This window comes from Vibrio sp. 1F253 (assembly GCF_041439295.1).
In the GTDB taxonomy this organism is placed as follows: Bacteria; Pseudomonadota; Gammaproteobacteria; order Enterobacterales; family Vibrionaceae; genus Vibrio; species Vibrio tasmaniensis_A.
The window spans coordinates 1-57,671 of sequence record NZ_JBGONU010000029.1 but is presented as its reverse complement, the minus strand read 5'-3'; the positions used below and the strand labels follow the sequence as shown (position 1 = coordinate 57,671).

General features: G+C 44.2%; 47 protein-coding genes and 2 pseudogenes (1 of these 49 running past the window's edge). 16 read left to right on the top strand and 33 right to left on the bottom strand.

The genetic code is table 11. From position 1 onward, the window contains the following. The 4 genes from ACED28_RS14875 to ACED28_RS14860 form a co-directional block, all read right to left on the bottom strand. Nucleotides 1-1,467, bottom strand: the 5' portion of a protein-coding gene (locus ACED28_RS14875; RefSeq protein WP_371710169.1) for a PepSY-associated TM helix domain-containing protein. The gene continues 69 nt to the left of window position 1, outside the view; 1,467 of the gene's 1,536 nt are visible here — the first part of the coding sequence; it begins with the start codon at nt 1,465-1,467; its stop codon lies beyond the left edge, outside the window. 111 nt (nt 1,468-1,578) lie between these two features. Then, nucleotides 1,579-1,929, bottom strand: coding sequence for a hypothetical protein (locus tag ACED28_RS14870; protein ID WP_009845601.1), 351 nt, complete (start codon nt 1,927-1,929; stop codon nt 1,579-1,581). Between the two features lie 326 nt (nt 1,930-2,255). Next, a complete protein-coding gene (locus tag ACED28_RS14865) occupies nt 2,256-2,651 on the bottom strand; it encodes a cytochrome b562 (RefSeq protein ID WP_065678204.1) in 396 nt (131 codons plus the stop codon). Nucleotides 2,652-2,795: 144 nt separating this feature from the next. Further along, nucleotides 2,796-3,542 (bottom strand): phosphatase, encoded by a 747-nt coding sequence (locus ACED28_RS14860; RefSeq protein WP_371710168.1) that lies wholly within the window; start codon nt 3,540-3,542, stop codon nt 2,796-2,798. A gap of 348 nt (nt 3,543-3,890) precedes the next feature. Here ACED28_RS14860 and ACED28_RS14855 point away from each other — a divergent pair, with 348 nt between their 5' ends. Beyond that, the gene (locus ACED28_RS14855; RefSeq protein ID WP_371710167.1) at nt 3,891-6,914 is read left to right on the top strand and encodes an HD domain-containing phosphohydrolase; all 3,024 of its coding nucleotides are present in this window, start codon (nt 3,891-3,893) and stop codon (nt 6,912-6,914) included. A gap of 30 nt (nt 6,915-6,944) precedes the next feature. Here the strand turns inward: ACED28_RS14855 and ACED28_RS14850 are convergent, their stop codons facing one another. Next, on the bottom strand, nt 6,945-7,973 hold the full coding sequence (locus ACED28_RS14850) for a DMT family transporter (protein ID WP_371710166.1): 1,029 nt from the start codon (nt 7,971-7,973) through the stop codon (nt 6,945-6,947). A gap of 91 nt (nt 7,974-8,064) precedes the next feature. Between ACED28_RS14850 and ACED28_RS14845 the strand changes: the two genes are divergently transcribed. Both ACED28_RS14845 and ACED28_RS14840 read left to right on the top strand, forming a co-directional pair. Then, entirely contained in the window at nt 8,065-8,979 is a 915-nt protein-coding gene (locus ACED28_RS14845; protein ID WP_371710165.1) for a LysR substrate-binding domain-containing protein, read from the top strand. An 87-nt stretch (nt 8,980-9,066) separates the two neighbouring features. Then, entirely contained in the window at nt 9,067-9,387 is a 321-nt protein-coding gene (locus ACED28_RS14840; RefSeq protein ID WP_004730185.1) for a heavy metal-binding domain-containing protein, read from the top strand. A 100-nt stretch (nt 9,388-9,487) separates the two neighbouring features. Here ACED28_RS14840 and ACED28_RS14835 read toward each other — a convergent pair whose 3' ends face one another. The 7 genes and pseudogenes from ACED28_RS14835 to ACED28_RS14805 form a co-directional block, all read right to left on the bottom strand. After that, entirely contained in the window at nt 9,488-10,744 is a 1,257-nt protein-coding gene (locus tag ACED28_RS14835) for a peptidoglycan DD-metalloendopeptidase family protein (RefSeq protein WP_017098377.1), read from the bottom strand. A gap of 147 nt (nt 10,745-10,891) precedes the next feature. Further along, nucleotides 10,892-11,731: a tetratricopeptide repeat protein gene (locus ACED28_RS14830; RefSeq protein ID WP_009845608.1), complete on the bottom strand. Its 840-nt coding sequence runs from the start codon at nt 11,729-11,731 to the stop codon at nt 10,892-10,894. Between the two features lie 119 nt (nt 11,732-11,850). Further along, nucleotides 11,851-13,629, bottom strand: a complete 1,779-nt coding sequence (locus ACED28_RS14825; protein WP_371710164.1) for an ABC transporter ATP-binding protein — start codon at nt 13,627-13,629, stop codon at nt 11,851-11,853. Then, entirely contained in the window at nt 13,623-15,386 is a 1,764-nt protein-coding gene (locus ACED28_RS14820) for an ABC transporter ATP-binding protein (protein WP_371710163.1), read from the bottom strand. Before ACED28_RS14820 ends, ACED28_RS14825 begins: the two co-directional genes overlap by 7 nt. Nucleotides 15,387-15,612: 226 nt before the next feature. Next, nucleotides 15,613-16,146, bottom strand: coding sequence for a hypothetical protein (locus ACED28_RS14815; RefSeq protein WP_017098380.1), 534 nt, complete (start codon nt 16,144-16,146; stop codon nt 15,613-15,615). A gap of 12 nt (nt 16,147-16,158) precedes the next feature. Further along, nucleotides 16,159-18,270, bottom strand: a pseudogene (locus ACED28_RS14810) (LruC domain-containing protein). A gap of 504 nt (nt 18,271-18,774) precedes the next feature. Further along, on the bottom strand, nt 18,775-19,293 hold the full coding sequence (locus tag ACED28_RS14805) for an NUDIX hydrolase (RefSeq protein WP_371710162.1): 519 nt from the start codon (nt 19,291-19,293) through the stop codon (nt 18,775-18,777). 370 nt (nt 19,294-19,663) lie between these two features. On the opposite strand from ACED28_RS14805, the gene ACED28_RS14800 reads away from it, so the two are divergent. Beyond that, nucleotides 19,664-19,918: a DUF333 domain-containing protein gene (locus ACED28_RS14800; protein ID WP_009845615.1), complete on the top strand. Its 255-nt coding sequence runs from the start codon at nt 19,664-19,666 to the stop codon at nt 19,916-19,918. Nucleotides 19,919-20,129: 211 nt separating this feature from the next. On the opposite strand, the gene ACED28_RS14795 is transcribed toward ACED28_RS14800, so the two are convergent. Further along, on the bottom strand, nt 20,130-21,008 hold the full coding sequence (locus tag ACED28_RS14795; protein ID WP_371710161.1) for a YdcF family protein: 879 nt from the start codon (nt 21,006-21,008) through the stop codon (nt 20,130-20,132). Nucleotides 21,009-21,384: 376 nt separating this feature from the next. Between ACED28_RS14795 and ACED28_RS14790 the strand changes: the two genes are divergently transcribed. From ACED28_RS14790 to ACED28_RS14780, 3 genes are all read left to right on the top strand, one after another. Continuing rightward, nucleotides 21,385-22,755, top strand: coding sequence for an L-serine ammonia-lyase (locus ACED28_RS14790; protein WP_017100653.1), 1,371 nt, complete (start codon nt 21,385-21,387; stop codon nt 22,753-22,755). A gap of 608 nt (nt 22,756-23,363) precedes the next feature. After that, complete coding sequence (locus ACED28_RS14785; RefSeq protein WP_371710160.1) at nt 23,364-24,818, top strand: peptide MFS transporter; 1,455 nt, start codon at nt 23,364-23,366, stop codon at nt 24,816-24,818. A 203-nt stretch (nt 24,819-25,021) separates the two neighbouring features. Continuing rightward, entirely contained in the window at nt 25,022-25,804 is a 783-nt protein-coding gene (locus ACED28_RS14780) for a siderophore-interacting protein (protein ID WP_371710159.1), read from the top strand. 114 nt (nt 25,805-25,918) lie between these two features. Here the strand turns inward: ACED28_RS14780 and gntR are convergent, their stop codons facing one another. The 12 genes from gntR to ACED28_RS14720 form a co-directional block, all read right to left on the bottom strand. Then, the gene (gene gntR / locus ACED28_RS14775) at nt 25,919-26,920 is read right to left on the bottom strand and encodes a gluconate operon transcriptional repressor GntR (RefSeq protein WP_371710158.1); all 1,002 of its coding nucleotides are present in this window, start codon (nt 26,918-26,920) and stop codon (nt 25,919-25,921) included. Between the two features lie 139 nt (nt 26,921-27,059). Then, complete coding sequence (gndA, locus tag ACED28_RS14770; protein WP_371710157.1) at nt 27,060-28,568, bottom strand: NADP-dependent phosphogluconate dehydrogenase; 1,509 nt, start codon at nt 28,566-28,568, stop codon at nt 27,060-27,062. Nucleotides 28,569-28,571: 3 nt separating this feature from the next. Beyond that, nucleotides 28,572-29,069 (bottom strand): gluconokinase, encoded by a 498-nt coding sequence (locus ACED28_RS14765; RefSeq protein ID WP_371710156.1) that lies wholly within the window; start codon nt 29,067-29,069, stop codon nt 28,572-28,574. A 117-nt stretch (nt 29,070-29,186) separates the two neighbouring features. Continuing rightward, a complete protein-coding gene (locus ACED28_RS14760) occupies nt 29,187-30,509 on the bottom strand; it encodes a TRAP transporter large permease subunit (RefSeq protein WP_012600364.1) in 1,323 nt (440 codons plus the stop codon). Then, nucleotides 30,502-31,059, bottom strand: coding sequence for a TRAP transporter small permease subunit (locus ACED28_RS14755; protein WP_004730132.1), 558 nt, complete (start codon nt 31,057-31,059; stop codon nt 30,502-30,504). The genes ACED28_RS14760 and ACED28_RS14755 overlap by 8 nt, the downstream gene beginning before the upstream one ends. A 65-nt stretch (nt 31,060-31,124) precedes the next feature. Continuing rightward, nucleotides 31,125-32,141 carry a TRAP transporter substrate-binding protein gene (locus ACED28_RS14750; protein ID WP_009845626.1) on the bottom strand — a complete coding sequence of 339 codons (1,017 nt, stop codon included), beginning with the start codon at nt 32,139-32,141 and terminating at the stop codon, nt 31,125-31,127. Between the two features lie 200 nt (nt 32,142-32,341). Then, complete coding sequence (locus tag ACED28_RS14745; RefSeq protein WP_371710155.1) at nt 32,342-33,244, bottom strand: multidrug transporter; 903 nt, start codon at nt 33,242-33,244, stop codon at nt 32,342-32,344. 137 nt (nt 33,245-33,381) lie between these two features. Next, nucleotides 33,382-34,086 (bottom strand): phosphonate utilization transcriptional regulator PhnR, encoded by a 705-nt coding sequence (phnR, locus tag ACED28_RS14740; RefSeq protein WP_009845628.1) that lies wholly within the window; start codon nt 34,084-34,086, stop codon nt 33,382-33,384. A gap of 68 nt (nt 34,087-34,154) precedes the next feature. Then, nucleotides 34,155-35,864, bottom strand: a complete 1,710-nt coding sequence (locus tag ACED28_RS14735) for a putative 2-aminoethylphosphonate ABC transporter permease subunit (RefSeq protein WP_371710171.1) — start codon at nt 35,862-35,864, stop codon at nt 34,155-34,157. 21 nt (nt 35,865-35,885) lie between these two features. Continuing rightward, nucleotides 35,886-36,995: a putative 2-aminoethylphosphonate ABC transporter ATP-binding protein gene (locus ACED28_RS14730; RefSeq protein ID WP_371710154.1), complete on the bottom strand. Its 1,110-nt coding sequence runs from the start codon at nt 36,993-36,995 to the stop codon at nt 35,886-35,888. 227 nt (nt 36,996-37,222) lie between these two features. After that, nucleotides 37,223-38,644, bottom strand: a complete 1,422-nt coding sequence (locus tag ACED28_RS14725) for an FAD-dependent oxidoreductase (RefSeq protein ID WP_371710153.1) — start codon at nt 38,642-38,644, stop codon at nt 37,223-37,225. A gap of 120 nt (nt 38,645-38,764) precedes the next feature. Beyond that, on the bottom strand, nt 38,765-39,775 hold the full coding sequence (locus tag ACED28_RS14720; RefSeq protein ID WP_017094998.1) for a putative 2-aminoethylphosphonate ABC transporter substrate-binding protein: 1,011 nt from the start codon (nt 39,773-39,775) through the stop codon (nt 38,765-38,767). A 348-nt stretch (nt 39,776-40,123) separates the two neighbouring features. On the opposite strand from ACED28_RS14720, the gene phnW reads away from it, so the two are divergent. The 4 genes from phnW (at nt 40,124) to ACED28_RS14700 (ending at nt 45,012) form a co-directional block, all read left to right on the top strand. Then, on the top strand, nt 40,124-41,227 hold the full coding sequence (phnW, locus tag ACED28_RS14715) for a 2-aminoethylphosphonate--pyruvate transaminase (RefSeq protein WP_371708188.1): 1,104 nt from the start codon (nt 40,124-40,126) through the stop codon (nt 41,225-41,227). Then, a complete protein-coding gene (locus ACED28_RS14710; RefSeq protein WP_371710152.1) occupies nt 41,227-42,666 on the top strand; it encodes an aspartate aminotransferase family protein in 1,440 nt (479 codons plus the stop codon). The genes phnW and ACED28_RS14710 overlap by 1 nt, the downstream gene beginning before the upstream one ends. Before the next feature lie 114 nt (nt 42,667-42,780). After that, the gene (phnX, locus tag ACED28_RS14705; protein WP_269334709.1) at nt 42,781-43,599 is read left to right on the top strand and encodes a phosphonoacetaldehyde hydrolase; all 819 of its coding nucleotides are present in this window, start codon (nt 42,781-42,783) and stop codon (nt 43,597-43,599) included. Between the two features lie 351 nt (nt 43,600-43,950). Next, nucleotides 43,951-45,012, top strand: coding sequence for an OmpA family protein (locus ACED28_RS14700; protein ID WP_371710151.1), 1,062 nt, complete (start codon nt 43,951-43,953; stop codon nt 45,010-45,012). A gap of 143 nt (nt 45,013-45,155) precedes the next feature. Here ACED28_RS14700 and ACED28_RS14695 read toward each other — a convergent pair whose 3' ends face one another. Further along, nucleotides 45,156-45,554: an OsmC family protein gene (locus ACED28_RS14695; RefSeq protein ID WP_009845637.1), complete on the bottom strand. Its 399-nt coding sequence runs from the start codon at nt 45,552-45,554 to the stop codon at nt 45,156-45,158. A 197-nt stretch (nt 45,555-45,751) separates the two neighbouring features. On the opposite strand from ACED28_RS14695, the gene msrB reads away from it, so the two are divergent. Continuing rightward, complete coding sequence (gene msrB / locus ACED28_RS14690) at nt 45,752-46,894, top strand: peptide-methionine (R)-S-oxide reductase MsrB (protein WP_012600351.1); 1,143 nt, start codon at nt 45,752-45,754, stop codon at nt 46,892-46,894. A 123-nt stretch (nt 46,895-47,017) separates the two neighbouring features. Here msrB and ACED28_RS14685 read toward each other — a convergent pair whose 3' ends face one another. Both ACED28_RS14685 and ACED28_RS14680 read right to left on the bottom strand, forming a co-directional pair. After that, nucleotides 47,018-48,385 (bottom strand): TrkH family potassium uptake protein, encoded by a 1,368-nt coding sequence (locus tag ACED28_RS14685; protein WP_371710150.1) that lies wholly within the window; start codon nt 48,383-48,385, stop codon nt 47,018-47,020. 27 nt (nt 48,386-48,412) lie between these two features. Beyond that, nucleotides 48,413-49,069, bottom strand: a complete 657-nt coding sequence (locus tag ACED28_RS14680; protein ID WP_102249360.1) for a TrkA family potassium uptake protein — start codon at nt 49,067-49,069, stop codon at nt 48,413-48,415. A gap of 184 nt (nt 49,070-49,253) precedes the next feature. Here ACED28_RS14680 and ACED28_RS14675 point away from each other — a divergent pair, with 184 nt between their 5' ends. From ACED28_RS14675 to ACED28_RS14665, 3 genes are all read left to right on the top strand, one after another. Beyond that, the gene (locus ACED28_RS14675; RefSeq protein WP_371710149.1) at nt 49,254-50,366 is read left to right on the top strand and encodes a mechanosensitive ion channel family protein; all 1,113 of its coding nucleotides are present in this window, start codon (nt 49,254-49,256) and stop codon (nt 50,364-50,366) included. A gap of 179 nt (nt 50,367-50,545) precedes the next feature. Further along, complete coding sequence (locus ACED28_RS14670; RefSeq protein WP_371710170.1) at nt 50,546-52,081, top strand: mannose-1-phosphate guanylyltransferase/mannose-6-phosphate isomerase; 1,536 nt, start codon at nt 50,546-50,548, stop codon at nt 52,079-52,081. Between the two features lie 15 nt (nt 52,082-52,096). Beyond that, a complete protein-coding gene (locus ACED28_RS14665; RefSeq protein ID WP_371710148.1) occupies nt 52,097-53,521 on the top strand; it encodes a phosphomannomutase CpsG in 1,425 nt (474 codons plus the stop codon). A 120-nt stretch (nt 53,522-53,641) separates the two neighbouring features. Here ACED28_RS14665 and aroG read toward each other — a convergent pair whose 3' ends face one another. The 4 genes from aroG to ACED28_RS14645 form a co-directional block, all read right to left on the bottom strand. After that, nucleotides 53,642-54,694 carry a 3-deoxy-7-phosphoheptulonate synthase AroG gene (aroG, locus tag ACED28_RS14660; protein WP_371710147.1) on the bottom strand — a complete coding sequence of 351 codons (1,053 nt, stop codon included), beginning with the start codon at nt 54,692-54,694 and terminating at the stop codon, nt 53,642-53,644. A 503-nt stretch (nt 54,695-55,197) separates the two neighbouring features. Further along, nucleotides 55,198-55,512 carry a DNA-binding transcriptional regulator gene (locus tag ACED28_RS14655; RefSeq protein ID WP_012600341.1) on the bottom strand — a complete coding sequence of 105 codons (315 nt, stop codon included), beginning with the start codon at nt 55,510-55,512 and terminating at the stop codon, nt 55,198-55,200. Further along, a complete protein-coding gene (locus ACED28_RS14650) occupies nt 55,499-55,831 on the bottom strand; it encodes a type II toxin-antitoxin system RelE/ParE family toxin (RefSeq protein WP_012600340.1) in 333 nt (110 codons plus the stop codon). The genes ACED28_RS14655 and ACED28_RS14650 overlap by 14 nt, the downstream gene beginning before the upstream one ends. 231 nt (nt 55,832-56,062) lie before the next feature. Then, the gene (locus ACED28_RS14645) at nt 56,063-56,608 is read right to left on the bottom strand and encodes a GNAT family N-acetyltransferase (RefSeq protein WP_371710146.1); all 546 of its coding nucleotides are present in this window, start codon (nt 56,606-56,608) and stop codon (nt 56,063-56,065) included. Between the two features lie 100 nt (nt 56,609-56,708). Here ACED28_RS14645 and ACED28_RS14640 point away from each other — a divergent pair. Then, nucleotides 56,709-56,873, top strand: a pseudogene (locus tag ACED28_RS14640) (IS110 family transposase); the annotation flags it as partial. A 184-nt stretch (nt 56,874-57,057) separates the two neighbouring features. Here the strand turns inward: ACED28_RS14640 and ACED28_RS14635 are convergent. Next, the gene (locus ACED28_RS14635) at nt 57,058-57,501 is read right to left on the bottom strand and encodes a bleomycin resistance protein (RefSeq protein WP_371710145.1); all 444 of its coding nucleotides are present in this window, start codon (nt 57,499-57,501) and stop codon (nt 57,058-57,060) included. Nucleotides 57,502-57,671: the final 170 nt, after the last annotated feature.

Sequence of the window (57,671 nt, the reverse complement as noted above, 5' to 3'; positions counted from 1 at the left end):
GATAGTTGCACCCGCGAGTGGAAACAGTATCGAAATAATAACCACAGTCACTAAGCCTGCTTTCCAAAAACCAGCATCGCCAAACTTCGGTGGCGTTCCCAACTTTCTTTGGCCTGAAGGTCTGCGCATCCACCACATGATTCCACCAGTCACCGACACCACAATGAATGCCAAACAGAACAACGTGTTTATAAGCTTGTTGATGATGCTGATGTCACCTTGGTGTAGAGAAATACCAACAGCTAAAGTTTTGGCGAATAAATTGTAATCTTGCCACGTCACCTCTCCTAGAATGCGCCCTGAATATTGGTCGAGGTGAGTTGTGCGATCTTGGGTTGGGTCGATGATATCGCCTCCCATAGTATTGGCGGCCACGGTGTAAACACCCGTTTCTGAACGCGGGAAATTGACTTTATATTGCGTAAAACCAAGAGATTGAGCTTTTGCTATCACATCATCAATCGAGAAATCACTCGTAGATAATACATGCTGAGAATGATCCTCACCCATCTTAGAATGATCATGAGCTTCAGACGCTTCTTCTACTTGGTGGACGTGTTCGGCTGGCTTATCTTGAGACAAAGGCAGTGGAGTTTGCTCTAGGTTCCAAGGCATTTCTTCTTCAGACCCGTGATTTAAAGAAGCATGCGTTTCGTTAGACAGAGGAATGTCGTCCCACATTTGAGCAGGAAACGTACTCCATGCTTGCACTAGCTTACCGCCCCAAAAACCTGTCCATGATAATCCCGATAGAATAAATAACAGAAGAATGAATGACAGTGTTCCACCGATATTCGCATGCAGATCACGCATTAAAATACGCGTTCCTGAACCAAATCGAAGCTTAAGAAAACCAGCGCGGCTCGCGTTATCTCGAGGAAGCCATAAGTAAATGCCACTGATGAGTAACAGAATAGACAAGCTTATTGCGACTTCAATTAGGTAATCCCCCCAATCACCAATCAACAAAGTGCCGTGAATGTCATTCGCCAGTTGATACAGACTGTCGCTGCGGGGGATTTCTCCTACCACTTCGCCAGTATATTGATTCACCGTGGCGAAAACGGACGTGCCATCTTCAAGTGATACAGAAAATCGGTTCGCAAGATCAGGGACTTTACTCGGTACAAATTGTGTCACCGTACCTTGTGGGTATTGATTTTGTACCGCAGCTAATTGTTGTGACACCTTGATCGGTTCGCCCGATGCAACAATTTCAATCGCGTCTTGATGGAAAACAAGTTCGATTTCATCATCAAACAGCATCACCAAGCCTGTAATGCTCAGCATTAGCATAAACGGGATAACGAATAGCCCAGCATAGAAGTGCCAGCGCCAAGTGAGGAAGTAGAGAGTTTTATTGCGGTCTTTGCTTTTTATATTGGTTTTCGAACCAGTTGTTGCACTGCTTTTAGACTGCGAAGTTGCTTGTGCTTTCGCAGGGGTTTGAGATTCATTTCTCAACATTATTATTTCCTTTGACACACGCAAACATACCTTCTGAAAGATCAGAAAGTAATTTGAGCATGTTTAACTTTACTTAATACTTTATTTTTTAATTATTTTAGTGGGTTAGGTTTAAGCAGTAACAAAGGGAGGGCCGCGCGGGGCTTGCCTCATATAGCGTTCGCTTAGAGCCAAAAAAGCGTAGCTGTCTGAGACAATAGAACTCAGTCGAGTTGTCAGTAGTGTAGTTGGAAGTTCATCTTGGTGAAACGTGGAAAAATGGCTAAAGGGACACGGCTTTCCTTTATGAGTATTAGGTTCACCTTCTTCAATTTGAACCAGTTCAAAGCCATTGACCGTACATAACGACGCCCATACTCCCGCACTATTACCATGAGCATTGATAACAGGCATTAATGTCACCAGCACCCAGCTTAATGCTGTAGCAAGTAACATGGAGAAGTTGAACGAGGTTCGGCGCATTATTCCAAATCTTTATAAATTTCCCTTATTATGAGGGACTTGGAATATAGGTAAACGTAAAGATTAACAGCAAGTTAAAAAATTGAAGCTAACGCACACTCTTTTTAGTTAAAAACTAGTTACAACCAAAGAGCCAAAAGAATGTTACGCGTCTATTAGCAGTAAAATGTCTAGAAAAATAGCAGTAAACTGTTTAGAGAAACGACAATAAAAAACGCCGCCTTACACCTTCCCTTGAAGAGGGTAATGTAAGACAGCGTTTTAGAAATCGAATCTTGAGGTTTTGCTCTTTGTTACGTATCTAGCAAACTCAATTGATTGGCAAATTAGCCGAAGATCTTGCTCCAAATGCTTGGATTACGCTTCTCATGGTACTCTTCACGAAGGCCGTCAATAGTACGAAGTTCCTGCTGTGCCGACTCTAAGTCACCTTGGTCTAGCTTCTGCTCAATGCTATCCAATGATGCACTGATCTTTTTGAACCCTTCCATGAAGTTGTCTTCTTTCTCGACTGGGTAAACACCCGTTTTCAGCTCTGCCACTAGCGTATCTAAACGAACGATAGGCTTTTGCATCTCTTCAATGCTTTGAGCTTCTGCCGCTTGTTTGAACGCAAGCTTCATTTCTTGCATGTTTTTCTTAAGGTCTACATTAGCAAAAGCGTTGCCAGACAATAGTGAAGCAGCGATTAAGCCAGATAAAAGGATTGAGCGAGTTTTCATTGTTTCTCCAGGTGAAACTGTGACTTTGAAGATAGCGCCATCATGATTGTGGAACTTCGACTTTATTATTTTCGGCTAGTGTATACAAAAATCTGTCAGGCACAAAAATTGATTGTGTCGAAATGCAAACCCGCCGACATTCTCTTAAACAAGAGCTGAGTATTCTGGGATTTCATTACGACCGCGCAAGGCTAAAAAGGCTAGGAACTGCTTTGGCGAATGGGTAATCACTTTACTCGAATCTACGCCCACTTCATCTAACAATGCTGCGACTAAATCCAAGCCACCGACATCTAAACAGAAATGCGCATCGCTGCCTGTTGTAATAAATGCACCCTTCGCCTTCGCTATTCTTGCAATCTCATAACAGCGGTCAACACTGCCAACTCGGCTATTGCCTTTGAGTGTGGTGTTGTTGATTTCAATCGCCACGTTGTTCTCAACCGCACATTGAATGACGGCTTCGAAATCGAAATCAAAATTAGGATTGCCTAAGTGACCAAGCGCATCAATTCGACCATCCTTAATCACATTCACGAGAGCCTCTGTATGGGTAGCGACATCCGATGGGCGAAAAACGGGCTCGTGGAAGCTGGCAATCACCCAATCTAGATTCTTATCAACGCTCGGATGAATATCGATTTCACCTTGCGTGTTCATGATGTTCGACTCAACACCACGGATGATGGCAACCTCTTCGATAAAACGAGGAAGTACACGCTGATTACTGAAGAACCAATAGTGTGGAGCGCCCGGCATTGATTCAGAATGGTCAGTGGTGCAAAACATGGCTAAACCATTTTGCTTTGCCGACTTGGCGTTTTCGATCAATGTGCTGTAAGCATGACCACTTGCGTATGTGTGGGTGTGAGTATCTACTTTGAGTTCCATGAATCAATGCCCTCTTCGCTCGGTCAAAATACGTTGTTCAGAAAGTAACTCTGAATCTTTTTCAGGTAAGGAGTGCCTGCACCTTTTTTCTGGAAAGGGATGCTTCAGGAAAAAGGTGCCTAATGGCAACAATTCGACCAGTTTATCAGCTGAAAGTGACAATTAGCACCCAAACATAAAGGTTTATTACTGGTTCATTTACACGACACGGGAATACGTGGCTAACCAGAGCCAGCCAGCGCTTGGTCTTATCTAAGTCGAACCGCACACACTCGGTAATTGCGCCAATTTTTTGCAACCTACCCAAGTTCGTCAATACTTAAACCAGTCTACAAACTGGAGTGTTAGATGAGAAGAAGACGATATCCGCTGAGTATCCACATCACTAGCCTTTTCCTAATTTTGACAACACTTGTCGGTGCGGTATTGATTTCGATAAGTTATCGGCACTCTCAAGAACTGCTTTTAGGCACCGTGCGCGAAGTCAGTAATGAACATCGCGATAAGCTGGAATCGGTATTTAAACAAGCCATTGCCCCTGTTATAACAACCTTAGATGTGATGGCGGTGAGCCCGTTTGTTGCTCATCAAACTTCCGCTATCGAAAAAGACTCTTGGCTTGCTTCGGTCGATATCATCTTCAAGCAAAACACCAATTTGGTCGCTCTATTTTATGGTTCTGAAGATGGTGAGTTTAGAATCTTTCGTCCATTAAGCACCAATAAACAGAGAGCCGAAAACAGCGCCCCCGCTAAAGCGACCATGATGGTCAGCAGCACCAATCTAGACGGTGAAAACTTTATTACCTATCTTGATGGAGCACATCAAGTGATCAGTACTCGACAAGCAGAGAGTAAGTTCAACCCCACCACTCGTCCTTGGTTTCGTAACGCAAAGCCTGACGGCTCAATACAACTCTCTGAGCCCTATCTATTCTATTTCCTGCAAACCAATGGCATTACACTCTCTAGGCGTTCTGCCGATGGCAAACATGTGGTTGGTGCCGATTTTACGTTGAGTTCGCTCTCTTCTCAGATCAGTGAATTAGCTTATTCTCCGCAAACCCGACTCGCCTTGTTCGATCAACATTTTAATCTTCTCGGCCAGCATCAACTTGAGCTATCAGTCCCCAAGCTTGCCTCCCAGTCTGATGACACAAGTAAAACTGAGCAAACGAACAACCAAACGACGGGGAAACTCTCTGGTAGTGAGCAAGACCAAAGCTTCTTTAATGTGCCCAAACGTGAACAGATGGAAGCATTGAAAGCGTCCGTCATAGCGCCGCTTATCTCAGATGAAGAGAAGTTTAACCTCAATCTAAAAAACGTTGAGTACAACTTAAACACTTGGGCATTAACGCTAACGCCTGTTGAGCTCACTCAGAATGTCACTTTATATTTGGCAGAGGCTACGCCACACAATGAGTTGCTCTCTGATCTTATCTCGATGCGTGACAAGCAAGTCGCCGTCGCGATTGGGATGTTATTCATCTGCTTCGCTATCGTATGGTTTGTTGCTAATAGACTGTCTCAGCCACTCAATACTCTGATGCAACTCACCGACAACATCGCTCGGTTCGACTTCAGGCGTACTCATTATCCCAAAAGCATGATTCAAGAAGTGGCTAACCTCGCTCATTCGATTGAGCTGATGGAACACACGCTTCATGATCTGATTACACTACTTCGAGACACGGCCGGGAATCAGGAATTTTCGATATTAGCCAAAAGTATCGCTCATCAAAGCTATTTGATTACCAAAGCAGAAACCATCGTCCTCTTCACTCAATCAAAAGAGAAAGATGTGTTTGATACGGCAGCGAATCTCGCCATTCTTCCTTTCAAAGCCAACATCAATGACTTCATCAAGCATACCCCTTGGTTGTTGTGTCAGCTTAAATCTGGAGAAACCATCCACCTTAACCGAGAAGACAATGTTCTTAACTATTACCAAGATTCGATATTCAATTCTGACCTGTACCTGTTTCCACTATTAAACCGTGAGAAGTTGTTGGTGGGCATTGTTGCAATTGGCTATGAAAGACCAATCACTAAGATGCAGGCAGACAAACATGCATTTTTGAGGGAGCTACTGAGCTTTGCTGAAATCGCCAAAGACAACATTGACCAAATGCAGCAACAAAAAGACATGCTCAATGCCTTTATCGAATTGATTGCTTCAGCGATTGATACCAAGTCGCCTTACACGGGCGGGCATTGCCAGCGAGTTCCTGAACTGACCAAATGGTTAACTCAAGCCACCATAGACGATGATCGTTACTACCCGCAGTTCTCGCTTGATAATAAACAATGGGAAGAACTTATGTTGGCTGCTTGGTTGCACGATTGTGGCAAAGTGACGACGCCAGAATATGTCGTAGACAAAGCTACAAAATTGGAAACCATTTACGACCGAATCCACGAAGTGCGAATGCGTTTCGAACTGTTAAAACAACAGGCTGAAACCGACTACTGGAAAGCCATAGCGAACGGAGCGCTTCAAGAAGATCAGCTGAAAGTTCTCGAGCAAAGTTTATCTGAATTGGATGAAGAGTTTGCCTTCATAGCCGAGTGTAACCTTGGTGGGGAGTCTATGACGGATGAGCAACTAGAGCGCTTAGACCAAATAGCCAAGCGCCAATGGAAACGAACACTCGACGATCAGCTAGGTTTATCTTGGTCTGAAAAAGAGAGATTTAACACGCAGCAAGATCCGGCTGAAAAAGATGAAATTGAGCCAAGAATCAAAGACCAAACGCTGCCCGTGATGGAGCCACTACTTGCTGATAAACCCGAACATAAAATACCTTGGGATAATGGCTTTAACCCAGCCAACGTGTGGCAAGAAGCGTTTGTACTCAAACCTGGTGAAGTCAAGTACAACCAAGGTGAATTGCACAATTTGAAAATACGTCGCGGTACCTTAAACGACGAAGAACGCTTCATGATAAACGACCATATCATTCAAACCTTCACCATGCTTAACAAGCTCCCTTACCCATCTTATCTCAAGAACATTCCTGACATTGCCAGCGGACACCACGAACGTATCGATGGTAAGGGTTACCCGAGAGGCTTAAACGAAGACCAGTTACCTTTACCGTCTAGAGCGATGGCCATTGCCGATGTATTCGAAGCGCTCACCTCCAGTGATCGCCCGTATAAGAAAGGCAAACTCCTAAGCGAATCACTCAACATCATGACCGACATGGCCACCAGCGGTCATATCGATCCCAAGCTGTATTTGCTGTTCTTAGAAAACAAAATCTACGACAAATACGCTGAGCGATTCCTAGAGACTAAACAGCGTTGCGAGATTGAACCAAACGAACACATTGACCGAGTAAAAGAGTACATTCGTTCACTGTTCTAGGCTTTTCTCTTTAATCTGCAGCCTCAATGTTTAGCTTTTAACGGCAGAGTCCAACACCGCAGCATCTGCTACAGTCACGACAGCCACAGCGGCTCGAGGTGTTTGCTTAGCTTTTGCTTTACTGTGTCTTTTAGCCAATAGAGTATTGGTTATGCTCGCCACGACGATCAAATTGATGCCGATTAACTGCTGAGTTGAAAACACATCATCAAAGAACAAGCTCTGCCATAACGCACTGAATAGCATGTTAGTAAAAATTAGCGGTGCCAACTGAGAACCGCTGTCTGCCAACTTGTACGCTTTCGAGCGGAAAATTTGCGTATTAATGGTAAATAACGCCAACCCAAAAGCACCAAGCGCAATCCAGCGTAAACCTGCAAAAGATAGCAAACTCGATAAGGTTCCATTGTCCGCAGCACTCTCAAACCCATCTGGAGCCGCAGATACTGAAGTAAACACAACCATTGGTATCACAATGATTGCCGCGACCAAGAACGTCCACGCGTTTAGCTCTGCGGGTGTCAGGCTAGTCTTGGACGCTCGATACAAACTCACTTGTGACCCCGAATTAAACACACCCGCCAATAATCCTAGCAACAACGCTGGCCTAAAGAACTCTGAGCCAAATTCAAACTGAGACCAATCCCCAGCCATCATCACTACGCCGACAAAGGTGACAACTAAACAAATCACTGTGGTTGTATGAATCTTGGTTCCAAACATTAATTTTTCTAACAAAGGAATAAACAGAGGGCCTGTACTAAACAACACCACACCTTCAACCAGCGTTAGCGTTTGCAAAGACGTAAGAAAACACCACTGGCATGCCACCATAAAAATCGCACGCATCACTAAAGGTTTCCACATATCGAGTGAAGGTTTCGTGATTTTGTAAAACATCAAAAATAAGAATAAAAACAGACTGGGTAACAAAAAACGCACGAAACTCAAAAATGAAACGGGCATTGATACCGATAGATACTTGGCCATTAAGCCACTTAAAGACAAACTGAACGTCGACAACAACATGAAAGCCGTCGCCTTGGTAATATCAGACATAATTATCACCTCCTATGACCGTTATTTTAGAGGCGTGACGTGATGAAAAATAGCGAGTAATATTAACCACAACTGTAAGGAAAACTTACCAATGAAGAAGCTCGTTCCACTTAAATCCGTTTATGCTTTCATTGCTGTCGCCGAAACAGGCAGCATGACCGAAGCCGCTCGCGTGTTGTACGTCAGTCATTCAGCGGTAAGCCAAGCGATAAAATCATTAGAGCAACTGGTCAATAAGCCGCTGTTCCAACGTGTGGGTCGTCGTGTTGTTCTAAATGCCGCAGGTAAGCGATATTATCGAAAAGTCGCACCCGCACTGGAACAAGTAATAGAAGCCACAGAAGAACTCGCCAAAACGCCTAACGACCACCGCATCACCCTCAACATGGTGAACTCACTCGCCATGCACTGGTGGATCCCGCGAGTCTCGGAATTCCAAAGCTTTGCCCCCTCTCTTGATATTCGTATATCCACGCTAACGGGCACTTTCGACATAGAACAAGAAGGTGTGGACATCGCGCTGGTGCACGGTAAACCGAGCGAGTGGGACCGATATTACAGCGAAAAGCTCGGTGACGATGATCTGGTATTGGTGTGCAGCCCAGCACTATTGAAAAACCAAATGGGATTAAGCGTTGAACAACTGGTGAAACAAAACCCAACCATTGGTGTCTTCAACCCAAGAAGACAGCATGACTGGCAAGTGTGGTGCGATCATTACCAAACACCCATGCCGACGTTCCACAGTAACTTGACGTTCGATGTCTCGATTCAAGCCGTACAGGCTGCCATTCGTTCGCTTGGTGTATTAGTCACTCACCGCTTGTTTGTGAAAGATGACATCAGCCATGGCATGTTGGTCGAAATTAGTGAGCCAGTGGCTAACCCCCATCAAGATTTCTATTTCGTTTGTCCAAAAAACAAATTAAAACAAGAAAGTGTGCTAAAACTGAGAACATGGTTGAGGCATGAATTCACTCGCTCAGAGACAAAACTCAGCAAGTAACTAATCATCAAATAACTAATCAACTAGTAACAACTCATCTAGTAACCAATCATCTAGTAACAACTTATCTAACTTACAGAGGCCATTATGATTATTACCACCACTCAATCTGTTGAAGGCAAACGCATTGTCGACTATAAAGGGGTTATCGCCGGAGAAGCCATCCTAGGGGTTAACGTATTCAAGGATATGTTTTCAGGTATTCGCGACTTCGTCGGTGGACGTTCTGGCACCTATGAAAAGGAACTGGAGAAAGCACGTAACTACGCATTCAAAGAGCTGGAGCAGAAGGCGATTGAAGCGGGTGCAAACGCAGTGGTTGGTGTCGATATCGATTATGAAGTCTTAGGAACAGGTAATGGCATGTTGATGGTATCAGCGAGCGGCACGGCGGTTGTCGTCGCTTAATCGAATCTGAAATTATTTGATTCAATAAATGCTTATTCCAACCTTCGGTTTGTTTATCACCAGAAGGTTGGAATAAGGATAAGCCGTGGCTGAAGTGAATTTAACTCGTTCTGCCTTCTTGCTCAGAGATGATCTCATCAAAAGAGGCAATTCGAGCGAGGAACGCCCCCTTGTCTTTCGGTAATATAGAGCTTGCCAAAGGCAGGTCAGCCTTCATCGCGTCGACCGCCCTTCCACGTACCAACACTTCAAAATGTAAGTGAGGCCCTGTTAAACGGCCTGTTGCACCCGACAACGCAATTTCCTGCCCACGCTTAATCTGTTGCCCTTTCTTAACCAAGAATCGACTCAAATGCAGATAACGAGTTTTGTAAACACTGTTATGTTCTATCACTATGTATTTCCCTGCGTATGGATGGTCACGAAGTGCCACAACCCTACCGTCTCCCGTTGAATAAACGGGTGAACCCACAGGTGTGGCGAAATCAGTACCATTATGCGGCGATACACGTCCAGTCACAGGATGCTTTCGGAATGGGTTGAATGATGAAGTGATTCTTCGGAATTGTTTGTCTATTGGGTATCGATTGAAAGCTTGCTCAAGGCTATTCCCTTCTCGGTCATAGAAACGTCCATCCGCAGCAAGAAAAGCCGCCACTTCCCTATTTCGTAGCTTGATAGAGACCCCTTGCACTTCAGTCTTACCCGTTAAGTGATCTTCCATGTATTGCTCTTTAACCAAAACATTAAAGCTGTCGCCAGCTCTGAGATCTTTGGAGAAGTTAATTTTATCTTTCAGCGTTCGTGTGATATTGGCTATCTGGGCACTGGTTAAACCGGCCTTGTAAGCTGACGTGGAAAAACTACCCTGCACCGCACCTGCGTACAGCTTTTCTTTCCATTCCCCAGGAGTCTCGATGAACTGATAACTAAAACTACCGTCATCATTTTCTGTGTAAACAGCCTGCTCAACCAAGCTCTCATGGTAAATCAATTCGACTAGCTGCTTAGAGTCACTATCCAACAACAACTCTAGATGATCACCAGGCTTGATCGTGTCCAGTTTCAGTGATTCTAGATCGGCCTCAAGTATCTTTTGAGCCGTTCCGTAAGGGAGTTTCCAAGAGGTAAATACATTACTGAGTGTATCCCCAACTTTGACAAAATAATGAACTCTTACCAGAGAACTTGACTCAACGTCTGAACTCGATGGCTTCTCATCAGCCGAAACCACACCTTGGTAAGGTGTAATTTTGATAGCGATGTCTTCTGGTGGTTCAGGAGAAAGAGAAAGATATAAAGCAAGTGAAAATGCGCTGATAGCAGTCACTATCAGGCCAGTGCGGAGGAACTTCATAAAAATACTCAACGGTTATCACAATGAACTTTTCAAATGTTATAACATAACAATTAATTCAATAAAATAAACGAAATGTAAGAAACCGTTCCGTAAAAATGATTAAAAGCATAGTAAGCGTACGAAGCTCACCATGCCATTAAATAATTACTCTTCACAAAGCGCTTCAAAACGATCTAAGCCGCGTAGCATCTCAAAATCTGGCTCTTCAGCTAGCAACTCTCGCATTGAGCCACTGGCTTCGATAGAGCGCTCTAAGTCGTCGATTGCCTGACCTTCAGCACCTAATCTTGCATACGAACAAGCTCGTTGGTACAAGGCGTGAGCATTTTGATCATCCACTTCCAATACACGGTTACATAAGCTCATTGCCCAATGGTATTCCTGCATGTCCATTGCGGCATCAGCTTTATAAGTGAGCGCCTCTAAATCACCAGGGCGGACTTTTAAGATCTCATCGTAAATTTCAATTTTTTGCTCGGCGGTTTGAGCATTTTGCGCTCTCAACCATAAGTTGTGTATTTCATTGATGATTTCAATTTCTCGGTTGTTCTCTGAGATAATTCGAGTCTTACGCTTTAGATCCCTTTCAAGAACGTTAAACTTCTTCTCGTACTCTTGAGCGATAGAATTCAATCGCTGGTCAGCCATCTCTTTGGTTGTGTGCTTGAGTTCTTTAAGCGATTGCCACCCAACTAATGCGATAAGTGAAGCGACACCCGCAATAATGTAGAAAAAATAGGTTACAGTCACGTTGGCGTAATTCAGCGATTTGTCCGCCACAGCGAGCTCACGGTCGGTCATCTGAATAGTCAAACGTCTTTCAAGATCTTGTTGGTCCATTCTTAGCTGCTTCAATTCATCCAAGATATAGCGTTCCATCAACGGTCGATCTAAATAGTCCAATTCTGAGTACTCAACCTCTTCGCTTGCAAAACTCATCGTGCTGAACACCGAGATAACTGCAATCAATAAGATTCGAAGCATTATACATTCCTTATATGTTTCATCTTTAGGCTAACTGTATCTTGTAATAGTCATACAAGCTAGGAAGTCGACAAGTTTGGCTTATTCGTATTAGTTAATAGTTATTTATAGCTCGATAGTCACTCACTTCTACAATCGATTCCTCCAACCACGGACTCTTCCAACAATCCTGCATAAATTCCATTGTGTGCTATTAGCTGTCGATGATTACCTTGCTCAACAATTTCACCCTTTTCCAACACCAAAATCGTATCTGAGTGACGAACGGTACTCAAACGGTGTGCAATCGCAATCACGGTTTTTTCCTTGAAAAGGCGCTGCATTGCTTTTTGAATTAGGTCTTCGGTGATTGAATCTACCGAACTGGTCGCCTCATCAAGCATCATCAATTGACCACCCTGTGCAACCGCTCTAGCGAACGAGATAAGCTGCGTTTGCCCTACAGACAAGTTGGATCCGTTCTTTTCCAAGTGGAAGTCATAACCTTGTGGCAATTGTTCAATAAACTTATCGGCATAAACATAGCGCGCAGCCTGTTCAACCTCAGTTCTAGATAGATGCGTTTTACCCAGCGCGATATTGAATTGGATGGTCTCTTCAAATAAGTGCACGTCTTGCATCATCATTGAGAACAAATGAGCAGAGTCTTCGCTTGAGATCTGAGACAGCTCTAATCCATTCAACAAAATGCTGCCTTCATAGTCTTGGTAGGTTTTAGAGATTAGACGCAGAATCGTCGACTTACCCGAACCCGTCGAACCCACAAGGGCGATTTGATGCCCTTTCTCCAATACAAACGAGACATTCTTTAGAACATAGGGAGAGTCGTCTTTGTAACGGAAGCTCACGTTCTTGAACTCTAGACTCACAAATTGTTCGAGCTGTTTTTCAACCTTGTTAGATGGCAGCAGGTTGCGTCCTTCCTCTTCAGTCGGCTCAACAAACAGCTCTTCAATATGGTCAAACGCTGCAAATGAACTCTGAATCGAAGCAATCTGCGAAGTAAAGTCACGGATCGGAACAAACACTTTCTCTAAGGTGTTGATGAACGCAATTAGCACACCCAACGTGAGTGCCCCTTCTATCACTTGCTCAGAGCCATACCAGATCATAATCGCGATGGTGATAGAGGTGATGCCAGAGATAAACGAGAACAAAATCGCATCGTATTTATTGATCTTCTTCTGCGCTCTTAAAAACTCATCGGTATAGCCTTGGTAACGCTGTTCTACTTGCTCTTCCGCTCGGTACATCTGAACGGTTTTCATACCAAATAAGACTTCTTGTAAAAAGCCAATACCGCGAGCGAGCGAAGAACGAGTCACCTTGTACAGTTCACGAAGTCGGTTTCTCACATACACCGTCAAATACATCACCGGCGGCATAATGATCAATACAATCATCGTTAACTGCCAATCAATGAAGAACATCATCACCAACAGAGCAATGGTGTTGATACTGTCTTTAACTAGCCCCACAACCGACTGAACAAACGTCTCGCCAATGGTTTCCAAATCACTGGTTAATCGTGAAAGCGTTACGCCAATCGGTGTGTTATCAAAATAGCTGCGTGGTAGTTTGAGCACACGAGCAAACAACACTGAGCGCATGTCAGTTATCGTGTATTGCCCGGTTTTACGCAGGTTGTACGAATAGGTGGTATCCACCACATAGCTCGCCACCAGCACGGCAACGAGATAGAAGACGTATTCGAGCAGACCATCCATATCCCCATGACTCAGGTGAACATCGATCACTTGAATGATCAGCCAAGGGAACAACAAGCTCGTGATGACAGAAAGAGGAAGCATAGCGATGCCCAGAATCGCAGAGCCTTTGTATTTCTTAGCAAACTTAAAAAAGTGCTTGAGGTACTTGAGATCAACACCTTTTAACATGCTGCTGCCTCCGTTTCATTCTGCTGTAACTGCCATGTATCGTAATAGTAATCGCACGTTTTCAATAACGTCGCGTGGTCGCCCTTCGCAATCACCTTACCTTCGTTCAACACGATAATTTCATCCATATATTCAAGGGCATTAACACGGTGTGAAACCACAAGTACCGATTGATTTTCCAAGCGCTTAAACAAGCCCTCTAAAATCTTACGTTCTGTTTCATAGTCGACAGCCGATAGAACGTTGTCCATGATGATCAGGTCGGTGGGTTGCAATAAAGATCGAGCAATGCTCAAGCGCTGTTTCTGACCACCCGACAACATGATCCCTTTCTCACCGACTAAGGTTTGGTCGCCATGCTCAAAACGTGTAACGTCCTTGGCTAACTGACTCAGTTCTAAAACCTCATCAACCTGACTCTTTGCCAAGTCAGTATCTAAGCTACCGAAGCGGATATTGTCTTCGACGGTTGCAGAAAACAGATAAGGGTCTTGCGTCACGGTTTTCACGTAACGGCGCAAATCACTGCGTGAGAAGCTAGTGACATCTCTTTCGCCTAGGAAAACTGAATCTTCTGGTACATCCAAGTGATGGTTCAAGCAATTCACTAATGTCGTTTTACCCGCTCCGATTCCGCCTAGCACACCCACTTTCTTACCTGCTGGAATGTCAAAGCTGATGTCATCGAGAATCAGACGCTCTTCACCTGAATAGCTGAAGCTGAGGTTGCGAATAGAAAACGTTTTTCCCTTCAGAGATTCAACATCTAACTCAGTGAGCTTATCTTCATCAAGGTCTGGAATTTTTGCATTAAGAATGGTTTGTACACTTTGAATGCCGACCATGCCACGCTGATAAATGGTCGCGATTCTGCCAAGCTGCATCAATGGCATTGCGAGCAAAACCGAGTAAGTCAGAAAGGCAGTAATCTCACCAAGTGTGAGTTCCTGTCTCATTAACATGTAGCCACCGAGCCCAAGAATGATGATTTTCATCAGGTCATTGGCGTAGTCGAGTACTGGCATAAAGAAGACTTGAATACGTGTAATTTTAAGGCGGCATTCAAGTAATAACTGATTCAGCTTTTCAGTTTCAGCTTTCACCCAAGGTGACATCTGCTGGCTCTTAATCAAATCAATCCCAGACAGGTAACTCATTAGCTGAGCAGACAAGTTTTGCAGACGTTTCATGTGCTCTAAATGCAGCGTTTTCATACGCTTGAAGCCCACCCGAAAAATCACAAAAGCGATTGAGATAGGAATAATCGAATACAGTGTGAGTTCTGGCGATATACGCCACATATAAAGAGGTGTCAGCGATAGCGCGAGTAACGCGTTGAAGAACTGAAGAAACCCCACACCAAACATCAGTCGGATGCCGCTAAGGTCATTATTCATGATTGAAATGAGCCGACCAGATGCAAAGCGTTCATGAAAGCTGCTCGGTAAGCGATTCAGCTTTTGTAGAAGTGTACTCTTTAGTGCTGCTTCTGTAATTCGCCCCGGATTAAGCGCATAGATACGAGACAGAATTCTCACCACCACCATGGCAACCGACATGCCGACCACGATCCAAACATAGGTTTGAAGCTGCTGATGGCCCGTTGTTGAAGCATCCTCAATAAGATCGATGGCAAGTTGGATATAACGAGGGATCTCTACCTGTAACCAGTTAACGAGAAAAATGAACACAATCGCCAGTAAGTACGAGGTGCGATTCATGCGCAAATAGTGGGCAACAAACTGTCTTTTATTCATAGTCTTCTTTATTTAGGGCAGGCTCACCGAGTTTTGGTGATTTCGTAAAGCTAGAAACGAGCGTCACTTAAGTAAAGATACACCTAAAACACCAGATTGATAATATCACTCCATTCATTTTATACAGGTTATCTCAGGTCTCGATGTTAGAAAAATTCACAACAAAAGCACCTAAAACAACGTTACCGCCGAAATAGCGGTAACGTTGTTTGGTAGCAGATAAAGATTAAAGAATCACGTCTACATTATCGTCCTCAATGTTTACAAGGAGTTTCACTTCGCTTCCCATTGCCGACGGATACCAGACTTCAACCCACACTTTATCAACATGATTGGGTAAAAGGAGAGTTGTAGAGAACTCAATATCTTGATTGATTGGGCTCCTCAGCACTTGTGAGGTGTAATCGACAACATCACCATTGAATTCTGTATAAATACTCATAAAACCTCGAGAACTTTGCGAGCTTGCTACGTCAACGTTTACAGACACTTCTCTCTCCGTAGAAAAATCAAAACCTTCCGGTATAGATAACTCAGATGATTTAATAGACTGCGGTATCACTACTGGAGCAGGTGTCACCACGTTATTGCTACCAACGGTCGAATTACTCGGAGGAGTGACGGGGACCGGAGCCGTAGTATTGCTCGGAGGAGCGACAGCACTTGGAGATGAAGCGGTACTATCACCTCCACCTCCGCCGCCACAAGCTGAAAGGAATACAAAGCCTACACCACTCAAAATTAGTTTGATTGTTTTCATAAATCCTCCTGATTAATCTTCCGTTGACCAAGTTTTGTTGGCGTTAGGGTTTTGGTACCACGTTGGTTTTGAAGCACCGCCTGATGTAGCCCACTCAGCAAATTCGGGGTACACCTCACTAACATCAATGTATTCTGATGGATGATTCCAAGGTGATGAAATTAAGATACCCCAAGGCATGTTTTGTGTCGTTCGGTAATATTTATCACTAGACGGGTCTGAATCATCTTGTGCAATACCATAGAAATCACTCACTAACGTGCCACGCGACGTTGGTGGGAAGTCCGCAGTATGGATTTCTAAGTCTTTCCCTGGCGATGTAGAGAAACTGTCACCATGGTAATAACCCGCTCCCGCACCAAAGATGAATGGGTCGAAGCCACTTAATGGCATCAGTGAACTCGCTGTGGGCTCGTTTCCAGAAGCAAACGGCAGAGAAATACTGAACGTCATTTGGTCAGCTTCTAAAGTCGGACTACAAGAAGGGTTAGTGCGGTGGAACATACACTCACCGTTAATCGGCAGATCATTTTTTAGGTTCAACGACGCGACAACAACGAGGTCTCCTCCTGGCGATGCAACTCTTTTGTCTTCACCCGTAAACGGCGAAATATTTACCCGAGTCGCGCCATTCTTTTGCACTCGAGCCGTTTGAAGATCGACATCTGACTCATCGAAGCCATCAAGCTTCCATCCCAGTCCATTACCATAAGAAGCACCGTAGGCCATTATGGTTCCCGTAATATCCATTCGAAGCACTGCGTCCTCTTTACTTAAAATGGTGGTGCGGTAGTAAACCACAACGTCATTTAAGTCGAAGTCACCAACTTCTGGCCAATTATCTTCGAAGGCCGCTGTATAGTAATTCGAATGTTGAACCGTTGTGCCAGGATCCGTAACGTTAAACACGTAGTCCTCAACTTCACCATCACCAACATAACCGTCACTCGGAATGTTAGGGCTACTCGCTAAACGGAATCGAGTTTATACGCTCCCAACGACAGCATCATCACCCACTCGAATAGGGACGACTTGGCTTCCATCTACAACAGAATGATTTTTTAATATCTGCTCGTCATCCTCAAAAGATCCATTCATATCCCAGTCAGCCCAAGCTTGCAGATAACCACTCCCCACAATGTTGACATTAATTAAACTGTCTAAGCCGACTTCAAGGTTCGTCAACAGTGCAATCCCGTCATCATCATTTCCGCCAACGTCCAAATCATCGCCGTTGGATGATGTGCCAGGTTGGCCATCTGTATCGGCATCAACACTAGCACCTAAGTACAGTGTGGAAGATATCGCATGCTCAGCACCGTTACTCGCCTGCAACGTTCCATAACTATCAGGAGCGTCACCAAAATCAGATTCATCTGAACTTTCTATTGGCGTAGTAAATCCAGATAAGTCCCAGTTACCGTCAAATGCCGAGAAAATCGGGTTGGGGAAACTACTGCTACTGCTCGTAACCGTTTCAAATTGTAGAGTTACAATCGAGGTATTCTTGTAGGTGAATTTTACAGCACCGGAAGTGTCGGTTTCCGAATAGTTCGTACCTGGCCCGGTGAATAGAACCGACGTTCCATCGGCACTCTCTTCCGCCGTCAAACTCGCGCTAGCACTACCAAGTTGATAACTGTAGAAACCTTCACTTTTAAACACTCTTACTTGCTCCGACTGCACGGGTTCGCCATCAATGTCATAGCCAATCATGTCAAATTCGGGAAGTGTATAAGGCACTGAGAACGTACCTGAGAGTCCATCCGTACCATCATAAAATTCAAAGGTATAGGTTAGACCTGCAGAGCCCGCAGAGTTAGTTTGATAGAGAAAACCAATATCTCCTGAGGGTTGTGTTGCACCAACTTTGTAGTTAGGAGCATGAAACAAAAATGTCGCATCACCGAACACACTACTAGACACTTTGGCATCTATTGTTTTTCCATCATGTGTACCAACGTTGAGGAAGTGCATCGAAGATCCATCATAGGTTGGCCCAGCCCAGGAACTGCTGCCGTTCGTCGCCTCTACATGATTTGAAAAGTCCAAATCTACGGTCGTTGCATAGACAGGGGCACTGGCAACGGCCGTCATAAGATAAATAACTTGCTTGTATTTCATAGTAAACCTCGACTTCTTCTTCGCATGAGCGATTTCCTTGAAAAGTGTGTGAACTCTGAACGGCAAGTTAAAGAAGCGTCTCAGTTAACTCTGAAACAAACTATTCGCATCTTTGTTTATTATGTTGGTGCCGATAAAGCGAGCTGCTTAATACAAAGAAGCAAAAGAGAAGCCAAGTTTCCGATCGTTTCAAAATCACCGTATAACATTGAAAAATAAGACTTATTTTTCTACATTGAAATTACAGTCAGAATGAAACGGTCTTTTCTTCAAAATAAGAATCAATTTGATGAGAGGTTAGTCAACTTGAAAGTCTGTTAGATAAAGAAACGTTCTATGCTGGTTGGAAACGGATAGGTTGTTTACGGACTGGAGGCGTTTTGCTTAAAACTCAAATTACGATGGGTTAGCTCAACTAAAGGAGGGAGGAATTATTGTTGGTTCATGGTGAACAAAACTGTTTAAAACATTCTACTTTTAAACAGTTTTGATTTATCAAAAGGGTTACAGCATTTCCTTTGCGATTAGATGCAGCAAAAAGGTTTCACGTTCAATGCTCATGCCTTTTTTAGGGTTCTCAACCATGGTCTTTTCGTTGTGAGCGATCGCTTCATGGATATTCATCCACACCGGTTTCATCCCGTTTTTCACTTCGTAGTCTTCGTAAGCTGTTTCGCCAAGCTCACGATCAATCTTGCATGAGTAGCAGTAAGAAATCATGTGCATTATATCCGCGTCATCTTTATACCAAGGACGAAACTCTTCAAAAATACCGAACGGTTTAATACTGTGAATGTTCTTCGCACCCGTTTCTTCTTCAAGCTCACGGACCATACCTGCGATCACATCCTCACCGTCATCCAAACCACCACCAGGAATGGTGTAGTCGTGATAACGCTCTGTATAAAGCATCAAAATGTCTTCGCCATCTAACACAATCGCACGTGCAGCATTGCGCTTATATACCGTCTTATTGTCTAGGTGATCGATATCAGGGTGAATAGTGGTTTTTAGGTGTCTCATGATTCTGACTGCTCTACTGAATTTGGCGGCATCATATCATAATCATCAATAGATTCGACGTTCTCCGTCCCCCACTAGAACACATACCCTCTGCTTTTGATCGCTGTTCGCCCACGGCTATCGAGTCAAAACAACCATCAAGTAGCACCTTATTGACGGAGGCCGTTCCTGTTAGAGCACCAGCTATGCCAGCATAATCAAACACTCAAAAATCCGTTAAAAATAGCGAAATATCAACCTATTTCAATATCTTGACCAAATTAGAACAACCTTTTCTGAAATCTAAAATATACTAGTTTCATAGAGCTTCTAATCTGGTTCTGTAGAACTTAACGCATTCGATTATAGAGTTATCACGTAGGAGATAAACATGAAGAAAATTGGTTTGATGGCTGTATTTGCCGTTGTGTTGGGCGGTTGTGCAAACGACTATGCAGAATATAGCGAAGGCCAACGTGTTTCAGTGGCTAACCCAGCTGCGGTTTATTGTGTTCAACAAGATGGTGAATTAGACACCGTAACTGAAAACAATCAACGCACTACTTATTGTGTATTTGATGACGGTGAACGTATCGAACAGTGGGAATACTACCGCAACAACCATGAGCAAAAAGAAGAAAGCTAAGCTGCGACATCGTGAACTGTTGACGTAACACCTATACACGACGTTGACCCTTCACTAATGCCACCCTGTCAAATGACATGACATTAGGTAAACTGTTCGCTATCGAGCGGTCGGTTTACCTTACTATACACATCAACTTTGTACACACATCACCTTCATACACAAAGCACCTTTTGGCTACCTAGCTGTATTACTAATATTGGTGTTTTCGCTATCTCCACCAGCGATGTGTGTGATCTGATTCTGGATCTAAATAACGATTCAATAAAGTCAGGTTAGTATCGAGCAATGCTAGGTACTCCCTAACTTTTCCTATGTCGATTCCGACTGGGGTATTTTGGATGCAGGTCTCCAACACTGGAAGCAAGCTTTCTACGATATCAAAATGAGATGAACGCCCAACTAACTCCTTTGCCGCTAACAAGGCTTCCAAAGACAACCTTTCTGGCTCTCGTCGTACTGAATCCAAATCCTTCTTAAATGCACCCACAGAGACACCTTCAAGATAGACTCGGTAGGTCGTCAGAGCATCCATTAACAGAAACAATTGCCCTTGCTCTGTTTGATGAGGGTATGGCACCGCGACATGAGCCTCTAGCTGAGGATCTATTTGTAGTTCCACCCCAAGTGCAGAGCACTTCTCGACCAAAACCTTAAGCAAACCTTGCTCGTCCATCAGTGATTGAATCTCGAAGATACGTTGTATGTGGTAGTCATTAGAAACGAACGTCACCGTCACACTCTGCCCGCGTGTAAACAGCCCACTTTCAATCATCTCTGAGGCCAAGTTTTGAATGTTCTCAACCGTATTTGTCGAATGCTGCTCAAGTAAAACCGCCCCTATGGGAAACGGATACTCACGTTGATTTTCAAGCTCTCGAAAATACTTGTGCATCATATCGGCTTCAGAAACGGTTTGGCCTTGTGTCACCCCACCACAGAACGCCACAGCCGTTTGCTGGTTCGACTCTTCAACCAAAGGCCCCGACAGATACTCAACTAAAGCATCAACTCGACTGATTCCTTCATTAGTCAATTTATTCTCATTAAGTCGCTTACCTAGCACAATAAGGAGGTGAATAATGCTCATTTTATGTTCAAGTCTCGTTTTAGTGATTAGATGGAGTGAATTATGTATACAATACTTATTAACAAAAGTATTTTGAAATTCTTACATGTTGCTCTCAATAATGCTCACTATTGATAGCAACATCTCGGGTCATACAAGAATAGACGTGTCGCTTTAAAGCAAACATAGCACGCTCTTGTATTTCATCGCTCTATGCTTGCTCAACACGAGTTTCAATAAAAGAGACCTTTAAAGCAAAGAGCCAGCTCAATCGAATAACTGTTTCAGCCAAAGAACTGCTTCACCCAAAGAACAGGTTCACTCACAGAAGTGGAACTAACGAAATACAAATTTTACACAGAGTTCGTTCATCGAACCGTCTTCACAGGAAGTTACTATGCTGTCTATTTTTGATATCTACAAAATTGGGGTTGGACCGTCCAGCTCCCACACAAATGGACCAATGATCGCTGGGTTTAACTTTACCCAAAAAATTGATGCTCAGCTTACACAAGTAGAGCGTATTCAAATCGACTTATACGGCTCGTTATCATTAACGGGTATTGGTCACCATACAGACAGAGCAACCTTATTAGGTTTACTCGGCAACCGCCCCGACACCATTAAAATTACCAGTGCTAACAAAGCAATGCGTAAAGCAATTGAAGATAAGTCTCTACTGGTTAGCGGTAACCATGAAATTCACTTCGACGTAGAAAGCGACTTGCTGTTCCATAAAACCAACCTTCCGCTGCATGAAAATGGCATGACCATCTCTGCTTTTGACGCAAGCGGTAGTCTTTTAGAGATGGAAACATATTACTCAATTGGTGGTGGCTTTATCGCAACCGCTGATGAGCTACAAAATGGCAAGCAAGAAGCGAAAACGCAAGTTGAGTTCCCTTTTACTTCTGCTGACCAGCTACTTGAATTATCAGAGCAACAAGGACTTAGCCTTGGAGGCTTAATCCTGCGTAATGAAGTGTCTTTCCAAGGTATGGATGCGATTGACCAGAAAGCCGACCAAATCTGGAAGGTGATGTCTCTGTGCATGCAGCGAGGCTTCGACACCGAAGGCATCCTTGATGGCGGTCTAGAAGTGACGCGTCGAGCCCCTGCTCTTTTGAAAAAGCTTGAGGCCAATGCTTCGATTGAAAACGATCCAATGGAGATCATGGATTGGATTAACCTATTTGCCTTTGCTGTTAGTGAAGAAAACGCTGCGGGTGGACAAGTCGTAACATCGCCAACTAACGGAGCGGCTGGCGTTATCCCTGCGGTACTAATGTACTACCACCGCTTCATCAAAGAGCTAGACACCAAGCAGTTGAAAGACTTTTTAGCAGTCTCTGGCGCTATTGGCATCTTGTACAAAACCAACGCTTCGATTTCTGGTGCAGAAGTGGGTTGTCAGGGCGAAGTTGGCGTATCTTCATCAATGGCTGCAGCAGGCTTAACCGCCCTACGCGGTGGTAGCAACGAACAAATCTGCATCGCAGCTGAAATCGCTATGGAACACTCACTAGGTATGACATGTGATCCAATCGGTGGGCTTGTTCAAGTGCCATGTATCGAGCGCAATGCAATGGGCGCAATGAAAGCCATCAACGCATCACGTATGGCGCTGAAACGTACCAGCAAGTGTCTTATCTCGTTAGACAAAGTTATCGCAACCATGTACCAAACAGGTAAAGACATGAACAAGAAGTACCGTGAAACGTCCTTAGGTGGCTTGGCCGTGATCCACATGGCTCCTCCTTGTGAATAACCGCGAATACCAATCACAGTAAGTAAGTGATCATAAATAGCGCAGGAAAAAGGCTCAAGAACAAGGCGGCTCTTCTCGATAAGAAGTTTCGATAAGTAGTTATTCTACAATCAAAATTTCTAACGCAGTTATTGAGCGTTTTAACAAGCTAGGATGACCAGCTATTTACTACGATTGGTATAAAACACGAGTCGAGAAAGCCGCTGTAGAGACAGCATTCTCGTAAACGTCGTTTTCGATACCCAAACAGAGCCAGCCACCAAGCTGGCTTTTTTATTGGCTAAAATCCAACAGCTAATTGAAAGTGATACTCACTTGAATATTTTACAAGATTACCACCCGTAACTTTCCTTTCTTGGCTCGCGGATTAGCAACAAATAAATCTGACCGACATTTACACAACCATCCACTAGCAAAATCTAATATTGCATATTTAACGCATGAGAAAAATGAATCGCCCGATAAGAAAAGATATAGAGAGCAAAGTAACGAACACAGCAAATGTTTCATTTTATGTATTGCTATTAATGATATTATAATTGGGTAATTACACTACATATCAACACAAATGTGAGAATAAAATAATGTGAAATAGATTAAACAAATCAATGATGTTCTGCCAGATGATGTTCGGACTTTCGTTCTATGGCGTCATGGTGATCTTGACTCGTTTCTTCCTTGAAGATCTGAACTACAACGAAGCCGACACCATGATGGTTGTTGGTGCTTTCTCTGCAATCGGGCCGCTATTTGCTATCGCAGGCGGTTTCATCGCCGACAAATTTTTAGGCGCATACCGATCATTGACCATTGCCTTTCTCGGATTCGCAAGTGGTTATGGTCTACTGGTACTCGGTGCCGCAGCGACTAATGTTCCAATGGCTTTATGTGGTATTGCTTTAGCGAGTTATGCGCGTGGTTTGATGTCCCCTTCTTACCCAAGTCTTTACAAACGCACGTTCAAAACTCAAGAAGATTTCGAAAATTGCTACCCAATCAACTACTCAGTAAACAATATTGGTGCTCTATTAGGTCAATACTTGTTCCCAATGCTAGTGCTAGTTGTCGGTTTCCACGGTGGCTTCCTTCTTTCAGGTGTTCTAGCCGGTGCTGCACTTCTGATGATGCTCTTTGTTCGCAAAGGCCTTGTTGAAGCAAGTGCTGAAATCGATCAACAACCAGTTAGCACGAAAAACTGGGCTGCGTTCCTCGGTCTTTCTGCTGCAATGATTGGCTTGGTATTCTTCATGTTTTCTAACATGGATATTGGCCAGAACATCGTTTACGCGATCGGCGCGGCAGCAATCATCTACTTTGTCTCTTTGATGATGAAATCGAAGAAATCAGACATGCTGAAAATGGGTACTATCTTAATCATCACATTCCTGACGACATGCTTCTTCGTGTACTACGGCCAAATGATGACGTCGATGACAATGGTAGCGATCAACACAATGCGTGGCGATCTACTGGGCTTCATCCCTGTAGCCCCAGAAGCTTCAATGGCAATGAACCCACTTTGGTGTATGGTTGCAGGCCCTATTATTACGGGTATCTTCTCTAAGCTAGAAAAGAAAAACATTCACTTCTCTACCGCAACCAAAGTAGGTTTCTCTTTCATTCTGACGGCGATCGCTTTCGGTATCTTAACGATGGCAGTAACGACCGTAGGTGAAGATATTCTGATTCGCCCTGAAGTGTTCTTAGCAATCCACTTCTTCCTAGCATTTGGTGAAGTTATTGTTGGTTCTATGGTTGTAGCCTTCATTCTGTCTGTTGCACCTAAGCACATCGAGAACTTCTCAGTAAGCTTATTCTCTGTAGCAATCGCAATGTCAGGTATTGTTGGTGCCGTATTCTCAACGTCTATTGCACTTGAGAAAGGCCAAGAGATCACACAAGAGATCGTTCAAACGGTTTACGGTGATTACTTCCAAATGCTGACTGTTCTAGCGGTTGTAATGGTGGGTATCGCAATGGCAGCATCGTTCATTATTCGTAAGATGCTAGACGCAGCGAAAGCCGCAGATGAGACGATTGAACTAGAGCAAGCAAACAGCTAATTCTGCTCACGTTAAATAGCGCTAACGCTTCAAGCCCTTTAGTTTTCTAAAGGGCTTTTTTGTCGGTATGGATGCCAGGGTAAATAGATAGGTGATTCAAATTACGTTGCTCTGTGTAAATCAAAGTAAATGATAACTATTAGTATTGAGTGTTTTTTAGTTCAGGATTATGATGTCGGAATCAAAATCTAAGAGAGCCTTATATGAGCAAGCCTAGCCCTATCACATTAACTGTTACTCAAACCTCAACCATTACACCGAACATGCAGCGTATAACGCTTAGCGGTGAAGGATTAAGTAAGTATCCAACCGAATGTGCCGGCGGCTACATCAAGCTTTTATTCTCGCCATTGGGCACAACCGATTTAAGCCAACTGAATGATGGTGAGCGCCCAACCATGCGCACTTACACCATTCGTCAGTACAACCCTGTAGAAAACTGGATTGAGGTTGATTTCGTTCGCCACATCACCACAGATTTACAGTGTGGTTTTGCAGCAAGGTGGGCAATGAACGCGAAAGTGGGTGACACAGTTTCAGTGGCTGGCCCAGGTTTAATTCAAGGACTTAACCTAGAGTCAGACTGGTTCTTCTTAGTTGCAGATATGACATCCCTACCTGCGCTTTCTGCAAAAGTAAAATCGCTTCCAGAGCACGCCGTAGGGCACGCCGTCATCCAGATCAATTCAGCAGCAGATAAACAAACGCTTGAAGCACCTCAAGGTATAAAAGTCACTTGGTTAATTGAAGATGAAACTGAAGAAACACTTTCACAAACGGTTCGCAATTTAGAATGGTTAGACGGTCAGGTTTCGATTTGGACAGCGTGTGAATTTGAAAGCATGCGCGAGCTGAGACAATACTTCCGAAACGAAAAAGAAGTCGCGAAAGAGAACATCTACATTAGCAGTTATTGGAAGCGTGGCGTCACTGAAGATGGCCACAAAGTGTTGAAGCAACAAGATGCTCAAGCTTTAGCGGGTTAAGTCTGTTACTACATACATCTTTTGCCAGATAAATAAAAAACGCCCTTAGCGAAGTTCGTCTCGTTAAGGGCGTTTTAGTTTGAGCCCGATGAAGATCAAAGCTGACATGTAAAATTAGATACTCTCACCCACTTCAATCTCGTAACCGAGATCCAGCTTCGCCACCCATTCTTTGTTGCCTTGTAGACGCGCTACAACTTGCTGTGCAGCGACTTTACCGATCTGCTCCCTTGGTGTTACTACAGTCGCTAAACGCGGCGTCATCGCCACTGTGATGTCGTGTCCGTGGAAACCCGCAATCGCCATCTTCTCGGGAACTTGAATACCACGTCGTACGCATTCGTAAAAAGCACCAATCGCTAAATCATCGTTGGTACAGAAAATACCATTCACTTCAGGGTGCTTATCAAGTAACTCACCAATCAGTTTTGCGCCTAAAGTAAACGAGGACGCGTCTTCCGTTTGCAGCGTTACTGGCGTTTTATCGGCTTCTTGCATCGCATGCTCATATCCCGCCATTTTCAAGCGAGTACGTTCATCCATTCGAGCAGCCAAATAAGCGATATTGGTACGCCCTCGATCGAGCATGGTTTTAGTCATCGCTCTAGCCGCTTCAAAGTTATCAAAGCCCACTGCTTGTTCAATACGGGGAGACACCGAATCCATAATTTCAATCACAGGGATAGAAACAGTCTGCAGCATTTTACGCGCTCTATCTGTGTGCACATTTTCTGACAGGATAATCGCGTCAACGTTGTAAGAAAGCAGTGAAGCGATGCTTCGCTCTTCCAGTTCTGCGCTATAGCCATAGTGGGCAATCATGGTTTGGTAGCCTGCAGGCGCGGTGACTTGTTCAATGCCACGGATAACTTCGGCGAAAACTTGGTTAGTTAACGAGGGAACAAGAACACCGATAGCATTGCTTTTTGCGTTAGAAAGAATGTCTGGCGCACGATTAGGGATGTAACCTAACTCGTCGACTGCAGCGCTGATCTTATCTCGCAGTGCTTCTGATACCTGTGAAGAGTCTCTTAGACAGCGACTGACGGTCATTTTGGTGACACCAACTAGGTTGGCAACATCTTGTAATGTGGGACGTTTTTTCTTATTCGACATAATTAGTAATTATTATTTTTGAGTTATGTTACTGGTAACAGTGTATCCGACTGACGTGGAATTTGAAGCCTAATTTAGTAAAATGTTGATACAGCGTCATAATTACAAACGCCCTCTTGTTGAGGGCGTTATTGATTGTTTAAGCGTTCACTTTTACTTCAGTTCTTGGAGACTGACTCCAAGTCACGTGAAACTTTTCAGCTTCATCTCTATCGACTCGCGAATAAGTATGAGAACCAAAATAGTCACGTTGCGCTTGCAGCAGATTTGCAGGCAACACCTCACAACGTAATGAGTCGAAGTAACTCAGAGCAGAGCTGATTCCCGGCATCGGCACACCATACAGAGCTGAGTTCGCTACCGCGATGCGCCAAGCAAGCTCGCGCTCTTCCACTTGTTTGATGAAAGCCTCATCAAACAACAGGTTCGCTAGCTCACTATTTTGTTGGTAAGCCGATGTGATACTTTGCAAGAAAGCGGCACGAATAATACAACCAGCTCGCCAAATCTTAGCTATTTGAGTGAAATCGAGATTCCATCCCTCTTTGTCTGACGCTGTTTTCAGTAAATCAAAACCTTGCGCGTAAACAGACAACTTGGCGCAATATAGAGCATCGTGAAGCTCAGAAATAGCCTCTGTTTTATCCAGCTGACTGGCATCAGCAATACTGCCTTTTAGAAGCTGACTACCTTGAATACGTTGTGATTTTTGACCGCTCATCGCACGTGCATAAACCGCCTGTGCAATGGTTGGCGTTGGACAACCTTCTTGCAGGCTGTTAACTGCTGTCCACAAACCCGTGCCTTTCTGCCCTGCTTTATCAAGCACAACCTCAACGAACGGCTTACCCGTTACAACATCTTCTTGTTGAAGAATATCGGCACTGATTTCCATCAGGTAACTATTAAGTACACCGTTGTTCCATTGTTCAAAGACTTGTCCAATCTCTTGAGCTGGCATTTCAAGCACATCACGCATGAACTGGTACACTTCGCAAATAAGCTGCATGTCGGCATATTCAATACCATTGTGTACCATTTTCACATAGTGCCCTGTACCAGAAGGACCAACATACGCCGCGCACGCTTCACCCGCTTCAAACTGAGCAACCGGTAGTCCATTCGTATCCACTTTAGCAGCAATCGCTTCCCACATCGGCTTTACATACTGCCAAGCTGATTGGTCGCCACTGGCCATGAGCGCAGGGCCAACACGAGCGCCTTCTTCACCACCAGAAACGGCGGTGCTAAAGAAGCGCAGTTTGCCTTTGTAATTCACTTCACGCGCCTCGGTATCTGTCCAAAGGCTGTTACCCGTATCGATAACAATGTCGTCATTTTCTAAGCCAGCATCAAGCAAGCTATTCACGACGATATCGACAGGTTTTCCAGCAGGAACCGACAAAGCGATTACACGCGGCTTCGCGAGCCCTTGCAGCACATGTTCAAGGCTAGTCCCTTGTGTGAACTGACCTTTACCAGTAAACGATTCATTCAGCAGCTTGGCTTCTGAACTGGCGCGATCAATGTTGTCTGTATTCAAGTCAAAGCCAGCAACGTTAAAGCCGTTATCCAGTAGGTTGAGCGCAAGGCTTATGCCCATCACGCCTAAACCAATCATCGCGATGTCATTTTTTATCTGAGTCATGGTTTAACCTATCTGCTTAATTTGTTTGAGTGCACTTTCTACGACTTGCTCAACATCTTGCGATATATCGACAAATAGCGCTTCATCTAGCTCAGGTTCAACCAAGGTTGCGAATTGGCTTTTCAACATTTCTTGACCATTAAAGTAATGGTTTTCACGAGCTTTATGGCGATTCCAAATCGTATCGAAACTGCCCTGAAGGTATATAATCACTAAGTCTTCATTGTTCTCGCGCAGAATCTCGCGGTATTGAGGTTTCAATGCAGAGCATGCGATCACAGCACTTGGTTGTTCGATATATTGCTTATTCAGTGTTTCTAGCCATCCTTGACGATCTTCGTCAGTCAGCGGAATACCTTGACGCATTTTTTCTACATTGCTTTGTGGATGGAAGTCATCGCCATCAAAGAATTGAAATTCTAAAGCCTGCGCGATACGGCTACCAATCAGGCTTTTTCCGCATCCAGATACGCCCATCACTAGTATTTTTTTGCTTTTCATAAGGCAAGCCTTCCCTAAGCCCCACCAAAACAGGGGCTGACAATCGAATCTAATAGTTAAACTTGTGTTGCTGTTGATAGGTTCCTGAACGTTATACTCACTCAGGAACCTTTGCTGTTATTGCCACCAAAGCGCGAGCTGAGGGAAGATAATAACCAATGCCAGAACCAATACTTGAAGTGCAATAAACGGCAGTAATGAAGAGAAAATCTCACCTAAGCTGATGTCTTTTGGTGCTACTGATTTCAAGTAGAATGCCGCAGGACCAAACGGCGGTGACAAGAACGACACCTGCATGTTTAGGCAGAACACAACGCCGAACCATACTGGGTCAAAACCAAGGCCAGTGATGATTGGAACGAAGATTGGCATTGTTAGAAGTGCTACACCTACCCAGTCAAGGAACATGCCTAGTACCAACAAAATAGCCATCATGATTAATAGCGTTACTGTCGCGTTACCGCCACTGAGCGCAAGGATGGTTTCTTCAACAAAATCAATGCCGCCCATCAGGTTGTAGATACCAACCAATGCGCTTGCACCGATACCAATCCACATGATCATGCCGCAAGTACGCATGGTTGCGATGGCACTCTCTTTCAGCATGTTGTAGTTCAGCTCACCACGGATTAGTGCACTGATCATGATGCCAACTACACCCAAAGCAGACGCTTCTGTTACTGATGCGATACCTGTGTAGATACTGCCCAAAACCGTTGCGACAGAAAGCAATGGGAAGAACAGAGCTTTGAAGTAGCTTGGCTGATTGGCGATGTCTTCTTCTGTCTCGTCATCACTTGGAATTGGCGCAAGAGAAGGGTTGAGCTTACAGCGAATCAATACGTAGCCGATGTAACAGCCCGCAAGAATAAACGCAGGTAGGAAAGAAGCTTTGAACAAGTCGCCGATCGATACGCTGGCTGTCATACCGTAGATGATCAGTACGATACTTGGCGGAAGCATGGTACCAAGTGCGCCACCCGCACAGGTTGTACCGATAGCAAGCTTACGGTCGTAACCTAAACGAAGCATTTGAGGCAGAGCAAGAATACCCAGTAGTACCGTTTCACCACCGATAACACCTGACATCGAAGCCAGTAACACAGCTACCAATAAGGTTTGTACCGCAACACCGCCACGAACCTTACGGCCGACAGATTTCATTGCATCAAACAGATCACGCGCGATACCCGAACGGTCTAGTAAAGCGGCCATCAATACGAACATGGGAACGGCAAGGAAAACATAACCAGAAGCAAAGCTGTAGGTACGGCTTGCGATCAAAGGTAAGGCATCAGGACCAAACCAACACAGAGTGAAGAAAATCGCGACAAAGCCTGTTACGAACGCTAGCTGCATACCGGTCAGTAGCAAACCAATCATCATAACCAGCATGAGCAAACTGCCCCATGCGATACCAATAGAAGATAAATCAAACATCGTCATTCTTCCTTAGACCCATCAACTCTTGGATTAGGTGCAATACAAACTGGACAACAAGAACACACAAAACGACAAAAATCAGGCCTTTCAGCAACGCAGGATAAGGCGCGTTTAACACTGAACCTGATGTTTCAAGGCGGAATTCACCCCATGGTGCAAACCACGCTTCTTCCGCAGTGAAGTAAGCCGCGTAAGCCAGCATGCCAGCAAAGGCCAAACCAACAATGTGGTGAACAAGATTAAGATATTTGCGTGCTTGGTTAGACACTGAATCGTAGATAAGAACCACACGTACATGCTTATTCGCAGCAAACGCGTAGATACCACCAATAATGAATAAAGAACCACCGATGAAAGAAGCTGTTTCATGTACCCATGTGGTCGGGGCATCGAATGCGTAACGCATCACAACTTCATAAAATGAAATCAATACAGTAAAAATAAACAACCAGCTAACGAGATTACTGAACTTTATAACAAAACGATCAAGCGCATTTCTTGGTTGCTCGTCGTTTTCAGCTGGGGCGTGGGGGATTTTATCGGTCATGAGCCAAATTTCCTGGGAGAATACGGGAGAGCAATGCCCTCCCCCGTCAGTTAGCTAAGTTTAAATTACAGTAAGCCGTTTTCTTCTAGGAACACTGTTACTGAAGTGTAAACTTTTCCTGCGTTATCAGAACGCTCTGCAAATACTTTCCATTGGCCTTTCGCGATTTCACGGAACTTCTTACGCTCTTCTTGAGACCAGTCGTGGATAGTAATTTCAGGGTTCGCTTGAGCTTCTTTAAGCGCAGCTTGGTCAGCCATTTTCAGCTGAGTCGTCATGTCGTAAGAGAAGTCACGCACTGATGTTTGCAGCATTGTTTGTAGATCAGCTGGCATCTTGTCCCATTTCTTCTGAGAAATAGAGATATCGATAAGCGGCAATGAGTGGAAACCCGGTTGAACTGGGTGAGTAGCGATATCGTTCATGCCCGCTTTTTGGTTGGTAGAGAATACCGTGTAGTCCGCGGCATCAATTACGCCTTTGCTTAGGCCAGTAAATACTTCAGAACCCGGCAGGTTTACTGGAGTTGCACCCGCCGCTGCAAATACTTGTTGAACTAGGCCCTCAGGCGCACGCAGTTTAAGACCTTTAAGATCCGCAACACCATCGATTGGCTTTTTAGAAATGAAAGATTCAACACCCGTCGTAGAAGCACCAACAAACTGAACGCCGTAAGGCTTGTACAGTTCGGTCATTAGCTCATTACCACCACCGTAGTTCATGTACTGAAGCAGTTGTGTTGTGTCTGACCATGCGCCAACCATGTTACCGATAAGACCAAATGCTGGATCTTTACCAGAGAAGTAACCTGTTGCTGTGATGTGACCATCTAGGATGCCCATTTTGATCGCGCCTAGCGTTTCTGTGTGCTTAACCACAGCGCCTACAGGCAGAAGATCGATATCAATACGTCCGTTAGACATCGTCTCTACGCGCTCAGCCCACTTCTGCTGAACTTTGAAGTTCAAGTCGCCAGAAGGATCTGAAGATTGAATTTTAAGTTTAAAGTCTGCAGCCATTGCTGAAGTAGCAAATAGACCAGTGAGGGAGGCAGCAATCAGCGTTTTAGTCAGAGCTTTCATTTGGGTATCCTTATGAGTTTCACAGAGTCCGGTTTGTAATTATATGTTACCGGTAACGTTGAGGTGGATGTTACCGGTAACTTTGCAGCCTTGTCTATGAGAAGGATCACATCTTTAACATTAGTAAAACGTTTGCTATCAATAAGAAAAATGCGACTGAAAAGTCACATTATAGGTTGGAGGTAGGATTTAATTTCTTTTTAAGTCAGTGAGATAACTAAACCTGCAATGATAAAAACGACGCCTACACCACGTGTAACGTGCCACTTTTCCTTTAAAAAGTAGATCCCCATCACTACGCCGAAGATGATACTTACTTGCCTAAGAGCGACAACCAAGCTGACGTTCTCAGTCATAGTCATCGCAAACAACACCAAACCATAAGTCGAAGCCATCATGATGCCGGCCACAGTGGCTTTCTTTCGTAGTATCCACGCATTAGTAAACTCGATTCTTTGGTTGGTTACGAATAACCAAACACTCAGCGGAATCACAATCGCCCAAAACTGAATGCCTAGGTAGAAAATCGCAGTGTGTTTGTTAGTAACGATTTGTGTGCTTAGAGGCTCTAATAATAGAAGCGCCTCTTTATCAATGATCGAATAGCCCGTGGTACCAATAGCGGCGATTAACGCCCACAGCACGCCAAGGTTGAGATACGCTTTTAACCTAAGATCTGAAAACTGCTTAAGTGGTACAAACAAACAACCCAAGGTTATTAAAGTGAACCCAATCCATTGATTCGCTGACAATTCATAGCCGATCAACACAGTCCCTAAACCCACCATCAACACAGGCAGTGCTCGTGCCATTGGGTAAATAACACCGATATCAGCTTGTTTATAGGCCGCACCTAACCCAATCAAATAGATGATTTGACAGATCCCACTCAAGAAAACCAGTTGCCAAAATGGAAGTGAGATATTTGATAGCCCTACACTGTGAACATACCAGAGCAAGTAAGGTGTCAATATCGCTGCGGCGGCAAAGCCAGAGGCTAGGAAGAAAGACGAACCCGATCCTTGATTAGATTTACCTAGAACGTTCCAACCCGCATGAAGCAAAGCCGAAATAATCACGATTACAATGGCAGAGAATTCCATTTCATTCCTAAATTATTGATGAATTAGCACAACGGCTGACAACAGGTGATAAAAAAGGCCTCCGAATAAGAGACCTTTGAGCGTTTCAATTGGGCAATCCTGCATAATTGCAGGTATGCCAACGTTATAACGTATGACTAGCGCTCTAGCTGTGCGATCGACTCAATGCTGATCGCGTCATGACGCCAATATTCAATATCGCAATCAATCAAATCACCGTCTTGATTGTAATTAACACGCTCAACCACCATAGCCGGAGAACCCGAAGTCGCACGCAGTGCTTGCGCTGTTTCGCCCAGCAATGATGTTGTGCTCACACGATAACGTATCTTCTGATACACCACACCAAAGTGCTCGCGGTAGATGTCCGTCAACGATTTCGACAAGTCATAATCAAGCAAATTAGGGAACAGCTCAGGTCGAATGTAGTTGGTCACATACACAACGGGTCTGTCTTCAAGATAACGAACTCTGTCTACTCGATAAACATCCGAAAAAGGTTGCAGCTCAAGAAGCTTAGTTGCTTCCTTGGTTGCTAACATGCCTTTCGCTGCCACTAATTCTGTTTTCGGCTTACGATTCTGCGACAAAGCCATATTAGTGAAGTTCAGCGTTTGAGTTGGGTCGTAGCGCAGTGGCGCTGGAGAGATAAACCAACCACGGCGGTCTTCTCGATAAATACGCCCTTCAGCTTCAAGTGAAGACAGCGCTTCACGCAACGTTACTCGTGTTGTATCAAACGATTCAGCCAGTTTGCGCTCCGCAGGCAGCTTCTGTCGTGGCGTTAACATGCCCGACTCTATCTGCTCTACGATGACGTCTTTGATTTTTACGTACTGCACTTCATTTCCTTTTATTCTTGTTCTTGTCGTCAGCCATTCCTTGGCCAACTGCAATATAAAATGGTTCGCTAGCGTTTGCGCCAAGCTTGGGTGCGCTTCTCAAATAACTTGTTGATTAGCATATGAATCAACTTCGCACTTGCCGCCGATATCATGATCATGACGGCCATGGCTGCTGCTGCACCGGTTTGTCCCGCATCGTCCATATTCAGTACTGAAACTGACGCAGGTATCGTATCGGTAGAATACAAGAATACTACCGCAGATGTCGTGGTAAGTGCATTAATAAACAAGTATGTCGCAATATCTAAAATCGCAGGCAAACAAACCGGCACCGTTACCTTAAAGAACAGCTTGTATTGCGGTAGGTTAACTGAAGCCGCCGTTGCTTCTATCTCTTCAGGCAGCTGTTTTAATGCGGTTAATGCCGTCATGTGCCCTACCGTGTAGTAGTGAACCACGGTGTTGATCACCAAGAACGCCATCGTGCCATACAAAAAGTTAAGTGGGTTGCTCAAGTCATTAAAGTAGAAGATGTACCCCAAACCCAACACCATACCCGGAACCGCCATCGGCACAACGCTGAGCATTTGCATCGCTTGACGAACTGGACCAAATGCTCTTCCTTTCTCAATGCAATATGCACCCAAGAAAATCAACACTGTACCGATAATAGCAGTCCAAGCACCGAGCGTTAGAGAGTTGAAGAACGGCGTCCAACCGTAGGTACTCATTTCTGAGAAATTATAGTTATTCAAGGTGAGTGCTTTGTTCCAAGGCCAGAACGTGACCATAGAACCGTATATCGCCATGCCTAGCACGATAACAACAGCAGCAGAGATGATGGTGCAATAGAGCAAACACACGCCATCACGTAGAGTGTTTGGTTCAGGTTGGTACGCGACGGATCGAGTATCAAACAAGCTCTTCTGTTTCTTTTGAACCCAGCGATCCACTGTAAACGCAAGCAACGCAGGCAACAGCAACAAAATACTGGTCACTGCACCCATAGAGAAATTCTGTTGCCCTACCACTTGTTTAAAGATGTCAGTCGATAGAACGTTATAACTGCCACCAATCACCTTTGGCACACCAAAGTCACAAACCACCAGCGTAAATACAACGATCAGCGTGCTGATCAAACCATACTTTGCCGCAGGTAGCGTCACCATGAAAAAGGTTTTTAAAGATGAAGTATTGAGTGCACGTGCCGCCTCATACAGACGAGCATCAGAGGTTCTTAACGAGGTGGTCAGAATCATCAAGGCGTGTGGAAAAGTCCAGAATATTAAGCCGAGTGATATACCAATCAAACCGTATACCGAATTCCCCCCTAACACTTCTTTGGCGATACCTTGGTTACCAAATAAGAAGATCAAACTGATCGCAGGAAGCAACGACGGAGCTAGAATCGGCGCTGAACCCAACACCTGAAAAAGCCCCTTGAAAGGCATGCATGAACGAGTCAAAGCATAGGCATACCCAAACGCTAATACTCCCACGACAACGTTCACTAACAACCCAAGCGTGAACGTATTGCCTACCGACTGCCACAGGCTTTGAGAAGCAAAATACGTTGCGAAATTCTGTAATCCTACAAATTCTCCGTCTGCATTCTGAACGCTTTTTTTCAACATTGCCCACAGTGGCATCAGAATAAACAGCGTCATGACCACAGACAAAAAGGCCAACAACCCAAATAGGATTACGTTGTCTTTACTTAATCGAGCCAGAAAAGGTTGTACTCGTCGTTGAATTAGCAGCTTAGATTGCATCATTTGAGTCGATTCCATGATTATTTACGCCGCCTCGTCTTTCATCACTTGCAGGCTTTTCAATGGGTAAGCTCTAAGGCCATCTTGATCAAACGCCACGTAACGAATATCACTGCGACGCAGCTTCAATCGGTTGAACTCTTTGACTGATACATCAACGATGATCTCTTTCGCCGTTGAGTCATGTTGCAATTGACACTCAACACGATAAAACGCCCCGAGGAACTCGCTTGATACGATTCTCACGGGTAATGACTCACTAAAACGATCCACAAACTGAATTTGCTCTGGACGAACGGCAATATCGAAAACATCACCAAGTTTTGGAGTGAGGTTATCTAAACCCGGCAACGGTAACATTGACTCAGCAATACGTATCTTGCCTTGCGCTGCGACAGAAGCTTGAATGAAGTTCATGCTGCCAACAAACTTAGCCACAAAACGACTGACGGGTTTTTGGTAGATCTCTTGTGGGGCACCTACTTGCTCAATGACACCATGGTTCATCACCACAATTCGGTCTGCCATCGTTAAGGCTTCATCTTGGTCGTGCGTCACCATGATAGTGGTGATACCCAACTTGCGTTGCAGTTGGCAGATCTCGTCACGCAGATGTGTTCTTACCTTCGCATCCAACGCAGACAGCGGTTCATCGAGGAGTAGCAAACCTGGAGACAAGGCCAATGCACGAGCGAGAGCCACGCGTTGCTGTTGTCCACCAGACAGTTGATTCGGGTATTTCTGGCCAGATGTTGGTAAACCAATGGTTTCTAACCAAGATTCTACCGCTTCCAGAGCTTCTTTGGTCGACATCCCTTGATTCTTCAAACCAATTGCGATGTTCTCTTCCACAGTCAGGTTGGGAAATAGAGCATAAGATTGGAATACGATACCAAAATCGCGCTTCTCAGGAGGTAGGAACGTCGTATCCGCTCCATTCTGCTCAATTGAGCCTGAGGTCGGTAAATCCAGCCCTGCAATCGCACGTAGTAGTGTCGTTTTACCGCAGCCAGACGGGCCAAGGAAACAGACGAACTCACCTTTTTCGATCGATAGGGATATGTCTTTTAACGCTGTAAATTGGCCAAATTGCTTTACAACGTTTTCAATATTCAAATAAGTTTGGTTGCTCATACTACAGCACTCTCTATATGGTATATACCAAATTTAAACTGGGAATATTGCAGTTGAGTGACAAATTTATAGTAGCTAAATGACAGTTATATTGCAGATATAATAAGCATTAAAGATTGCTATTTGTTCAGCTTTAAAAGTTAGTTCAACGTTGAAAGCCCTCAATGACGAACCAAAAAGTCACTGAGAGCCTAAATGTAAACTTCTAATTTAAACGCTAGATTAATCTATGATTCAACCTTGTCGGCTTTGCCCGCCGCACCTGCGAGTTTGGATAACTGTCTATCTAGCCACAATGGCGTGTTACCAGAATCTTCTGCGTTCTCTTTTCTTCGCACCGCATCACGCACCATCATCGCACCTACCCAACGAAATGGCTCTGGCGGGAAATAGCCTCGTGGACCGCTAGTTAAGCCACTACGTGTCCATTCGTTATCACCTCCTAACACCATTGAAGACAAAATTTTGCCTCCCATGCGAGTTTGAGCCACACCATTACCTGAGTAACCGAGCCCATAATAGATGTTGTTTTGGCCTTTTAGATTACCGAAAAATGGCAATCCTGTGACGGATCGGTCAGAACCGCCCGACCAGTTGTAATCGAATTCATTCTGCTCCAGTTTAGGGAACAATTTCTGGAAAGATTGATTGAGAATCGGTAGGTAGTTAGTCGTTTGGTTAAACATGCTTTCAACCTGATTCGCAAACGAGAATTTATTGCCGCCTTTGCCTAACATGAGTCGTCCATCCTCAGTGTCACGGTAGTAATGAACAAAGATACGTGAGTCCACTACCGCCGCTCCTTTTTCGGGACCAAATTGCTTGAGCTTTTCAGGAATAGGCTTGGTCACTACCATATCTGAAGAGACAACCACTATGCTGCGTTTGAACTCTTTAAAGTGATCGAGCATCCACGCATTGAGTGCCAAGATCACTTTATCGGAAGTTATCGTCCCCCCCTTAGTTTGGACACGAGCTGGTGAGCCGTAATCAAGAGAAGTCATTTCTGTATTTTCGTAAATTTCGACACCCAATTCGATCGCAACGCGGCGTAAGCCTCTCGCCAATAACGCTGGCTGAACGCTACCAGCAGCTTCTGAGTAGTAACCTTCAATGTGGCGATCAGATCCCGCTTTATCAGCCAAAGAATTATCGCACTTCTTCCAGCTATTAATGCCTTGCTTAACCAGTTCATTAACGACTGGCTCCATTCCACCCTTCTGAGCTTGATTGGTCGCCGTGTAATAAGTGCCACTTCGATACAGATGCGCGTCGATGTCGTGTTCGTTACAGAAAGTTTCGATCTCGTAAATGACCTTTTCAGATTCCTTAACCAGCCATTTCGCCTGCTCTCTTCCGTAGAGCTTTTTCAGCGTTGGATACTTTGTCGACCACGTCAGCATACACCCTCCGTTCGCGCCAGAAGCACCGCTGCCACACAAACCTTTTTCAATCACCACAACGTGCTTTTGAGGCTGTTGTTGTTTGATTAAAATCGCCGTCCATAAACCAGTGTAACCACCGCCGACAATGGCGATATCACAGTTAACGTCTTTTTGAAGCGGCTTAGCCGAATCTAGCCCCGCATTGATGTTGCCAAATTCTTGTTCTAACGCTTGCTTGAACCAATATGAGTAGTGCTTTGTCATTTGTTGTACCTTACTTAAAACCTAAAGGTGTAAAACTAAAAAAGGAAGACCGAAGCCTTCCTTTACTGATTCCCAACTTCTAATGAACCAAATAGTTAATTAACTGGGTAAGCCAACAAGTTAAGATTTTGGCTCTGATTTAGCGTCGAACTTCTCAGACCATGTTTTCAGAACATCTGCACGTTCGCTACCCATACGAGCGAAGTCCATTTTTGCCATATTCTTCTCTACGTTCGGGAAGTTCTCTGCTTTACCTGTTACATCTTGGTGGCCAACAACTGGGTACATTTCGATGTAAAGCTCGTTTGCCGCTTTAGAAATAGACCAATCGATAACACGTTGTGCTGCATCAGAAGGCTTAACAAGGCCTACCGCTTCAGATTCCCAGCCGATGCCTTCAGGCGTAATAACTGAAAGTGGAGCGCCTTGAGTTTTCAGCTTAGCGCCACGGCTCGCCATAGAAATACCGATAGCGACTTCACCCATGCCCGCTTGAACACATGGCTTAGAACCAGAGTGCGTGTAGTGAGCAATGTTTTGGTCTAGCTTCTGCATGTAGTTCCAACCTTGGTCTTCACCCATGTTTTGTAACCAAGCCGAAACCTGCATGTAGCCCGTACCAGAAGATGCTGGGTTTGGCATAGCAATGTGACCTTTATAGATAGGTTTCGTTAGGTCATCCCAAGACTTAGGCGCCGGTAGGTTCAATTGCTTAGCCACCACTTCGTTAAAGCAAACTGCATTAAAGAATGCATCATTGCCGTACCAAGCTTGAGTAGATTGCGGGTCGTTGAGGTTTGAACGCAGTGCTTCTACACCTTGAGGTGTGTAAGGCTTGAGAATGCCCTCTTCTTTAAGCAAAGCCATAGAAGAGCCCGCAAGACCCCATACTACTTCTGCACGAGGGTTGTTTTTCTCGGCCAATAATTTTGCCGTCATGATCCCAGTTGAGTCACGAACCCATTTGATGTTGATGTCTGGGTTTTCACTTTCAAATGCGTTTTTGTATTTCGCTAAAATGTCAGTTTCAAAAGCGGTGTAAACCGTCACTTCCTGTGCTGCATAAGCATTACCCGCTAATAGAGTAACTAATGCTGCGAGTGATCCTTTCATAAAACGGTTTTTCATCATTTTCTCCAGTCAGGCCCGATGCCAAGGTTAGGAATTGCCAAGGTTAAAGTTGTTAAGGCTAGAAGCTCCATCTAGAGGCTTCTATATCCATAAATTCATTTAGGTTGTGAGCACACACTTTTATTTGGTATGTACCAGATAGCGAGTATTAACCTAATCGACTTTTATGACGATTAAATGAACAAAAAATGGCAGTTTCAAGATCGGAAAATTTCTCAACATCAGTGACAAATTTGAATATGAAGCTTTTGTGAAATAACGTTTTGGCTATTTACGACCGTTTAAATTGGTTGTTAAAGTAATTGCAAATATTGGTATAGTCCAAAATATAAATCACGAGAATTGAACATGAGAAACGAATACCTACTACTGACACCGGGTCCTCTATCTACTTCTGAAACCGTTCGCCAAGCGATGCTAAAAGATTGGTGTACGTGGGATGATGAATACAACAAAGACGTTGTTGAAGTGATTCGTAGCAAGCTAGTGACTTTTGCGACTAAGCAAACGGGTTACACGAGCGTACTAATGCAAGGTAGCGGCACCGCTTCAGTTGAAGCAACAATCGGTAGCGTTATTTCTAAAAGCGGTAAGCTTCTTGTTGTTGACAACGGTGCGTATGGGGCTCGGATTGCTCAAATCGCAGAATACTTAAACATTCCATGCCATGTCGTTTCCCCAGGTGAAACATCACAACCTGACTTGAACGAAATGGAAACGGCATTGGCCATGGATTCAGACATTACTCACGTGGCGATTGTCCACTGTGAAACCACCACTGGCATGCTGAATCCAATTGAAGAGATTGCCAAATTGGCAAAACAGCACAACAAAACCGTCATTCTTGATGCTATGTCGAGCTTTGGTGGCATCCCTATGGATATTGCTGACTTAGGCATCGACTACATGATCAGCTCTGCAAACAAGTGCATTCAAGGGGTACCGGGGTTCGGCTTTGTTATTGCTAAGCAATCAGATCTCGAGAAGTGTAAAGGCCAAGCTCGCTCATTAAGCCTTGATTTGTTTGACCAATGGCACTGTATGGAAAGCAACCATGGGAAATGGCGCTTCACCTCTCCGACTCATACAGTGCGCGCTTTCTACCAAGCTCTACTTGAATTGGAACAAGAAGGCGGCATCGAAGCTCGTCATAGTCGCTACCAAACCAACCAAACCACATTGGTTGCAGGTATGCGTTCTCTTGGCTTTGAACCACTGCTTAATGATGACCTTCACTCACCTATCATTACCTCTTTCTATTCTCCAACTCATAGCGATTACCAATTCAAGGAATTCTATGATCGTTTGAAAGAACAAGGTTTTGTGATTTACCCGGGCAAGGTTTCAAACGCAGACTGCTTTCGAATCGGTAACATCGGTGAAGTGTATCCGTCAGACATTGAAGCTCTCATTGGCGCTGTAGAAAACGCTATGTACTGGGACATCAAATAATGACGATGACCAATCAAGAGCCGATTCTAAAGGCCACACACTTTCGAAGCGAAGGCGATGTGAACACCACGCCAGCACGCGAAAAATGGAACGAATCGCTAAACGATGATGCGACTCAAGCAATGTTAAAGCGTGACTCTGACGTGTTTCTTCATCAAGCCATGTCAACACCTTGCCTAGACACGCTTGAAGCTGCAGAAGGCATCTACATTCAAGATGCGACGGGCAAGAAGTACATGGACTTTCACGGCAATAATGTTCACCAATTAGGTTATGGCCACCCACATATTATTAATAAAGTGACTCAGCAAATGGCGTCATTGCCGTTTTCACCGCGTCGCTTTACCAATGAGACTGCCGTTCAGTGTGCTGAAAAACTCACACAGATCTGCGGTGGTGATTTGAATCGCGTGTTGTTTGCTCCCGGGGGCACATCCGTTATCGGCATGGCGCTAAAACTTACTCGACATGTCACCAACAATTTCAAAGTAGTGTCATTGTGGGACTCATTCCATGGTGCGTCACTCGATGCAATTTCAGTGGGTGGCGAAGCTTGTTTCCGCGAAGGCATGGGGCCATTAATGGCTGGCGTAGAACGCATTCCACCAGCCGTCTCTTATCGCGGTGCTTTCCCGCTTCGCGATAGTTTTCCATTAAGTGGGAATAACGCTAGCGATTCAAACGAGACTGCATGTGATGTGCACTATGCCGATTACCTAGAATATGTGATTGAAAAAGAAGGCGGTATTGGCGCCTTCATTGCAGAAGCGGTTCGTAACACAGACGTTCAAGTGCCAAGTAAGGCTTATTGGAAGCGCATCCGTGAGATCTGTGACAAACACAACGTCATGTTGATCATCGACGACATTCCAAACGGTATGGGTCGCAGTGGCGAATGGTTCACTCACCAAGCGTTTGATATCGAACCTGACATCCTATGTATCGGTAAAGGTTTTGGCGGCGGCTTAGTACCAATCGCAGCCATGATCACTAAAGACAAATACAACACGGCAGCGCAAGTATCTCTTGGTCACTACACCCATGAGAAAAGCCCAATTGGTTGTGCGGCAGCACTCGCGACCATGGAAGTGATTGAGCAAGAAAACCTACTTGAAAAAGTACAAGCGGACAGCGCATTCGTGCGTGAACAGTTGCTTCAAATGAAAGAGAAGTACCCAGTCATTGGTGACGTTCGCGGCATCGGCCTGCTCTGGGGGGTGGAATTGGTCACCGATCATATCACCAAAATCCGAGCTTTCGATGAAGCGGAAGCAGTACTTTACCAATGTCTAAACGATGGCCTGAGTTTCAAGGTATCACAAGGTAATGTGATTCAGTTGAGCCCACCATTGATCATCAGCCGCAGCGAACTAGAAGTCGCTCTGTCTGTATTCGAAAAAGCGATAGCAAAAGTCTGCAAAGACTTTGAATACCTTTAAACCACCTTTTAAAGCATGCCTTGAAGCAATAATTTCAAGCAACCAATAACCTAAAACAATCATTCATCTCCCAGAACAACCTGAGTTGGGAGAGAACAGAAATAGGACCTTATTATGAACACGACATCACCTATCCAAGCGGTTATCTTTGACTGGGCAGGCACTATCGTTGATTTTGGATCATTTGCTCCAACCAGCATTTTCGTTGAAGCATTCAGACAAGGTTTCGACTTTGATATCGACTTAGCAGAAGCGCGTGAACCTATGGGTATCGGCAAATGGGACCACATCCAAGCGGTTGGTCGAATTCCAGCTGTCGACGCTCGTTGGAATGCTCAATTCGGACGCTCGATGACCAGTGAAGACATTGATGCGATCTACGCGGCATTCATGCCTCTTCAGAAAGCAAAAGTAGCAGACCACGCAGCACCAATTTTAAACGCGATTGAAGTCGTGAATAACTTAAAAGAAAAGAACGTAAAAATCGGCTCTTGTTCTGGTTACCCACGAGAGGTGATGGACGTACTAATTCCAGCTGCAGCAGATTACGGTTATCTTCCTGACAACGTAGTTGCAACTGACGACTTACCGCAAGGCGGTCGCCCTGCTCCATTCATGGCACTTAAAAACGTCATTGACCTAGGTGTGACGAACGTCGCTGCGTGTGTGAAAGTGGATGACGCTGCACCGGGTATCGATGAAGGTCACAACGCAGGCATGTGGACAGTAGGCCTTGTACTATCAGGCAACGAAGCAGGCTTAACCTACCAAGAATATGTGGATGCCGACGAAGCGACACTTGCAGCTGCGCGAGAAAAAGCAAGCATTAAGCTAAACAAATCAAACCCGCACTACCTGATCGATACCATCGCCGACTTACCTAGAGTGATTGCAGATATCGAAAAGCGTTTGTTAGCCGGTGAGCGTCCGTAACAGCTAAGCCTCCGCTCCACCTTACAACTCAGGCTATGTAGCCAAATAATCCGTTCACACAAAAAGATGAAACCTCATATCGCCTTAAAATGATACGAGGTTTCATCGTTTCCAACATTTAAGACAACAATTGATCAACAAAAAAGCTATAAATAGCGCCTTGAAAACTATGAATACCAACAATCCGATTGACTATCATACGCAATCAGACTAACAATACATTAGTAGTTCCTTAAAAGTTCTACCTGAATCAACGCCTTGATTTACTTACGGTCGCAGTGTCTTAGCCAGTAAGTTATCGCTTTACAGGTCAGTTCAGATAACAATAAAAATTAATCCAAGGATAAGATTATGAAAAAACTTTCTAAAATCATGTGTGCTGTCGTCGCAGCTTCCGGCTTAGCGGCAGCTCCTTCTATTGCTGCAACCACTTATGTTGGTGCAAAAGTGGGCATGGGTTGGCTGGATAGCGCATGCGTAAGCGGTGAAAAGTGTGATGATGATGCAATTGGTGCAGGGATATACTCTGGCTATAACTTCACAGACAGACTAGGTGTTGAGTTAAGTTCTGATTTCTTAGGTGACTACAAAACGAGCTTTTCCAAAAATGGTGTTACGAGTAACTTTAGCGACCCTCTAATCGCTATCTCGCTAACTCCAATGTACCGCCTACCAGTACAACAGGAGTTCGATGTATTCTTCAAAGCTGGCCCAGCTTACATCTCGCACGGCGGTGAAACAGACGTTGTTCTTTCAGCCGGTATCGGTCTAGAGAAGCAGCTTTCCTCAGATTGGGCTGTTCGTGTTGAATACCAATACTTCGATGATTTCGATGACAACTATGTTCAAGACTTAAACTCTAACTTTGTTACCGTTGGCCTTAGCTACAACTTTGGTACAGGTAACACAACGGCTTCAGCAGCAGCCGCTTCTGCAGCCGTTGTAACACAGGCTCCTGCAGAGCCAATTGCCGAACCAGAAGTCGTTGTTGTTGAAGAAGAAGTTGTGGTTACTAAAGCTAAAACTGAAAGCTTCTCTCAAGGTATGTTTGAGACAAACAGCACTGAATTATCTTCAGAAGGCAAAACTGCATTAATGCCATTAGTTGAAGTACTGCAAGCTCACCCTCAATCATCAGTTAATGTTGTTGGTCACACTGATTCAACAGGTGCAGCAGAGTACAACATGATGATCTCTAAGAAGCGTGCTGCTGCTGTAGCCGCATACATTGAAGAGCAAGGCATTGAAGCGGACCGCATTACAGCTTCAGGTGAAGGGGAAGAAAACCCTGTAGCATCAAACGCTACAGCTGAAGGTCGTGCGCAAAACCGTCGTGTTGACGCAACGATCCCAAGCTTCGAATACCAAGAAAAAGCGCAAATGGAAGAAGTTATCGTAGAAACTGCTGAATAATAGCACTCTACCTTAATTAAAATAATAAGGGCGGAGCACTTTCAAGTGCTCCGCCCTTTTCTTTATCAGGCTCTCCCCATATGCCGTCAGCTATAAGTAGAAGCCGTAAAAATCAGTCTACCGCCAAACTGTACAATCAGAGACTAGACTATTTCCCAGCTGTGGGTCATCTCTACACCAGCACCCAGCATTAAGCATACTGAACAGTACTTTTCTAATGAATCCGCACAGACCTTAGCTACAAGCTCGGGATCAAGATTTTCACCCGACACTTCGAAGTGAATGTTAATCACAGTAAAGATTTTTGGCGCCGTTTCACGACGTGTGGTTTCAAGCTTTGCATTACAGCCCGTGATGTTTTGGCCTGCAGATTTCAAGCCATCAACCACATCAACAGAGCTACAACCGCCAGCAGCCATTAGCACCATTTCCATAGGGCTTGGCGCGGTAGCACCGCCACTGCCATCCATAACGACAGAGTGACCTGATTGAGATTGACCTAGGAATTTAAAGCCTTCGACCCATTTAACTTCTGCTTGCATGTTGTTCCTTAGATGTACGGAAACCGCCATCATTATCTATTATATCAATAATGGACACCCTACTACTGGCAGCATTTATGAGCAAGATTTTCTGTTTGAGATATTTTTTTCATGAATAGTGTAATTTTTTCCATCTAAACCCTGTCTCTATTCGTACATTCAAAATCGAATGAGAAAAACGTCAAGATGAGGTATCTATGAATAAATTATCTAAAATATTGGTATCACTCGTGGTTGCACTACCACTGACTTCGCTATTTGTAAGCCAGACTGGCACTGCCAATACAATGGATAAAGCGATGGATTCAGGTAAAAGTGAAATCGCGACACTGGCTGGTGGTTGTTTTTGGTGTACAGAATCCGACCTAGAAAAACTGACCGGCGTCACCGACGTTATCTCTGGTTATTCCGGTGGTGAATTAGAAAATCCAACCTACAAACAAGTTTCCTCGGGTAAGTCTGGACACATCGAAGTGATCAACGTGACTTACAATCCAGATGTCGTTAGCTATGAGCAGGTACTTGACCAATTCTTCAGACACATCGATCCTACCGATGATAAAGGCTCATTCGTAGATAGAGGTCCTCAATATCGACCTGCTATTTTCTATCATAACCAAGAGCAAAAAGACGTTGCTCAGAATTTCATGATGGAAATAGACAAAGCTCAGATCTTTGGTGAGCCACTAAAAACAGAGCTGATTAAGTTTGAAAAATTCTGGCCAGCAGAAGAATACCATCAAGATTATTACAAGAAGAGCAAAGTTCGTTATAACTACTACCGCTACGCTTCTGGTCGTGATCAGTACCTAGATAAAATCTTCGGTGATGATAGAAAAGAAAATCCGAAAACGATCCGCCAAATCATCGATGGCAAAAATGCGACAGCTAATGCTAAAACATACACCAAGCCGTCTGATGCAGAGATCAAAGCATCTCTAACTTCACTGCAATACGATGTCACACAAGACGACGCAACAGAGCGCCCATTTGACAACAAATACTGGGATAACAAGCAAGAAGGTATTTACGTTGATATCGTAACGGGTGAGCCTTTGTTCTCTTCAAAAGACAAATACAAGTCAGGTACAGGTTGGCCGAGCTTTACACAGCCAATCAGCGAGGCTTATGTCGTAACGACCACTGACTACAAGCTGCTTTACCCAAGAACAGAGGTTCGTAGTAAATTTGGTGACTCTCACCTAGGGCATGTATTTAAAGATGGTCCAAAGCCAACAGGTTTACGCTACTGCATGAATTCAGCCGCTATGCGCTTTATCCCAGCAGATAAATTGGCTGAGGAAGGCTACGAAGAATATATGGAAATGTTCGAAGGCTAAGTGCAAAGAAACTAGTGCTACACCTATGCCAACAAAGCCAGCATATCGCTGGCTTTGTTTTTCTAACACACTAACAAGAACTATAAATCCTAACCTGTTAGCATTATTAACCCGTTAACATTATTAGCCCGTCAACACCGTATCTTCTGGGTACTTCAACAAAGAAGGTTCTGGACGAGCTAACATGTACGCCAAAGTCAAAGGACCAATACGTCCGATTACCATCACCACAATCATAATGTATTTGCCCGGCTCAGTGAGATTTGCAGTGAGTCCAGCTGTTAGACCGACGGTTGCAAAAGCAGAAATCACCTCAAACATAACTCGATCAAACGCAGCCTTTTCAGTCAGCATTAACAAAAACATCGCGGTGGTTAACAGTGCTCCACTTACCACAATAATGGCCAATGACTTTGTTACCGCTTGCCAAGTCACGGTGCGCTTAAACATCACGACATGCTTTTTCTGACGCAAGAATGTCCAAGTTGCAACAAACGCAACCGCGAAAGTCGAGACCTTAATACCACCACCAGTGGAAGTCGAACCAGCACCAATCAACATCAGTACTATCATCACCAATAATGCCGGTTGCGTATATTGAGACAAATCGACACTATTGAAACCAGCGGTACGAGCACTCGCAGACTGGAAAAATGCCGCTAGCCATTGCCCTTGTGTCGACAAGCCCTCCATCGTCGCTGAGTTATTTCTCTCCAACAACCAAAACATCACCGTGCCCACCAACAATAACGTCGGTGTCGCCGTTAGCATAATCTTGCTATGTAAGTGCAGATGTTGGAAACCTTTACGCCAGTTACTCGATAAGTCGCCGACGACTGTAAAACCAAGTCCACCAAAAATAAACAAACCTGCTAATGTAAATATCACCAAAGGATCATCAACAAAACTCATCATACTGTCTGAGAACAGCGCGAAACCTGCGTTATTGAATGCAGATATAGCGTGAAAGAGTGCATAAAAGCTTCCCGTTGCCCATCCCATTTCTGGAACCCAACGGAAACAGAGCAACACAAACCCAACAAACTCCGCCACCAATGCAAAGATGATGATCTTCTTCACTAACTTACGAAGGTTAATCTTACGATCTTGTCCAAGTGCTTCTTTTGCCAATGCTTGTTGTTTAAGGCTTAATCGGACACCAAACATATAGAGCAGTACCGCAGACAGGGTCATCTGCCCTAACCCACCCACTTGCATCAAGAACATCAGTAAGATTTTTCCTGCCAAGGTGAAGTGCTGACCAGTATCGACAACACCTAAACCTGTCACACTGATCGCTGACGTGGCAGTAAACAGTGCATCCGTAAAGCTTAGCCCTGTCACCGAGAACACAGGCAGCGTCAGCAAGATTGCTGAGGGGATAAGAACACCTAAGAAGCTCGTAAGGATAATCTTAGGTTCAGAGCCTTTGCGTGGCTTCTTATCACTTTTAAGGGTGTAGAAAGTACCTCTTCGTTTTACCGAATTCATACTGTTACCTTACTTACTGATTGCCAATTACCAATTGCGTAGCTTTCTAGATAAAGTCTCTTTCGGCCCAGCGATGATCACCACATCCCCAATTTCTAAACTCACATCCAGTTCTGGTGCTTTCGTTAAATTCGGGCCTCGCTTAAAGCCAAGTACCTCAACACCATTTTCTTTACACAGATTAAGGTCACCAAGTTTCTTACCCAACAAATTAGAACCAATAACGATTTCCGTCATCGCTAAGCCACTGCCAAGGTCGATAAACTCAAGAACGCGTCTATCCAACATTTTACGCGCGACACGAATACCCATGTCTCGCTCGGGCATAATGATGTGGTCGGCACCAATCTTAGAGAGAATCTTGCCGTGGAACTTATCATTCGCCTTCACCCAGACTGCTTTTGCGCCTGACTCTTTAACGACCAACGTTGTCAGAATACTGGAATTAACGTCAGAGCCTATCGACACCATCACCATGTCGTATTCATCGAGCCTTAACTCTTTAACTGTCTCTTCGCTTGTACAGTTCGCAACAATCGCTTGAGAAACAAAAGCCGCCGCATCTTTCACTCGCTCTTCATCAATATCAACGGCGAGTACCTGTGAGCCTGAACTTTGTAGCTCTTTACAGACTGAGAGACCAAAACGTCCCAAGCCAATAACTGCATATTGTTTGTCACTCATTTATTACTCCACTTACAAAGCTATGTAGCATCGAAAACAAATAATGAAATTGTCTTCATACAAAAAAACGACTATATATCCATATAGAGATACAATTGTCAGCTAATCGCTTGATTTATAAAGGTAGAGAACAAAAGTGATTTCTGCTAATTTCTAACCCACTATTTCTGCGGCAGTACACACAATGAATGAATTCATAACCCAAGTACAAACCTACATTAACCAGAGCCATAGTGATTGGGCAAACAGCGTCCTATTCATCACTATTGCGAGTTTTCTCGCTTGGGTCGCTTGGCGAATTATCCATAATCGCTTAGAAATTCTGGTTCAAAAAACCCCATTCCACTGGGATGACCTACTGCTAGAGGCGCTAAAAACACCTGTCAGTACATTACTCTGGTGTTGGCCTGCAACTGTCTCTGTGGGGTTAATCCTTCAAGACCAGTTTGGTAATGAAATTAATTGGTTAAAAACACTTAAGCACATATTAATTATCTGTACCTTCGTTTGGTTTACCTTGCGAATGATCACCAACACTGAAGCGTACGTCTTAGAACAAAAAACCAGAGACGAAACCACAGTACAAGCTATCGCTAAAGTCGCTCGCTTGTTCTTTATGGTGATGGGCGGCCTGACCATCATGCAGGCATTTGGTCTGAGCCTATCTGGCTTACTCACCTTCGGTGGTGTGGGTGGCTTAATCGTCGGTTTGGCAGCAAAGGATCTACTGTCGAATTTCTTTGGCGGCATGATGATTTACTTCGACCGTCCTTTTAAAGTCGGTGATTGGATACGCTCACCAGACCGCCAAATCGAAGGTACAGTCGAACGCATTGGTTGGCGCATGACCATCATTCGCACTTTTGATAAGCGACCTTTATACGTGCCAAATTCGGTATTCAGTAACATTGTGGTGGAGAACCCATCAAGAATGTTGAACCGCAGAATCAATGAAACCTTCGGTCTTCGTTATCAAGATGCAGACAAGCTAGCTCTAATTGTTGATGAAGTTAGATCCTTGCTCGAAACACACCCTGACATTGATGCAAAACAGACGCTGATCGTTAACTTTGATAAGTTTGGTCCATCAACCCTTAATTTCTTTATCTACACCTTCACCAAAACGGTTAACTGGGTGAGATACCACGAAGTTAAGCAAGATGTCCTGCTGCAGGTGTTGGCGATTATTCATAAGCACAATGCTGATATCGCCTTCCCAACACAAACGCTCAAGATCGATCCTCAAGATTTTGGCGAAGCTCAAGGTATGGTCATTTCCAACTCAGAAGGTCATTAAGAAGCACATCTATATTGCTTATCGTTTATAGCTTGTCGTTAAGTCGATGGGTTATCGATAAGTAAGTCGGTTATTGATATGTAAGTTCGTTATTGATAAGTAAACTGGTTATCGATAAATAAACAGAGTGAAGCGTGGTAACATGGCGCCAGTATTCAAATACACCTAATTACCACTCTATGATTTTACCTGTGATCCTAGCTGGCGGCTCCGGAAGTCGCCTCTGGCCTCTGTCTCGCGAACTTTACCCTAAGCAATTTCTCAATATTGCTGGCGAACAATCAATGCTTCAGCAAACGCTTCAACGCTTGCAAGGTCTTGAGGACTATCTAACGGATAGCAAGTGCGCAGCTCCATTCATTATCTGTAATGAAGAACACCGCTTTATTGCCGCTGAACAAGCTCGATCGGCTAACATCCAACATAGTGGTATTCTGCTAGAGCCTGTCGGTCGAAACACGGCTCCAGCCATCGCATTAGCGGCATTACAAGCCTTAGGTAAATCAACCAATAATGAGCAGGATGCATCAGACCCAATCTTATTAGTACTGGCTGCTGATCATCACATCGCTAACACCTCTGAATTCCAACAAGTGATCAGTCGTGGTGTTGATTACGCGAAGCAAGGCAAACTGGTGACATTCGGCATAACACCCAACGCGCCAGAAACGGGTTATGGCTATATCAAGCAGGGAGAACCTCTTTCCCCTCTTGTTCAAGCTGACTCACGCATTACAGAGCAGTCAACCCATCACGCCTATACCATTGATTGCTTCGTTGAAAAGCCTGATAAAGCAACTGCAGAAGAATACATACGTTCAGAGCAATACTTGTGGAACAGCGGCATGTTCATGTTTAAGGCATCCCGCTACCTTGAAGAACTCTCTAAACACCACCCAGAAATATTAGCGGCTTGTCAGTTAGCTCTTTCAAAGCAAAATACCGACCTCGACTTTATCCGTATCGAGGCAGAAGCATTCAAAAATAGCCCAAGTGACTCTATCGATTATGCCGTGATGGAGAAGACCTCACACGCCGCAGTGATCCCGATGGACGTTGGTTGGAATGATATTGGTTCGTGGTCTGCTATCTGGGATGTAAGCGACAAAGATGAGCACAATAACGTCATTGAAGGTGATGTATTAACCGTCGATTCTCAACACAACTACATTCATGCGGAAAATAAGCTGGTCGCGACTGTAGGTGTCGACAATTTGATCATTGTCGAAACTAAAGATGCAATATTGGTTGCGAACAAAGACAAAGTTCAAAGTGTTAAGTCGATTGTTAGCCAACTGAATCAGGCTGGTCGAACGGAACATGTCCATCATCGCGAGGTCTTTAGGCCTTGGGGTAAATACGACGTGATCGATCTAGGCAAACGAGACAAAGTGAAGCGCATTACAGTCAACGCTGGCCATAGGCTTTCGTTGCAAATGCATCACCATAGAGCAGAACATTGGGTAGTCGTGGCTGGCACTGCGAAAGTAACCAACGATGAAAAAACGTATCTAATCGAAGAAGATCAATCCACTTACATTCCACTAGGCCATATCCACAGCCTTGAGAACCCTGGAGACTCACCTCTCGAAATGATCGAAGTACAAACCGGTAGTCACTTAAGTGAAGACGATATCATTCGATATCAAGACAGCTATGGGCGAGACGTTCGAAACCAACAAGCTTCTTCGTCTCAGAACAACAAATCGAAATAAAGCGGCGACAATCAAGTGAAACCAACATTAGACCTTAGCTGCTTTAAGAACAACGATATTCGCGGCATCATTGGTGACCAAATCAATGGGTACTTTACCTACCTGCTCGGCAAAGCATTTGGAGAATACGCCCTATCCACGACACCTGAAGCCTCATTCGATGGATTGGCTCAAGTGGTGATTGGTCGTGATAACCGAGAAACGTCCCTTTCATTACAAGAAGCCATGACCAAAGGCTTAATCGAGTCTGGAATAACCGTCGTTGATCTTGGAATGACAGGGACTGAAGAAATCTACTTTGCAACTCGCCACCTTGGCGCCATTGGCGGAATCCAAATTACGGCAAGCCATAACCCAATTAATTACAACGGAATGAAATTGGTCGGCTTGGACGCTAGCCCGATAAGTAAAAACAGTGGGTTAGATGAAATCAAACGACGCATTGCAGAGCTTAATCAAGAGCTGAACTGCAATTTACCGTTCGTTCATGCACAACCAAGTAACTCTAGTAGATCGACCAGTATTCTCGCCCCTTATGTAGACCACCTACTCTCTTATATATCTCCTTCTGAGCTTTCACCTATGAAAATTGTGGTGAACGCAGGGAACGGTGTCGCAGGGCGTATTATTGATGATTTAGAAGCTCGCTTTGCCACGCTCGATATTCCGATCACCTTCATCAAGGTTCACCATACTCCTGACGGAACATTCCCTAATGGCATTCCGAACCCATTGATTAAAGAAAACCAAACAGCCACCAGAGACGCCGTTTTACAAAGCTCGGCCGATCTTGGTATTGCTTGGGATGGAGACTTCGATCGCTGCTTTTTCTTTGACGAGACAGGCAATTACATTGAAGGTTATTACATTGTAGGGTTGCTTGCTGAAGCATTCTTATTAAAAGAGCCGAACGCCACTGTATTACACGATATGCGCATGACATGGAACACGATTGAAATCGCTTACAAACGTGGTGGAAAAGCGATTGGGATTAAAGCGGGACACGCACTTATCAAAGAGAAGATGCGTGAAACGAATGCGGTCTACGGTGGTGAGATGAGCGCACACCATTATTTTCGTGATTTTGGATATTGCGACTCAGGAATGATTCCTTGGCTACTGGTTATTGAACTAATGTCGAAAACCCAACAGTCTCTTTACCAACTGACGAGCGCAAGTATGGATAGATTCCCCTCATCCGGAGAGATCAATCGCAGAGTATCCAACCCAGAGGAAGTCATGGCTTGTGTGTTATTGCACTACCGAGATAATGCCGTTGAGATCGATCACACAGACGGGATCAGCATGAATATGGACACATGGCGCTTCAACTTAAGAAAGTCTAATACCGAGCCATTAATACGCCTTAATGTAGAAACCAGACAAGATAGAGCTTTGCTATCACTTAAAGTCGACGAGCTACTGTCTTTTCTTATTTAAGAGTCCAAGGCGCTTTCCGTTTAAAACTAAAATCCACAAAAAAGCCCTTACTAGCGATTGCTAATAAGGGCTTTGAATTTTCAGCAGCTTAATCGCCGACTGTAATATGCAATAATCAGTCTATTTGTTACGACGTGCTTCAACAGCATCTGCTAGTTGGCGAAGTACTGTTTCAGTATCTTCCCAACCGATACATGCGTCAGTAACAGATTGGCCGTATGTCGCCGCTTTACCGTCAACTAAATCTTGGCGACCTTCAACAAGATGAGATTCAATCATCACACCAAAGATGGCTTTGTCACCGCCTGAGATCTGTGCACTTACGTCATCAGAAACGTTCATTTGGCGCTTGAACTGCTTTGAGCTGTTCGCGTGGCTGAAGTCAATCATCACCTTCTGTGGAAGACCTGAAGCTTCTAGCTCTTCTTTAATCTTACCAACGTGCTCTGCACTGTAGTTTGGCTCTTTACCACCGCGTAGGATGATATGACAATCAGGGTTACCTGCGGTTTCAACGATCGCTGAGTGACCGTATTTAGTTACCGACAAGAAGTGGTGCGAAGCACTTGCAGAGCGAATTGCATCTGTTGCGATCTTGATGTTGCCATCCGTACCATTCTTGAAGCCAACTGGGCAAGATAGGCCTGAAGCCAGTTCACGGTGAACTTGAGATTCTGTCGTACGTGCGCCAATTGCGCCCCAGCTGATTAGGTCAGCAACGTATTGCGGCGTAATCATATCTAAGAATTCACTCGCCGTAGGCATTCCCATATCAGTTAGGTCAAGTAGTAACTTACGTCCTAGACGAAGACCGTCATTTAGTTTGAACGTGTCGTTCATGTACGGGTCATTGATTAGGCCTTTCCAGCCAACAGTGGTACGTGGTTTTTCAAAGTAAACACGCATTACGATTTCAAGGTTATCGCCTAGTTCGTCGCGTAGCACTTTCAAACGTTTACCGTACTCAAGCGCAGCTTCTGTATCATGAATAGAACATGGGCCAACAATAACAAGTAAGCGATCATCGCTATCTTCTAAAATATTGTGGATCGCTTTGCGGCTTTCAAAGGTTGTAGAAGAAGCAATTTCTGTCGCTGGAAACTTTTCTAAAACAGCAACAGGTGGTAATAACTCTTTTACTTTGGTAATTCTTACATCATCAGTCTGGAACATTGCTTACTTCTTCCTATTTTCTATCCTTGAGGCTGAATGCACGTTATCTCACGTCACTTTCCATCAGCATTTATCTTCTTGTTCCCTGTAACTTAACTAGTAAAAACTACAGTTTCAATCACTAATTAAAAAAAAACGCAATTTATTTTGTGTTTTATATTTAAAACACCCTGTATAACATTGTTTACACGCTATCGATTGCGCAGTTATCAGACACAAATAAGAACACCTATCTTCAAACTCGGTGATTTCTACTTAGGGGTGGTATGTGGAAAATTACACAGGTGAAACAAGAGGAGATGTGCGACGAAAGAAGCGGAAAATAGCTAACTGGTTGATATGATTGCGATCACAACCTTACCTTGGCCTCGCTCGCCTTGAGAAAAGCCTCAAAGCGATGTCCCCTTCAAATGCAATCGTACAATTTACTTAACAAAGTGGCTTCGGGCTTGTTCAACACTTAGGGTTTAGTGTTAGCTACGCAACACCTTAACCCTTATTTGTTATAGCTCAGCGATGTGCGAAAGAGTTTCCGGATGACGCTGAACCAATTTTAGAAGGGTCACAGCTTGTCCATTTGGTGCGCTACGCCCTTGTTCCCAGTTTTCTAATGTTCGGGATGATGTATGTAGTAAACGCGCAAACACACCACGCGACATATTAAACTGTTCACGGATACTCACGATTTCATTCGGTGAAATATCTAACTCACTGATATTGTTAACTTGATGAGTTTTAAGAGTAAGTTTACTCTCTGAATGCTCTTTAGCCTCAACAAGAGCAGTACTTAACTCTGCAAATAGGTCACGATTGCTCATTACGCCACGCCTCCATAAAAGCCTTTAATTGTTTCTTTTGATCTGCAGTTAAATCGGACATTTCATTCTTGCCATAAATTGTCAGCAAGTAGAAACGACGCTTTTCATCGAGGAAGTAATAGATAACACGAGAGCCGCCTCGCTTGCCCTTACCTTTACTTGCAACTCGAATCTTTCGCAAACCACCTGTACCTTGAATCACGTCCCCCTGTTTTGGGTTAGACATTAATTCAGCTTGAAAAAGCCTAAACTCATCATCGCTGAGATATTCATTACGGTACTTTTCAAATATGGTCGATTCGACAAATACACTTTTCATACACAGAGTATACGCAAGTGACGTACACATAGCAAAACTATACGTGATTAACGTAGTTATGACTTTTCAGAAGGTGAATCTGACCTGAGCTATAACGCCTGCATACTCACAGTCGACAACGAATGGTGCGCCCTTCCAATGCAATCGTACAATTTACTCAATAAAGTGGCTTCGGGCTTGTTCAACACTTAGGATTTAGTGTTGGCTACGCAACACCTTAATCCTTATTCGTTATGCGTAATTTTTGACATACTTTGCCATTACTGTCTCTGAGACTGATAGACCATCAATTCTATATTGATCTTTAAATTCACCAACAACACTAAACCCTGTTTTTAAATAAAGGTTCTTCGCTGGAAAATTTTCGGACAACACACATAGGTCGAGCCAGTCAATTTCTTCATTTTCTTGGCAGAAGATTACTACGGCATCAATCAGTTTTTGACCAAGACCTTGCTTACGACAAGAAAGATCTACACCCATACCCAGCAGAACTCTGTGAGAGCGACTTCCATCCGTATGGTGACGAAGATCAATATGACCTTTGATATTTCCAGAAGAATCTTTTACAACCCAAAGCTTCCTCCAGCCGGACTCTCCGAATGAATGAGAAAAACCATTTATGAACTTTTCTCTTGTTGAGTCTGGGATTTCTTTTTGCTCTCTGGACATCGGCTGAAAAAGTGGGATTTCTCCATTTCCATTTTCGGACAACTGACTTTCAAGATAAGCGAAGAATGATTTTAGATCCGATTTTTCCGCTTCTACTACTTCCATTTATTTCTCCGTACCCGTAAAGACACATAACGAATGACATGGACTCCCCCTACCGAGGATCTGCCACACTTATGTGGTACTTAAATGCATCGGAGGCACCATGTCTGATTATTCTTATTTCTGCGGTATCGACCTAGCTAAAAACCACTTTAGTCTTCATGCCGTAGACCAAAATGGTAAAGTCTTACTTCATAAGTCAGTAACCCGCTCTAAACTGCTGACTACAATAGCAAATATGCCACTCATGCGTATAGGCGTTGAAGCGTATAGCGAAAAACAGCTAACTGGTTGATAAAATTGCGATCGCAACCTTATCTTGACCTCGCTCGCCTTGAGAAAAGCCTCAAAGCGATGTGCCCTTCAAAGGCAATCGTAAAATTTACTTAATAAAGTGGCTTCGGCTTGTTCAACACTCGGGGTTTAGTGTTGGCTACGCAACACCTTAATCCTTATTCGTTATAACACGACTCTAACGGTTTCGCTTTCTCTCCAAGATGCTGGGTAAACCTTAGTAAATAACCATCTAGATCTTGTATCAGAAACTCTCGTTCACCTGATAGCTTTTCACCAATGTCATACCATGTTTCTTTTAAATCACGGAAAAAACGTACGTTAGCTTTCTTCAGTCTTTCAACTAGCGGCTCTAAGTCTGAAAGCTCTATTTGAAAGTTTACTCCACGTCCTAATGGAGTAACTAACTCACCAGTAATCCACCCTGAATCCGTGATTTGTTCGAGCATGATCTGAACCTGTTCTTGTTCAAGGTATACAAAATCAGGATTTTCTCGCTTAATACGTACAGAGAAGCCAAGCACATCGACGTAAAATGATAACGACGCTTCAAAATTGCTTACCGATAATTCGGGAACCATAGGATTCCAGTATTCTTCCATAATCTATCCTTGCTATGTCCTGTAATACCGCTTGTGTTATAACGCCCGCTTAAGCTGCTGCATTACGTCTTGAACACAATAATTGCTGCAAACTAAAAATGCCGCGCCTTGGCTACGGCGTTTTTCAAGGTAGTTGTCATCATTCGCTTGTTTACTAAGCAGCTTCTCTT

Excerpts from the sequence above, each read along its gene's own strand:
- ACED28_RS14870 (WP_009845601.1), bottom strand. The coding sequence starts at position 1,929 with ATGCGCCGAACCTCGTTCAACTTCTCCATGTTACTTGCTACAGCATTA.
- ACED28_RS14865 (WP_065678204.1), bottom strand. The coding sequence starts at position 2,651 with ATGAAAACTCGCTCAATCCTTTTATCTGGCTTAATCGCTGCTTCACTA.
- ACED28_RS14860 (WP_371710168.1), bottom strand. The coding sequence starts at position 3,542 with ATGGAACTCAAAGTAGATACTCACACCCACACATACGCAAGTGGTCAT.
- ACED28_RS14855 (WP_371710167.1), top strand. The coding sequence starts at position 3,891 with ATGAGAAGAAGACGATATCCGCTGAGTATCCACATCACTAGCCTTTTC.
- ACED28_RS14850 (WP_371710166.1), bottom strand. The coding sequence starts at position 7,973 with ATGTCTGATATTACCAAGGCGACGGCTTTCATGTTGTTGTCGACGTTC.
- ACED28_RS14845 (WP_371710165.1), top strand. The coding sequence starts at position 8,065 with ATGAAGAAGCTCGTTCCACTTAAATCCGTTTATGCTTTCATTGCTGTC.
- ACED28_RS14840 (WP_004730185.1), top strand. The coding sequence starts at position 9,067 with ATGATTATTACCACCACTCAATCTGTTGAAGGCAAACGCATTGTCGAC.
- ACED28_RS14835 (WP_017098377.1), bottom strand. The coding sequence starts at position 10,744 with ATGAAGTTCCTCCGCACTGGCCTGATAGTGACTGCTATCAGCGCATTT.
- ACED28_RS14830 (WP_009845608.1), bottom strand. The coding sequence starts at position 11,731 with ATGCTTCGAATCTTATTGATTGCAGTTATCTCGGTGTTCAGCACGATG.
- ACED28_RS14825 (WP_371710164.1), bottom strand. The coding sequence starts at position 13,629 with ATGTTAAAAGGTGTTGATCTCAAGTACCTCAAGCACTTTTTTAAGTTT.
- ACED28_RS14820 (WP_371710163.1), bottom strand. The coding sequence starts at position 15,386 with ATGAATAAAAGACAGTTTGTTGCCCACTATTTGCGCATGAATCGCACC.
- ACED28_RS14815 (WP_017098380.1), bottom strand. The coding sequence starts at position 16,146 with ATGAAAACAATCAAACTAATTTTGAGTGGTGTAGGCTTTGTATTCCTT.
- ACED28_RS14805 (WP_371710162.1), bottom strand. The coding sequence starts at position 19,293 with ATGAGACACCTAAAAACCACTATTCACCCTGATATCGATCACCTAGAC.
- ACED28_RS14800 (WP_009845615.1), top strand. The coding sequence starts at position 19,664 with ATGAAGAAAATTGGTTTGATGGCTGTATTTGCCGTTGTGTTGGGCGGT.
- ACED28_RS14795 (WP_371710161.1), bottom strand. The coding sequence starts at position 21,008 with ATGAGCATTATTCACCTCCTTATTGTGCTAGGTAAGCGACTTAATGAG.
- ACED28_RS14790 (WP_017100653.1), top strand. The coding sequence starts at position 21,385 with ATGCTGTCTATTTTTGATATCTACAAAATTGGGGTTGGACCGTCCAGC.
- ACED28_RS14785 (WP_371710160.1), top strand. The coding sequence starts at position 23,364 with ATGATGTTCTGCCAGATGATGTTCGGACTTTCGTTCTATGGCGTCATG.
- ACED28_RS14780 (WP_371710159.1), top strand. The coding sequence starts at position 25,022 with ATGAGCAAGCCTAGCCCTATCACATTAACTGTTACTCAAACCTCAACC.
- gntR (WP_371710158.1), bottom strand. The coding sequence starts at position 26,920 with ATGTCGAATAAGAAAAAACGTCCCACATTACAAGATGTTGCCAACCTA.
- gndA (WP_371710157.1), bottom strand. The coding sequence starts at position 28,568 with ATGACTCAGATAAAAAATGACATCGCGATGATTGGTTTAGGCGTGATG.
- ACED28_RS14765 (WP_371710156.1), bottom strand. The coding sequence starts at position 29,069 with ATGAAAAGCAAAAAAATACTAGTGATGGGCGTATCTGGATGCGGAAAA.
- ACED28_RS14760 (WP_012600364.1), bottom strand. The coding sequence starts at position 30,509 with ATGTTTGATTTATCTTCTATTGGTATCGCATGGGGCAGTTTGCTCATG.
- ACED28_RS14755 (WP_004730132.1), bottom strand. The coding sequence starts at position 31,059 with ATGACCGATAAAATCCCCCACGCCCCAGCTGAAAACGACGAGCAACCA.
- ACED28_RS14750 (WP_009845626.1), bottom strand. The coding sequence starts at position 32,141 with ATGAAAGCTCTGACTAAAACGCTGATTGCTGCCTCCCTCACTGGTCTA.
- ACED28_RS14745 (WP_371710155.1), bottom strand. The coding sequence starts at position 33,244 with ATGGAATTCTCTGCCATTGTAATCGTGATTATTTCGGCTTTGCTTCAT.
- ACED28_RS14735 (WP_371710171.1), bottom strand. The coding sequence starts at position 35,864 with ATGATGCAATCTAAGCTGCTAATTCAACGACGAGTACAACCTTTTCTG.
- ACED28_RS14730 (WP_371710154.1), bottom strand. The coding sequence starts at position 36,995 with ATGAGCAACCAAACTTATTTGAATATTGAAAACGTTGTAAAGCAATTT.
- ACED28_RS14725 (WP_371710153.1), bottom strand. The coding sequence starts at position 38,644 with ATGACAAAGCACTACTCATATTGGTTCAAGCAAGCGTTAGAACAAGAA.
- ACED28_RS14720 (WP_017094998.1), bottom strand. The coding sequence starts at position 39,775 with ATGATGAAAAACCGTTTTATGAAAGGATCACTCGCAGCATTAGTTACT.
- phnW (WP_371708188.1), top strand. The coding sequence starts at position 40,124 with ATGAGAAACGAATACCTACTACTGACACCGGGTCCTCTATCTACTTCT.
- ACED28_RS14710 (WP_371710152.1), top strand. The coding sequence starts at position 41,227 with ATGACGATGACCAATCAAGAGCCGATTCTAAAGGCCACACACTTTCGA.
- phnX (WP_269334709.1), top strand. The coding sequence starts at position 42,781 with ATGAACACGACATCACCTATCCAAGCGGTTATCTTTGACTGGGCAGGC.
- ACED28_RS14700 (WP_371710151.1), top strand. The coding sequence starts at position 43,951 with ATGAAAAAACTTTCTAAAATCATGTGTGCTGTCGTCGCAGCTTCCGGC.
- ACED28_RS14695 (WP_009845637.1), bottom strand. The coding sequence starts at position 45,554 with ATGCAAGCAGAAGTTAAATGGGTCGAAGGCTTTAAATTCCTAGGTCAA.
- msrB (WP_012600351.1), top strand. The coding sequence starts at position 45,752 with ATGAATAAATTATCTAAAATATTGGTATCACTCGTGGTTGCACTACCA.
- ACED28_RS14685 (WP_371710150.1), bottom strand. The coding sequence starts at position 48,385 with ATGAATTCGGTAAAACGAAGAGGTACTTTCTACACCCTTAAAAGTGAT.
- ACED28_RS14680 (WP_102249360.1), bottom strand. The coding sequence starts at position 49,069 with ATGAGTGACAAACAATATGCAGTTATTGGCTTGGGACGTTTTGGTCTC.
- ACED28_RS14675 (WP_371710149.1), top strand. The coding sequence starts at position 49,254 with ATGAATGAATTCATAACCCAAGTACAAACCTACATTAACCAGAGCCAT.
- ACED28_RS14670 (WP_371710170.1), top strand. The coding sequence starts at position 50,546 with ATGATTTTACCTGTGATCCTAGCTGGCGGCTCCGGAAGTCGCCTCTGG.
- aroG (WP_371710147.1), bottom strand. The coding sequence starts at position 54,694 with ATGTTCCAGACTGATGATGTAAGAATTACCAAAGTAAAAGAGTTATTA.
- ACED28_RS14655 (WP_012600341.1), bottom strand. The coding sequence starts at position 55,512 with ATGAGCAATCGTGACCTATTTGCAGAGTTAAGTACTGCTCTTGTTGAG.
- ACED28_RS14650 (WP_012600340.1), bottom strand. The coding sequence starts at position 55,831 with ATGAAAAGTGTATTTGTCGAATCGACCATATTTGAAAAGTACCGTAAT.
- ACED28_RS14645 (WP_371710146.1), bottom strand. The coding sequence starts at position 56,608 with ATGGAAGTAGTAGAAGCGGAAAAATCGGATCTAAAATCATTCTTCGCT.
- ACED28_RS14635 (WP_371710145.1), bottom strand. The coding sequence starts at position 57,501 with ATGGAAGAATACTGGAATCCTATGGTTCCCGAATTATCGGTAAGCAAT.